This window comes from Nostoc sp. (genome assembly GCF_036917535.1).
Classification (GTDB): Bacteria; Cyanobacteriota; Cyanobacteriia; order Cyanobacteriales; family Nostocaceae; genus Nostoc.
In genome coordinates this window covers 57672-115342 of record NZ_JBALDA010000005.1, presented here as the reverse complement: position 1 = coordinate 115342, position 57671 = coordinate 57672, and the positions used below count along the sequence as shown (strand labels likewise).

The window sequence follows — 57671 nt, the reverse complement described above, 5'->3', positions numbered from 1 at the left end:
TCCACCTTTGGGCTACTTGCTTCTCCTGTCACTGTCACCCGAATACTACTAGTATCAAGCGCTGTCACAGTTACACTAACAATACCCTTGGCAGGGTTGAGACTACGAAACTCTTTACCATCTGGTAATTGCAAAACAGCATTCGGGATATCTGCAATGAATGTATTAATCTCAGTTTTAGCAACAGGTTTGAGTGCTTCCTCTTGAGACGTTTGTAAAATTAATTCAATGCCCGTATTTGTATTATTGAGTTTAACACCCGTAACTTTCACAACTTGGCTGATAGGTTGCTGTACTAAAAGTAGAGCCAGATCCTTGACAAATTGATGGTCATCTGGTCGTTTTGAGACTTCGCTTCCAGTTGCAGATTGTGTGAATACTGCAATTAAACTAAATGCAAAACTAACTAAACTTATCACATCCAACCGTCTAGGCTTCATCTAATTTTCTCCCCACAAACCATAAACCGCTATAGACAAACTTTACTAATTAGCTAATTAAAAGAATCTACGTAATTTACCAGGCACAAATCAACTCAGTCACGGAGACTTCGATCCATTGCGGGAGAATCAAATTTTAATTTTGAGTCTATAACGTCCACTGCAAAGCAGTTTTGAGTATATTGAAAAAAAGTTAAAATTACTCGAATATTTTCTTTCCTGCTTTACATTCAGAGGGGCTAACACCAAATTTACGTTTAAATGCAGCAGCAAAATGACCGGGATTGGCATATCCTACTGCATTTGCAACCGCAGCTACGCGCATTTTTCCGTCTTGCAGCAATTGTCTGGCTATTTCCATGCGATGATTATGCAAGTAACCAAAGACCGTTGTACCAAATACTTCACGGAATCCAATCTTTAATTTGTTGTCGTTTATATTTACTTGCTGTGCCAAATTTAATAGAGAAGGAGGATTTTCTTGTTGAGAAATCAGAATATCTCGTGCGTGGCGAATCTTCTCAATATCTTTTGGTTTAAGAGCTATAGATTTAATAGATGCATTTTCAATTTTTGTGAGTTGCTCTAACTTTAAAGCAATTAATTCTAAACATTTAGCCTCTAAATAAATCTGTTTAGTCAAGCCTTGAAATGGACAATTAATAATTTGTTGCAGTGGTAAATACATCGCCGAAGTAAGTTGATTATTTTCGATGTAAGTTTCTTGACCTTTGCCTTGAATAAGTTTGATTAAATCTAGCGGTAGTTCTTGATTTACGCAGTGGACAAAATTATTTAAAACCTCTGAAGATTTAAGATGTATATCAACTTTTAAAAAATGCTCATTTCTAAACCAAGTTTCCACAAAAGCATTATACTCCTGCCCACGGGGAAAATCCCACTGTAAAAAATTTTCCCTACCGCTTTTATTGTATGGAAAATCTAATCGATTACCACTATAACTACCTGATAAATTAAAACCAAATTCTATTTCTTCATATTCATCTTGACCAGCTTCAAATTCTATTTGTAAATCATCGTGATATTTCTGATTAATAATCAACAAACTAATATCTCGTAATTCAACCCAGCGCTCGTATCCTACACCAAACTGTTCCGGACATGAGTAGATAATGTCAGAAGAATCTAAAGGATCTGGGTATTGAATATTCTCATTACAATTGTACAACTTTTCTTGGTACTCAGCTTGTGAAATAATGTTCGCCATTGATGTTTCAGTATTGCTAGTAAATATAAACTATCATTTATAGAAAAAACTTCTCAACTAGTTCTTTGACACAGTTGATATATAGCGAATTGTAATTGAATGAAGTACATCCCTACCCTTGACAACATTTAGGAAAAAACGGAAATTTAGGCGATCGCATATATCTGAAACCGGATTTTTTACTAGAATCGGGATCAGCCTTTGCGCTGCCTATATTCTCTAGGAGTCATGCCAAATTGCCGTTTAAACAGGTAGCCAAAATGACTTGTGCTTTCATAACCTACTTGAGAAGCAATTTCTGCAATCGTTAAATTAGTGCCGAGTAATAACTGTTGTGCTTGTTCTAGCCGTAAGGATTGCACATATCCACACACCGTAGTGCCAAAAATTTCTCGAAATCCTCGCTTGAGCTTAAAGTCATTGAGTCCGATTAGCATGGCTAAATTTAGTAGAGAAGGTGGATGCTGGAGCCTTTGATTGAGAATCGCTTTAGCATGATGTAAACGTTCAATTTCATCAGGACGAAAATATAGCGATCGCTCCAATAAAAGATTATTTTCCCCCCACTGAGCAATCTGAAGCGTCAGTAGTTCCAAAACTTTTGCTTCTAAATACATTTGTCTGAGTGTTTCTCGGAACGGACACTGCAATATTTGCCTAAGCACTAACCGCATTGCAGGCGTGATCGCTCCTAATGGTTGATGGAAACGCTCCTTTGTCGGATTTTCGATCAACTGCACCAGCATAGTTGGTAATTCATTAAAGCAACCCTGGAAACTAGAAAGTAAATCAGGATACCAATAAATACTGATACACTGCTTGTGTTGATTGGCAGTAAAATGCTCAAACTCCCGAATATTAGGCAAATAAAATAAGTAGTTATAGCCTGCAACTTCTTCATAATCGTCGCTGACTCCAGGTACATTTGGCGTAGTGGTTCTCATCCCACCAGACAGCAAAAATTTTGATGTTAGAAAAGGCGAATCATCGTGTTCACCCTCAACAATTACTGTTTCAGAAAAATCGCTTTGTTGAATTACTAACTCAAGGTTATGGCGCAGCATAGTCCAGTGACTGCTGCCTTGACCAAACCAGGTAGAAAATTTTACTTTTCCCTGATAGTGATTAAGCTGTATATCATCACATAATTCATTAAAGTTTGTCTCGGTCAAACGAATAGTCATGATCATACTCTCAATTGCTTGTTGAGAATAGTATCTATTAGGAGGTGAAGCGATGTCTAGGACAAGCCCTTTGGGTGACGCTCGTTCCTCGCTAACGGGAGTTTGCAAGACGCTCTACCCCTACGGGGAAGCAAGCTAGGCGTAGCGTGTCGCCTTGCGACTCAGCTATGCCGTTGGCGTTCGCGTTAGCGTCTCCAAAGGAGAAGGCTTTATGCTGCGCTAACGACGGGAACCGCCAGATGCTCGCGGACTCGCTAACGCTGCGCTATCGCTTTTAGCGTCTCCCCTTGGGAGAAGACTACGACTTTCTCACCGCTAAGAGCGTTTACGCAACTGAAAATATTGTGTAGTGGGTATAAACGCAAAAAAATATGTTCGGGGCTAAAAATTTACCCTAGTACTGGGTAGTTAATTGCATTTAACAATACAGATTACTAAATGTGTAAGCAAGACCGACCACAGCCATCGCTCCTTTAAGATGGACAGGAAGCGTTCTTGGAAAAAACTTTGCGATCGTACTAAAACGGGACTTATGCACAGGTAACGGAAAAACAAACCACAAAGTACACAGAGGACACCGAGTAATGAGGGGTTGAGAGGTTTTTTGCGTAAGTCCTATAAAATTCAAATCAAATCCGCTGTCATTACTAAATCTATAATTCTGCAACGGCAAGTTGACCTGGAAAATGTCAAAATTAAATGAGTTTTGCACTAGGCGCGTTTGGGTTGATGCAACTTCTTGTAGAGAAGAGAAGCTCTTTTGTCACCAAACGACATTTAATTAGCGCAGATTTGAGATAACTAAGTTGGAATTTATGGGCAAGCAACGTGTTCTTTCTGGAGTTCAACCAACCGGCAATTACCATCTAGGTAACTACTTGGGAGCCATTCGCAACTGGGTAGAAGGTCAGAGCGAATACGAAAATTACCTTTTTGTGGCTGATTTGCACGCGATTACAGTGCCACACGACCCAAAACAGTTGGCAGCTGATACCTACACTCTTGCTGCTCTTTATTTAGCTTGTGGTCTTGATTTAAATCACTCTACTATCTTTGTACAATCTCATGTTTCAGCCCACAGTGAACTCACCTGGTTGCTCAACTGCATTACACCTTTAAACTGGCTGCAAGATATGATCCAGTTTAAGGAAAAGGCACTCAAGCAGGGAGAAAATGTGAGTGCGGGCTTGTTGGATTACCCTGTGCTGATGGCATCTGATATTTTGCTTTACCAAGCGGATAAAGTGCCAGTGGGTGAAGACCAAAAGCAACATTTGGAATTGACACGGGATATTGCAGCTCGATTAAATCACCAATTTGGTAGACCAGAACAGCCAGTTTTAAAGTTACCAGACCCTTTGATTCGCAAGGAAGGAGCAAGGGTGATGAGTTTGGCGGACGGTACACGCAAAATGTCGAAGTCCGATCCTTCTGAGTTAAGCCGGATAAGTTTGCTAGATTCACCGGAACAGATTCAATACAAGATTAAGCGTTGTAAAACCGATCCGATTCGTGGGCTGACTTTTGACGATCCAGCGCGCCCAGAGTGTAATAATTTGTTAACATTGTATACATTGCTTTCTGGGAAGAGAAAGGAAGATGTCGCAGTTGAGTGTCAGGATATGGGCTGGGGACAATTCAAGCCATTGTTGACAGACACAATTATTGAGTCTCTCAAACCAATTCAAGAAAAATATCACTCGATAACGGCAGATAAAAGCTATTTGGAGTCTGTGTTGCGAGATGGAGGAGAAAAAGCTAGAGCGATCGCAAATCAAACCTTATCACAAGTCAAAACGGCTTTAGGCTACTCTCTTCCTCTATAAGTTTTCACCTTTAAGTGTGATTTGTTATACCATTTAATAAGTTGAAACCTTAATGTTATGCATCACACCCACAGCCCCACAGCCTTTGATGACTTTCGCAGAGCTGTCCAAGCAGGTGAATTTCTAGTTACGGCCGAAGTAGCACCACCGAAAGGGGGAGATCCAGCGCACATGATTCAAATGGCGGCGACTCTTAAGGGGAGAGTTCATGCCGTCAATGTTACTGATGGTAGCCGCGCCGTGTTACGGATGTCTTCATTAATGGCGTCGGTGATTTTGTCACACAATGGTATAGAGCCGATTTGTCAAATTGCTTGCCGCGATCGCAATCGTATCGGTTTACAAGCTGATTTGATGGGCGCTCATGCTTTAGGTATCCGTAATATTTTAGCTTTAACTGGCGACCCAGTAAAAGCAGGCGATCATCCAGATGCTAAAGCAGTGTTTGACTTAGAAGGTGTGCGACTGCTGCAACTGATTCGGAAGATGAATCAAGGCGTTGATTGCAATGAAAAACCCTTGACTGATGGAGCCTTAGATTTATTTGTTGGTGCAGCAGTAGATCCGCAATGTAAAAGTTGGTCGGGTTTGCAAAGTCGATTTGAACGCAAAATTGAAGCTGGAGCGCAGTTTTTTCAAAGTCAGTTGATTACTGATTTTGAGCGGCTAGAAAAGTTTATGGACACAATCGCCGCTGGTTATAAAAAACCAATTTTAGCAGGAATATTTCTGTTGAAATCAGCAAAAAATGCCCAGTTTATTAATAGATGTGTTCCGGGTGTAGAAATTCCCCAACATATTATTGATAGATTAGCAAAAGCCAAAGACCCTTATAAGGAAGGGATAAAAATTGCTGCCGAACAAGTGCAGATAGCGCGGCAATTATGTCAAGGTGTTCACATGATGGCGGTGAAGCGTGAAGATGCGATCGCGCCAATTTTAGATTTGGCTGGGATTGCTCCAGTTAATCAGTTGGTATCCAAGTAAAGAAGATAATTAATTTTTTATGAAAGCAGATGGCTGTTCCCATCTGCTTTTTTATGGTGAAACAGATACATCCACACTATTTTTGATAGATTTTCAATATTCAATTTTCGCTTGACTCTAAATCCAGGTGCTTGCGCCGCTGGTTTTTATACTCTCGAATATACGTATTTCGGTATATATAAGGGTTGGGGAAATCAATCAAATAGGAATGACTATTAAAACATTAGTATCCATGAAATAGCAGCCTTGCTCTGAGACAAACTATTAAAAATTGCTACAGGATAAACAATATAGCAATTTGTGGTAAAACAATTAGAGCCTTCAAAAGCAATAAGCTCAAACACAATGACAATACTGCCGCAATGTAACTATTCACATCCCAAGCAGAAACTAGATAGATTTTTGCGTCAACCATTTCAAAAAACTTTCTGGGGAATTGTTTGTTTAATAGTTCTATTTAGTGTTAGTTTGGTATCCGTAAACGCAGTACAACCATTACGTAAGCCTCCCCTGTGGCAAGTTTATCAGCAGTCACTTAAGTCAGCCAAATATGTTGACTTGACTCATGCGATCGCTCCGGCAATTCCTGTATGGTCAGGTTTTGGTTCATCCAAGTTTATGCCTACCATCAACCCAAAAACAGGTGAGCCATACACTTACCAAAAGGATGGGGTTGAAGCAACTCATTACGATTTATCCACCGATCAGCTAGGAACCCAACTAGATCCACCTGCTCACTGGAACCCTGACTATCCAGCTATCGATGAGTTGCCAGCGACCTTTGCTGTTCGTCCTCTAGTAATAATTCCAATTCAGGATAAAGTTGCCAAAGACCCCAATTACCATATGAGTGTCAAAGATATTCAGGATTGGGAACGCAAACATGGCAGGATTCCCCAAGGCTCAGTTGTGTTTGTTCGCTCTGACTGGTCTAAAGAATGGCCAAACCCTGAACTAGCTACAAGAACTAAGTTTCCTGGGGTGAAGCTAGAAGCTTTACAGTTTCTGCACCTTGAGCGCAAAATTCTTTTTCACGGACATGAACCCCTTGATACAGACAGCACCCCAAAATTTGAAGGAGAAGCTTGGCTGTTAAGAAATGGATATACCCAAGCAGAGGGTGTTGCAAATCTAGATCAGGTGCCAGAAACAGGCGCATTGGTCACTATTGGGTATCCCAAATTCAAAGGTGGTTTGGGAGGTTATGCACGTTACATTGCTATCTGTCCGCCAGACTGGAAATACGGCATTTCAGTAGGTCAAAAGCAAGAGTCTCCCCTGCAAAAAGCAGATAAACCCCTGCACTGGGATACAAAATTAGGTGTACGGATACGGTAAGAGGAAGCAATAACTGAATTACTTCCTCTCTACGAGACGCTACTTGTGGTTGTTTGATTAAAAAACGTACTAGAAAACACATAGTAAATGTGCGTAGGCGTAGCCATCGTAGATAGCGCCTCTTTTATATTTAGTTTCACTAAACCAGAAGCATCGCACTTCAAAAATTGGGTTACATCTTACCGTGTTGCAGCACTTGTTGTAGATGTTGACGAATCTCTTGTGCGTGTTCAATATCAGATTGCCGCAATTTTTGGAACAACTCTACACAAGGTTGAGAACCTACTTTTTCTGCATCTTTGATGTAGGTATCGTAAGCTTTAACGGCTTCAGCCTTGTTGTGCAAAACGGTGACAAAATCATATTCCAAGTCGCTAATCGCTGTTTGAGATTGTCCGTTACCTGTATTTGTAACCATTGCTTGAACCTCTTTTAAAATTTCTAACTAACGTTATACTCACCCTTAAAAAGCGATTCATCTTCCAAAAAGAGTATATTTCAATACGTCGTAAGTACCTTGCAAAAATAACTTCCTGATATAGTCTCATACAAAAGAGTGGGGAGTGGAAAAAAAGTATTTTCCCCACTCCCCAGTACAGAAGCGAATAATCGCGTCTCTCCCACTCCCCATTTTCATAACAATTTATCCCAGCGGTTGATTCTCATCACATTGACGTGAATACTGGAATTCCAACTCGTTTTGCCGTTCCCTATCTCCTTTATAGACAATCGGACAAAGCTTAGTGTTAGCGCTCATACAATCCATGTGCGGCGTTTTAGCACAGACTACGAGTAGTCCACCCAGAACAAACAACAAACCACAAATTGCAAGTGTATTAATCCAAGGAATTTCCAACGCTCCGTGAACTACTACTTCTCGCAGTAGAGATACAATTGTTACCTCAACTGCTACTCCCACAGAAATACTATGTTCTTGCAAGTACACCATTAATAGTCGAAACAACTCGACTAAAATCAACACAAATAGTATTTTTGCAGTCATATGTTTATAGTCTAGTGGCTGCGTGAGGGCGATCGCTATTCCCCACAATTGGATTAGCATGACGGCAAACAAACTCAAACACAAAACAATCACAATTAAGTCTTGAAAGGCTTCCATATTGCGAACAATTGAGTGCCGATCAAGCCAGCGATCGCTAAATAAAAATCGACTTTTCTGGCGCTTTTGCATGTACATTTTTCCAATTGGGACTAGTTCAGACAACACCAGCGAGTCAACCCAATAGTTTTATCTTAAGCAATATTAAGTTTTTGCGCCTCAGCGAGGTTGGTAATTTAAATTTTGTGCCTGTTGCAACAATTTCTCGGCATTTTTCGCCCACTGAGGATTCTTCTGAGCATTATATAAATCTCTAGCAAATTGCAATACTTGTACTGCATCGCCATATTGCTGTAACTGGATGAAAACTAACCCTGCACCATAATATGCGTTGGGATAGTTAGAGTTAGCTTCGGCTGATTTTCTAAAAGCCTCTAATGCTTCTTGTAATTTACTTTGTTGAAAAAAGATTGAGCCGAGATTGTAGAAAGCTTCTGGATACTTGGGATTAATTTTTAATGCCTGATAAAATGCACTTCTTGCTTGCTCAAGTTTACCTTGTTGGAGATAACACATTCCTATATGATAAGGAGGTTCTGGTGCATTTTTGCTATATTCTACAGCTTTTTTAAAAGATGCGATCGCTCGTTCACAATCTCGTTGCTGTTCTCGTACTAACCCCAAGTTATAGTGGGCAAATCCTAGCTTGGGATCGAGTTCTAAGGCGTGTTGTAAATAATCGTTAGCTAACTTGAAATTATTGCCTTCTAACAACGCTCCGCCTAAATTAGCAAAAGCCGGAGCAAATTTCGGATCGGCTTGCGTCGCTCGATAAAATGCATCCGCAGATGGTTGTAATTGTCCGGTTTGTCGGAGTGCTAGCCCTAGATTATAGTGTGCTGGTGCTAATGTCGGATCTAATTTAGCTGCTTGTTTAAAGGCGGCGATCGCATCTTGTACCTTTCCCGCCTGAATTGCTCGTAAGCCTTGGTTTAACCAGTCTACGGCAGTTTTAGGGTTAGATTGTGCCAACTTGGAGGCCACAGAAGAAGATAGAGCAAGAGAGGGGGAAGAAATACTCATAACCAGCAAAGTCAAACTTACTAACCCTGCTATGCGATATTTAAAGAATGATAATCTCATTGATTTTCTGACTCGCAACACTTTCAGTTAAATTTACTTCATCAAAAGTTTTTTACAAAAGTTTTTGATTTGGGATAAAAATTTGTGATACTTAATTTTTCTTAAGTTAAATCTTACGACAGGCTACAATTTTTTTAACTTTGGATTAAAGGGAGGATAATAACGAATTAAAGAAGGGGTAATTTTGACTCCAGAGAACCATTTTTTTATCCCTTGATACATACAGAATCATGCGGTTATGAATGAATTACCGCAAGGGAGGTTTTTATGAACGAAAAAGTAAAATCGGGTTCGCGGAACGTTGCAATTGTTGGGCCTTATTTAAGTGGAAAAACCACTTTACTAGAAAGCTTGTTATTTGTCACAGGGGCAATTTCCCGCAAAGGCAATGTTAAGGACAGCAATACAGTGGGAGATAGTGCTGCTGAGTCGCGCGATCGCCAGATGAGTGTAGAAGTCAGCGCTGCTAGCACTGAGTATAACGGCATTCGCTTCACTTTTATTGACTGTCCTGGAAGTATAGAATTTGCTCAAGAAACCTACAATGCTTTAATCGGAGTGGATGCAGCAATTGTAGTTTGCGAACCCATCCGCGAACGAGTCCTCACCCTTGCCCCTTTATTTAAATTCCTGGACGATTGGGAAATTCCCCACCTCGTCTTCGTCAACAAAATGGATCGGGCAAATATTCACGTCCTAGAAACGTTGGACGCCTTGAAAGCAGTATCTAGCCGTCCCCTGGTAGCGCATCAATATCCGATTATGAACGGGGAACAACTCACTGGCTTTATCGATATGGTGAGCGAACAGGCATATAAATATCATCCAGGCGCACCTGCTGACCCCATTCCCTTCCCCGAAAGTTTAAAAGAAGAAGAACATACAGCACGGGCAGAAATGCTCGAAGCCTTAGCAAATTTTGACGACCATTTACTCGAAGAACTTTTAGAAGACATCGAACCATCCCAAGAAGAAATCCTTAAAGATTTAAAAATGGAATTAGGGGCAGATTTGGTAGTGCCCGTTTTCTTTGGTGTGGCAGAACAAGATTATGGTGTTAGACCTTTATTAGAAGCCTTGTTACGAGAAGCGCCCGAACCAGAAACCACAGCAGAACGTCGTTTAAAAAACTTAAAAGGTGATACAGCTTTAGCACAGGTATTAAAAACTTACTACACTCCCCAAGGTGGCAAACTTTCTCTCGTGCGTGTTTGGCGTGGCAAATTAACTGATGGTATTGTCCTCAATGGCATTCGCACTGGTGGAATTTACCACCTCATGGGACAACACCAGCAACTCGTTAACCAAGTTAGTGCTGGTGAAATTGTTGCATTGAGCCGTTTAGAAGGAATCAAGACAGGCGATACAATCTCTATAGAACAGCAGTCGGCAATCAAATTACCCAAAGCTGTAGAGTTGGAACCAGTGTATGCTCTGGCTATTACACCAGAAAAGCGCAACGATGAAGTTAAACTCAGCAGTGCCATTACCAAGTTATTAGAAGAAGATTGCTCACTTGCTTGGGAACAACACGGCGATACCCACGAAGTTATCTTGTGGGGTCAAGGCGAGATTCATTTACAAGTCGCCCTAGAAAGACTTCGCCGTAAATATAACTTGCCGATGACAACCCACTTGCCCCAAGTGCCTTACAAAGAAACCATCCGTAAAACGGTAGCTTCAGTTCATGGACGCTACAAACATCAAAGCGGTGGGCACGGACAATTTGGTGACGTTTTTCTCGAAATCAAGCCCCTACCACGTGGTACAGGTTTTAACTTTAATGAAACAATTGTCGGTGGCGTGGTTCCGAAACAGTACATTCCTGGCGTAGAAATGGGCGTGCGGGAATTTTTGACACATGGGCCTTTGGGCTTCCCAATAGTTGATGTGGCGGTAACTCTGACTAATGGTTCGTATCATAACGTTGACAGTTCTGAACAAGCTTTTAAGCAAGCTGCCCGATTGGCAATGCAAACGGGGATACCCCAAGCAGAACCTACCTTGTTAGAACCGATTTTGCGGGTAGAAGTGACAACACCGAGCGAATTTACCTCCAAAGTGCTGCAACTGTTGAGTGGTAGACGAGGGCAAATTTTAGGCTATGAGGGAAAAAACGATTGGCAAGGCTGGGATAATGTCTGTGCATACTTGCCACAAGCAGAGATGCAGAATTTTATTGTAGAGCTGCGATCGCTCACTCTCGGCGTTGGTTCCTTCCACTGGGAATATGACCATCTCCAGGAAGTGCCAGAAAAGCTTGCTGAACGTGTCATTCACAGCAATGGCAATGGTGCTAACGGCAACGGCAAGTAATACCAATTTGAAAAAATAATGCGACAAATAGACCATTTGTAGAGACGCGATTCATCGCGTCTTTACCCAAAGATGTGTTGCAATCATTAATTGAATTGGTATAATTTTCGATTTTGAATTAATTGCAGAGTAGCGTAGGCTTTGCCCGCCGCAGGCATCGCTCCAAAGCTAAGATTCCTAACTTCTGAGAAAAGTCGGGAATCTTTTTAATCTGTAAAAAGATTTGTAAATCTCTAACTTGTGTGAAATGGTATGAGTTTTATAAAAGCGTTTGGGAATTATGTGATTAAGCATATTCGTCTTGACTACATAGAAAAAACTCATGGGCTTTATAGTCTCTCTTGTAACTAGCCTAATTGCAATTCTCGTTTATCTCAATACAGGTAGGATATCTGATGAAAAGTCACGTTTAGCAATACGCGCAATTATGATATTGATTGGTAGTGTTGCAGTACTGAATTCTTTTTCTCGGCTTTTGGTGATTGTCCCACCTGGTAATGTCGGTGTCGTCAATTTCTTTGGTGAGGTTTCTGAAACTACTCTTAATCCTGGTGTTCACTTGCTTAACCCCTTTAGTAAGGTGCTGAATTTTTCTACTCGCCTTAAGGATATAAAAGAAAATGTAGATGCAACATCCCAAGAAGGTTTGAGTCTAAATCTTGATGTCAGTCTTCAGTACAAGCTTGATCCGCAAAAGGCAGCTACAGTATATAAAACAATTGGAACTGATGAAACACAACTGGTGATTTCTAGATTCCGCTCCACTGTCCGCGCCATCACGGCAAATTACCCAGCCAATGCTATTTACTCTACTAAACGCCAAGAAATCGCCCAAAAAATTGACCAACAACTCACCCAAGAGATACCAGCTTTGGGTTTCATCGTTGAGGAAGCTCTTTTACGAAACATCAAAATGCCTGATACTCTACAAGCTGCAATTCAAAACAAACTCAAGACAGAGCAAGAAAATCAGCAGATGAAATTTGTTTTAGAGAAAGAGCGTCAAGAGGCAGAAAGAAAACTGATTGAAGCGCGAGGTATAGCTGATTCCCAAAAAATTCTCTCTGGTGGACTTAGCAACCAAGTGCTGCAATTACGAGCGATTGAAGCCACAGAAAAGCTAGCTCAATCTAATAATTCTAAGCTGGTAATTATTGGTTCTGAAAAAGGCGCAGTCCCTATTATGATCCAGCCATAAACAGGAACCTCAAAGCCCTAAAATTTTCTGATCGGGTAAATGGCTTGACAGAATTTTAATTGTATGAAAAATACATTATACATTATTTGCTACGTTCACTCTTGGCGTTGGTTCTTTCCACCGAGAATATGACCATCTCTAATAGTGCCGAAAAAGCTTGCTGAACGAGTTATTCATAGAAAGGGCAGGTAATTTTGGATTTATTTAAAATCAAAGCCCTGTACTTAAAGGTGCAGAGCTTTTTGTTAATTAATATTTAATAGGTTTTGGACGTGCTGTTGAAACGTTAATCCTTCTGTATTCCACCGTTCTTGGAATCCTTGTATATTTTCCAACTTTATTGCTTTTCCATTGGGAGGGAAATTAATATCATAACCAAATACTGTATTCTTATCTGGAGGATGATCCCAATTATTTGTCATCCAAACTACTTGGACAATCCGATAAATATTAAATTCATCTCCAGCATTTTCGTCAGGATAAAGTTGATTGTTCAGCATTTGAACAATGTGGGTTACTTTGCTACGTTGTCTTAAAATTATCAGTTCACCTTCTTGTGGGGTCTTGGCATTTATTTCGTCTTTATTTTCTAAATTTCTCCAATGTAAAGCAAAAATCTTTAAGTCTGGATATATGGTAGGTAAGCTGTGATAAGCCCAATGTTCACCATCTATAGGTTTTACGTTTTTAGTCCAAATTAATCCATTTAAATCCATAATTATTTTTCAATCTTGTTCTAATAGAGAAGCTGTAGTTATAGTCTTCCCTGAAACATAGCTCAACTAACAGCACTTGCTTTTTGCATCTCTCATTAAAAGTTTGGTAATGCAACATTATTCCTTGGTACGATAGTCTAAATTGGCTTTTGCAAGCTTCAACCTAAAATTTCAATGGTAAGTAATGGTAACACTTCAATTACGACAATTAAGTGTTCCGCCGGGACATAGAGTAATACTCCACGATGTTAGCTGGCAAGAATTTGAGGCAATTTTAGAAGAACTTGGCGACCATCGAGCCACTCGATTGGCTTACAGCCAGGGAACTTTGGAGATAAGAATGCCATTACTAAAGCATGAAAAAGCCAAAGTCATCATTGGGGATTTGGTGAAAATTCTGCTGGAGGAGTTAGAGATTGACTGTGAAACATTTGGCTCAACCACTTTCAAACGTGAAGATATGGCTTTTAGTGTAGAGCCTGATGACTCTTTCTACATTCAAAATCATGCTCAAATGATTGGTAAAGAGCGAATAGACTTGAGAGTTGACCCGCCACCTGACCTTGCAATTGAAGTTGATGTTACTTCCAAAACTCAATTGGATGCTTACGAAGCATTGCGAGTTTCTGAACTGTGGCGATATGAAAATGGCAAGCTACAAATTAATATTCTTCAGGATGACAAATACATTGAGTCTGAAATTAGTTCTACTTTTCCCAACTTGCCCATTGTTGAAGTAATTCCCCAGTTTGTCGAACAAAGCCGAACTTTAGGTAGAAGTCCAACGCTTAGAGCATTTCGTCAATGGGTAAGAAAGCAAATCAACCCAACTTAATGTAACCCTTGCTCTTTTAACAACTCATCTGCCCAAGCTGAATCAATTTCTCCAAGGGGCGGAACTGCGTCACGAGTGTAGTCTATAGCCAAATCAAATCCAGCGCGATCATAAACGCCATGTATTAATGCTTGCAAGTCTACTAATGGTTCTGTATCGCCTCTATGTATGGGTAACAAAAAAGCTGGAATCTGCTCTTGCAAACCAAAGAGATATAATTCTGCTTTGGGGCGAGATTCACTGCGACTTACCAAAATGCGATAGTCTGATTTAATTTGACTACCCAAGATTGGCATGGGTTCGCCACCACGCAGCAAGTCTATTTCTAAAAGATGAGTGAAGCTACCTAATACTTGCTGACGTTTACTTTCGTATGCCTTTTTTCCTTCCCCAGTCCGCTTATTTTTTGGTGATAGAATCTCAATCACTGTTACAACTTCTCCTGTTCCCACTTCCCGAACTTCTAGGTATCCTTCTCGCACTTCCTCTAGAATGGGAACGTTGACAGTTATCGGTTTTTTAGGCGGTGCGGCTACTGCAATATTAGACGGATCTTTTTCTGTGTTTGTTAAAGAACGTCCTACAACAACATCAGGAATCCCAACTAAAATAGAATTTTCATCTGTCATTTGATATACCCGTTTCTCAACCGCCACTCGATATTTCGGTCGCAGTTGAGGAGCAATTGCATCTGCGATCGCAATAATTAATCGACTGTTAACTTCCGGCCACAGTTCAGGATTTTCTAGGTAGGGGTTCATCCCTGGAAATGGTGAAGGCATAAGCTTGGCAAGACTAAATTCTTAATGCTGATCTTAGCAATCTGGTTTGTGAGCGCGAAGATGTTTCAATAAATGAGCGTTGTCATACTTAATAGTATTTTTATCTGCAACAGAAGACTCTACGAAAAAAAAAGGAGCCTAACTTAGGCTCCTTAATAAAAAACTAGTAATAGAATTATCACTACTTAACAGTCACCTTACCACCAGCTTCTTCGATGCGCTTCTTGGCATCTTCAGCAGCATCCTTAGTAACACCTTCTTTAACTGCCTTGGGCGCAGCTTCCACCAAATCTTTAGCTTCTTTGAGACCCAAACCGGTCAATTCTCGGACTATCTTCAGTACGGCAATCTTCTTATCAGCTGGGACTGATTCAAGAACCACTTCAAACTCAGTTTGCTCAACAGCTTCTTCAGCCGGAGCAGCAGCACCACCACCACCAGGCATCATCATCATGCCGCCAACGGGTGCAGCAGCACTCACGCCAAAAGCTTCTTCAATTTGCTTGACTAACTCAGAAGCTTCGATTAAAGACAGGCCTTTTAGTTGTTCTAAAATTTGATCGGTTGCAGCAGACATTGATATAACTCCTGTAATTTTGATTATTTATTTGTCATGGGTCATTGGTCTTTCACCTATAGACTTTTGACTTTCGACTGATGAACCACAAAGTCTATTCAGCAGCAGTTTCAGTGTTGCTATCTTGGACAGCAGCAGTTTCGGTACTTCCACCACTTTGCTCTTGGTCAGCCACAGCCTGCAAAGCACGAGCTAGCGAACCAGGAACTTCGTTGATACCCACAGCAATCTTGGTAGCCAAAGCGTTGATAGCCCCAGCAATTTGGGCAATGAGTTGTTCCTTAGATGGCAAGTCTCCTAGTACCTTGACATCAGGTTCTTTGAGTAGGCGACCTTCCAGTACACCACCGCGAAGTTCTGTCTTCTTGGTGACTTTCTGGAATTCTTGGTATGCCTTAATTGCCGATGAAAAATCTTCTTTTACCAGCAAAAAGGCGGAAGAACCATTGAGCAATTCCGACAAAGGCTGCCATTTTTCATCGTCTTTGATAGCAATGCCCATTAAGGTGTTCTTCGTCACCTTACAAACAGTGCCACTGGGACGTAACCGCCGCCGTAAGTCTGTGATTTCCGAAACTGTTAGTCCCTGATACTCAATTACCAGTGCCAGAGTTGACTCACTCAAAGTTTCTTTGAGGTCAGCGACTATTTCTTTTTTATTTTCTAGTGTTCTACCCATTCCAATCTCACCTCCTTAAAACAATCGGGAAAGTGCCCTAGTTGTGTGTTTTTTCTCAATTTGAGCCTAAACAACAAACCCCAGCTAATATAGCCAGGGTTGAGTAGTAAGACTCTTGACGCCATAGTTATCACACCTTTATGGGTGGTAATTCTGACAATTAGAGTTTTAACCTCGGCAGGATATTAAGCTGTTAGCACCTGCTGTCTCCGGCTTTGTCTATTTAATTTAAAGTTAGGAGTTAGGAGTGAGGAGTTAAAAATAAAACTTATAACTCATAACTCTTAATTCCTAACTCATAACTCCTAACTCCTAACCCTTATTAACCTGCTTGGCTCAGTTTCAAATCTCTTAGGGCATTAATATCAACTTTAATTGATGGGCCCATAGTGGCTGCCACATAAAATGTGCGCCAATAACGACCTTTAGCTCCTGAAGGACGATTACGATCAATTGTCTCCTGCAATGCCTTCAGGTTAACTAACAAATCTTCGGGCGAGAAGGTTGTCTTACCAAACATAACATGGACAATACCAGTTCGATCAGCCCGGAATTCTAATTTACCTGCTTTGAATTCTGCGATCGCACCTGCTAAGTCAAATGTTACGGTTCCACCTTTGGGCGATGGCATCAAACCACGCGGTCCAAGCAACTTACCCAGCTTTGCCACCTGTGGCATCACATCGGGTGTGGCAATCAGCTTGTCAAAATCTAATCTACCTTTCTGGATTTCGTCAATCAGTTCTTCTGACCCAACTAAATCAGCACCAGCACTGCTGGCTTCGTTTACCTTTTCGCCTCTGGCTATCACCGCTACCCGGACGATTTGTCCTGTACCTTTGGGTAGTGCTACCGTTGTCCGCAACTGTTGGTCTGTATACTTGGGGTCAATTCCCAACCTGATATGCGCTTCAGCGGCTTCGGTAAATTTAGCTGTTGCTGTGTCTTTGAGAAGGGCTAAAGCCTCTAGGGGATCATAGTCCTTATCTTCTACTTTTGCTTGCAGACCTTGCAAACGACGTGATATTTTTGCCATTTTGTTCTCCTGGGGTAATTCCGAAGCCTCGCCTCTCCCCCGATAATTTTATAGTTATTTGTCCTCTCTTACAAAGTTCTGTTCGCCTTTGGCGTTGCCGCAGGCATCGGAGGAAACCTCCGCTCAACGCCAGTTCGCCCAAGTCGGGAAACCCTTCCTGTGCGACTGGCTCGACTTTGCGCTTTGTCTTTTGTCTTTTGTTGATTTTTTACTAATGACTAATGACCAATGACCGATGACTAATCTTTGACTGTTATACCCATATTCTTAGCCGTTCCTGCCACAATCTTCATTGCCGCGTCGATATCGTTGGCATTAAGGTCGGGGAGTTTGGTTTGGGCTATTTCTTGCAATTGTGCTTTGGTTATTGACCCAACTTTCTTTTTGTTGGGTTCGTTTGAGCCTTTTTCAACTTTCGCCGCCTTCCGAATCAGTACTGATGCAGGTGGCGTTTTGAGTACAAATGTGAAACTCCGGTCTTCAAAAACCGAAATTTCTACAGGTATCACCATTCCAGCTTGGTCTGCTGTTTTGGCGTTGTACTCTTTACAAAACATCATGATGTTGACACCATGTTGACCCAAGGCGGGACCAACTGGCGGTGCTGGGTTGGCTTTTCCAGCATTTAGGGCCAGTTTAATGACCGCCACTACTTTCTTCGCCATTTGTATTTAGCTCTGTTTCTCTACCTGATTAAATTCCAATTCTACTGGTGTATCCCTGCCGAAAATTGAGAGCAAGGCTTTAAGTTTACTCCGCTCTGGAGAGACTTCAATTACCTCGCCTTCAAAGTCTTTAAATGGGCCAGAAAGCACCATTATCTTATCACCAGTAGCCATGTCAATTTTGACAACAGCTTCTTGTTCGCTGGTTTGTTTGAATATACGTTCAACTTCTGAAGAACTCAGTGGTATGGGATGGACATGACCGCGACCCTTGCTGCTACCACGTTTTTGTTCTGAACCAACAAAGTTGATTACATGAGAGGTGTTGCGTACCACCTGCCAGGTATCATCATCCATCATCATCCGTACCAGCACATAGCCCGGAAAAACTTTTTCTTCTGTATGCTGGCGACTGCCATCTTTGCGGATTTTTACCGCTGGCGTTTGCGGAATTTCTACCTGGATAATTTTGTCAGCTACATCAAAAGTTTGAATACGTTGCTCCAAGTTAGTCTTTACACGCTTTTCACAGCCTGAAGCTACTTGTACTGCATACCAGCGTGCTTCTTTTAACGCTACTTCTGCGGCTTCTGCTGCTTCTGCTGTTTCTTCTGACTGCAACATTGAGTTGCGTGGTTCATCTGTTGCAAAACTCATTAGAACACCTGTTTTGCTGCCCAATGAAACAATCCATCGACCAAGTATATCAAAGATGCGGAGAGTGCCACCATTAACAACACAGCGGCGGATTCGCTCACTATCTGTTTCCGACTGGGCCAAACTACTTTTTCAAGTTCTTCTTTGGTTCCCTGTATGAAGTTGCCAAAGCTAAACCCATTTGCGGTTTCTGGCAATTCTGCTTCACTTTTTTTGGCCACGACCGTTTATCCCCCGTTTCTTATACTAGATCCTGTTTAATTGTCATCTAGGTTTGCAGTTTCGACTCTATTTTACTTACTATCAGCAAAACAACTGCAAATACAATAAGTTTACCCGAAATTATTAGCGCTAACTGCTAATATAGCAGCTGCGTAATTATTTCGGGCTTTGTTTTTTGCTCTTGAGCGCGCCCTGGAGGACTTGAACCCCCGACATCAGGTTTTGGAGACCTGCGTTCTACCAACTGAACTAAGAGCGCACAAGCTGTTTTTGATTCAGTGATTGCGCTGAACTAAATTTCAGTTTAACGCAATATGCGATTTACATCATACCTTAGTCTTGTCGGGAAGACAAGTTAGCGGCAGATGCCGCTTGCAGAAAAGAGATTTCTCCCATAATGATTGAAGGACGAATCACAAAGGGCGGTCAAACCGTTGCTTGATCCGGGTTGCCTTACCTACGCGATCGCGGAGATAATACAATTTAGCACGGCGTACTTTACCGCGACGTAATACTTTGATGCTGTCAATTCGGGGAGAATGCAACAGAAATACCCGCTCAACGCCCACGCCTTGAAAAACTTTGCGGACTGTAATAGTTTCGTTGATGCCACCATTGCGCTTGGCAATCACTACTCCTTCGTAGGGTTGTACGCGGTATTTATCGCCTTCTTTGATTTTCACTCCCACTTTTACTGTATCGCCCACATATATATCGGGCACATTTGATTTTAGCTGTTCCGCTTCAATCGAGCGGATAATCTCTTGAGCGTTCATAGTCTTTCAGTTTGCTTAAAAAAAACTCACGATCGTCAATTATAAATTGATAATCCTATTTCAGTCTACCTGTTAGACATTGATAATTTTACTGATACAACAGTCTGGAAATGGAAGCTATATTGCAAAATGCTGTACCACAGGTATGAATTTATGAAATTTAGCGTCGTCATTACTACTTATAATCGCTTGGATTTGCTCAAAAGAGCAATTGATTCGGCTTGTAACCAAACAATGGAGTGTGAGGTGGTTGTTGCTGACGATTGTTCTGATGATGACACCCAAGCCTATGTGCAAAGCTTAGGCAATAAGGTTGTTTATCATCGTAATGAAGTAAACCAAGGTCATGCAAAAACGGTAAATGCTGGAGTTGCCAAAGCTACTGGTGACTGGATTAAGTTCTTAGATGATGATGACTATTTAGCGCCTAACTGCATAGAAGAGATGGCAAAGGCGATCGCACTTCGTCCCGATGCTGTAATCTGCTCTTGTGTGGCGGCTCAGGTGGATGGTAATGAAGTTGAACTCTCTCGCACCCCCCAAGTCGGCCCTGGTTTAGCTTTTTATATTCCACAAGCCGATATTCACTACGGTATGCTTTTAGAGCTTGTACCCTTTGGCACGCCTGTACAAGTAGCTTGCCAACGTGATGCTTTCCTGCAAACTGGTGGTTGGGACTCCACACTTGATGCTAACTGTGATGACATCGATTCCTGGATTCGGATTGCTCAGTTTGGCGATGCTATTTTCTTCAATCAGTGTCTTGCTTACCGGACAATCTGGCCAGGTGCTTATAATCAAAAGTTTTCTTTATCTCGGCGGTTGGCAACAAATATTTTGATGAAGGAAAAAATTTACGCTTTGGTAAATGAGCAACATCGCTCAAAGATTCCTCTTTTTCAAGATATAAAAAATTACCTAAAACTCCATTGGATTTTAGTAGCATTGAAGCAAAAAAATCTCAAGAGTTTTCTTTCAATGATAGATGCATCTGTAATTTCTCCTCAGTCTTGGAAGTTTTTACTAACTGCTGTCTCATCACGCCGCTCTCAAGGAAACAATTCTCAGGTGCGTAAACTTGTGTTGATTGAGTCGTAACTTTTTAAGTGTTAACAATAGTTTTTGCTGTTAAAAACTTAGCTTTTACAGAAATGAAGAAGTAAATAATACCAATTTGAAAAAGAATACAACACATGGACAAAAGCCACCTGCAACCTTCTCCTGACAAAGCAGAGGGTTGCAGATAGGGTGAGAAATCTTCTGAGTGCTAGACGATGACGTTAGTACCAACTACCAGATTGGTAGCTGTGAAATTATCCAAAGTTACCAATCTGGTAGTATAATCACTCTTACCGTAATTATAATTAACTTCTGTAGAAGTACCCGATTGGACAAATAGTAGGTAGCCATCACTTACAGGATTGCTGCCAGTGTAGCCCCGATTTTTAAGCCAGTCAGTAATGATTAACTTATCCTCGCTCTGATTAAAGTCAGTAATCGTATTATCAATGCTAGAAGCTTGGTAAACGAACTGGTCATTACCGCTACCGCTAGTCAGAATATCCTTAACACCATCAGCAACAAGGATGTCATTACCAGCACCTCCAATCAGGCTATCACCACGCCCACTAGTAAAGAGGATGTCATTACCAGCACCTCCGATGAGGCTATCCAGACCGTCACCACCAAAGAGTGTATCATTGCCAGCACCACCAATGAGGGTATCCCCCTCGTAACCTGCACCACTACGTAGAAGGTCGTTGCCACTTAAGCCGTCAATGCGGTCATAACCCCCTTGACCATTAATGACATCATCTGAGTTGTCAAAACCATTGACATTATTGTTTAGGTCATTGAGAAAGGTGACTGTGTTTTTGTTGAAAATGGTGTTTTGAGTAGAGTTGGCATTGAAGACATCAAAGCTGTCACGAATGCTGCTTTGCCTATCAAATAGGATATTGCCCACCGCCCATAGGTTGTCTAAGTTTTCCAGAGGAAAGTTTTGCAGGATAACTTTGTCATCAGCTACGCCTTCAAAGGTGAGTTCCAGATTGTTGTTATTCTGGGTGAGTTGCAGATTTCGGGCAGTTAATCCAGCACCTTGGAATTTTAGAGTATCCAATTCGCCAATAACTGCTGCCGAGGGATTTGAGCCTTTACCTAGTCCACCAAAATCGGTGATGGTATCAACACCATCACCTAAATTGTAAACAAATTCATCTTTGCCACCGCCACCAGTTAAGATGTCGTTGCCTTGATTACCTGCGATCGTATCATTGCCGGCTTGAGCGTTAATTATGTCACTATAATTATTGCCCACTAGATTATCAGCGCCATTGGTTCCATTCAGCCCATTGAACTCTAATGCACCAATATCAACTGTACCCTCAGATATTCTGTCAAATCCAGCACTCCGTTGGTCGGTGGTGATGCCTGCTGGAATCAGAGCATTATTCCCTGCATTAATGGCGGGACTATCGCTAATTAAGGCATTAGTAAAGGTTGCACCGCCGTTATTTTGCAAGGGGCTGAGTCTGGGATCAATAGGGTTAGCGCTGCTGCCGACAAGGGTGCTAGTAGTAAAGCCAGTGCTACCAGTGTTATCTCCAATCAGGTTATTACCGTCGTCGGTGAAGTCGCCGGAAACGTCGGGGTTGATGTCACCGCCGTAGATACCCCTATTGTTAAAGTTACCTGCAATAATCGTGTTCCCAACGATGACAGTGCCGCCAGCGGAAACACCTCCACCAGTGCCGCCTCCCCAGTTGTAAAGGTCTTCTGCGGTATTATTGGTAATCGTGGTGCTGTTCAGATTGAGGATACCTGAGCTAGAGATACCGCCACCGTCCCCTCCACTTGCCCTATTGCCAGAGACAGTACTGTTGGTGATGTTAAGGATGCCTGAGTTAGATATGCCGCCTCCAGAAAGTGCTGAATTACCAGAGATAGTGCTATTACTCAAGCTGACACTGCCAGAGTTAAAGATACCACCGCCATAGGAAGGGTAAGGGTCAGGCCCATAACGATTAAGACCACTGGCGTAAGCCCCATTACCAGAGATAGTGCTTCCTGTCAGGCTGAGAGTACCTGTATTAAATATGCCACCACCGCTGGCAGAGGAGTAACCGGTAGATGCACTATTGCCAGAGACAATGCTGTTAGTGAGGCTGAGGTTGCCTTTGTTAAATATGCCTCCGCCTAACGATGAACCCTTATTACTAGAGACAGTGCTTCCCGTCAGACTGAGAGTGCCTTTGTTAAAGATGCCGCCTACCGCCCCCCTGTTGCCAGAGACAATGCTTTGCCTCAAGTTGAGGCTAGTATTGTTATTAAGCAAAATACCACCAAAGGGATCGTTAGCATTAGCAATCTTCAAGCCATTAATGCTGGCATCTGTCCCTGTCCCCGATATCTCAAACACACCGGAGGCATTATTTCCACTGACGATCAGATTTGCTGCCCCAGTCCCCAAAAGGGTAATATCATCAGTAATTGTTAGTTTGCCTGTGGTGAGGGTGATCGTATCTGGAGTGGCATCACTAAAAACTCCTGCAAAGGTAATAATATCTGCCCCAGCAGTAGCATTGGCATTGAGGATAGCTTGCCGCAACGACCCGTCTCCAGAATCATTGGTGTTAATCACTACTAAATCATTGGCTGCGATCGCTACTGTGGCACTATAATCCACATCATCGATTTGGTAAGCTGAATCTGCTGCCAAGCTGAGGGTAAGATTTTCTGCCGCTTCTGCCTGAATATCATTGACAGGTGTCAGGGTGATATCTACATAGCTTTGCCCATCAGCAATCACAATACTGTTGCCGCTGACAAAGTTGCCACCTATGCTTAGGTTGTAGTCTGCAATACTTGCATTTCCATTAGCAGAGAAGTTGACTGTTAATGTCCCACTGCTATTACTGCGGCTGATGCGGTAAGTGCCAGTATTGCCACTGTTTTCATCAGCAGTGTTATCTGTTGTGCTGATGCTGATGGTGGGTACGAGGGGATCAGGATTATCAGGTGGCGTAATTATCGTAGGCTGGACTTCATAAGAACCAATATCAATTGCAACGCCGGATATCCTGTTAAATCCAGCGCCCCTTTGATCGGTGCTGACATCGGCAGGAACTAGGGAATTATTGCCAGCATTAATAGCGGGGCTATCTGCAAGTAAGGCATGAGTAAAGGTTGCCCCACCGTTATTTTGCAGTGGCCCGATTTTTGGATCAATGGGACTGGCGATTGTGCCAATGAGAGTGCTGGTGGTAAAGTTAGTACTACCAGTATTATCGCCAATCAAATTATTGCCAGAGTCAGTGACACTACCAGACACGTCAGGGTGTATATCACCAGAGGTGGAATTATCAAAGTTGCCTGCAATAATGGTGTTACTAACCTTCATGGGGCTACCATAACTTGCAACACCTCCACCGTTGCCAACACCATTGCCATCTGAATCGGCTATATTGCTAGTAATTGTGGTGTTGATCAAAGTGAGGTCGTCGCCTGTATAGCTGCCAGAATCATAGATGCCACCACCTTCATCATTCGCCGTATTCCCAGAGATGGTGCTGTTAGTTAGAGTAGCTGAACCGCCAAAATAGCCACCATCATCTGCGTTAACGACACCACCGCCGTTATAGTTTGCCGTATTACCAGAGACAGTACTTGCCATTATCTTGAGAGTACCGCCTTTATTGTATATGCCGCCACCGTAGTTTGCCGTATTGCCAGAGACAGTACTTGCCGTGATGTTGAGAGTACCGACGCTTGCACCGGAACCGTCATTATAGATGCCACCGCCGAAGTCACCCGTATTGCCAAAAACACTACTTCCCGTAAGGCTGAGGATGCTACTGTTATAGATTCCGCCTTTGGTATTACCAAAGACAGTACTTCCCGTTAGATTGAGGATGCCGTTATTAGAGATGCCGCTTTCCTCTGTATTCCCAGAAATACTGCTTCCTGTCAGGCTGAGGATGGAATTTGAATTGATTTGAATACCGCCGCTAGCGATCGCCAGGCCATCAATAGTAACACCTGTCGCTAGTCCCGATATCTCGAATACTCTGGAAGTATTATTCCCACTCACAGTAAGCTGAGATGCACCTGTTCCCAAGATGCTCACATCATCGGTAATGGTCAGTTTTCCAGAGGTAAGGGTTATTACATTTGGGGTGGTATCAGTAAACACTCCCCCAAAGGCGATCGCATCATCTCCAGCAGTCGCATTAGCTAAGTTAATTGCTTCCCGCAGTGTGGTGATACTATTATTCGGATCGCCATCATCTGCGTCCCCGGTACTATTTACCGTAAAGGTTGCTAGTACTCCCGCGTAAGCTTCCCGCGTCGTTTCTGAAAACGCTAGAGTCACTTCCATATCACCGATGCGGACTTCCAGATCCCAATTGCCGCCTAATGCCGCACTGCCTATCAGCTGACGCGAAGCAGCAATATTTGCTCCTGTAAGTTGGTGCAGTTTGCCAATAAATTCTGCCCCCAGATCACCGTCAGCTACGTTGCAACCATAGATGAGTAAATTGGCTACTGTTGTAGCAGATGTAACTAATGGTTTAGCGGTTTTAGATGAGGCGGAAAATATCTTCTGCCATTGTTGCAGTTGCTGGCTATGGCATTCGAGGGTATCAAGTCCCAAGTGAGTGTTACCCAGTTGCAAACTACCAGGGGCACCGTGGCAAACAATATGAATATTGCTAAGATTCTGGTCAGCGCGAGTTGCCAAAATCTGCGTAATTTGCTTAACACCGTTCTGTGTCGGATCAATAACGAATACTTCGGTGTTGGGAATAACATCGTTAATTAAACTCTGGTAGTCTTCAACTGCCGTGTCAATGAAGACCAGGTTATGCGTATATAAGGTGGTAATTACGGAATTTAAGTGGAAGTGTGTAGTATGTAACGTTGCCATTTTGTTACCTTAAACTAAGGTTATGAGTTAAACTCAAACTGACTGAAGCTTTGTCATTACAGGGTTTTCACACAATTATTAACAGTAATAATGAATTATTTGTTACCATTAATTTCCTTTTTCTATCATCAGGCCAATTGCTGTTTTTGTAAAGCAGTGTTTCAGGAGTGCCCATAAATGAACTACTGAGTTACCAAGAGAGCAAAACGCGGGATTTAACAAGGATGCGATGCTTGACTTGTTGCAACCTGGAGTACTTGAAACTCAAAAATCAAAAGATTTTTATTCTCTGTTTTGGCTGCTGTGTTAAATGGAATTTATATATCTGCTGTGATGTATTAGAGTTCAATACCAGAGTATTGGGAAATAGAAAATAAGGCTGTAGCGACTTCAAAAAATAGCATATTCAGAATTTTGAAGTTTTTCCCCGATTTATCAAGGCGTTACTGAATAAGTCTTTAAGCTAAGTAACTGGTTATAAACGCTATAAGTCAAGTAGCAAGTGGTCAATTTTACGCACTACTGACTACTTTTGAGTTGTCGTTGAAGACCTTAATAATTATGTTTATTTCTATTCAGTTACTTATCTTTATTTTTTATACACATTTCAAAGCTTATGCGAATCATACATATTTTGAACCACGTTCAAGAAATAGGTAACGGTATTGTGAATGTGGCTGTGGATCTAGCTTGTCTACAGGCAAAATCTGGTTATGAAGTCGCGGTTGTTTCTGCTGGTGGGGAATACGAGGCTTTACTAGATATTTGTGGTGTCAAGCATTACCAATTAAACCAAAGCAGAAAACCGATAAATACGATTAAAGCAGCTATACGTTACCGAGCGATCGCAGCTGAATTTCAACCGGATATTGTTCATGCCCACATGATGACGGGGATAATATTAGCACGCATTTTTAAAGGACACAAATATGCTTTAGTTTCTACAATCCACAATGAATTTCAGCGTGCTAGCCTACTGATGGGTTTAGCTGACAGAGTAATTGCTGTCAGTCAGGCTGTATGTGATTCGATGATTAGGCGTGGTATTCCAGAAAACAAGTTGCGGGTAGTATGTAACGGAACTTTAGGCAGTCCCCGCACCCGACAAATTCAAGATTATCAACCTTTACCATTACAGCATCCAGCGATCGCCACTGTAGCCGGGATGTATCAACGCAAGGGAATTGCTGAGTTAATTGCTGCCTTTGAACAAATTGCCTCAGATTTTCCCCAAGCCCATCTTTATTTGGTAGGAAATGGCCCTGATAAGCAGCTATTTGAGGCACAGGCACAAGCAACTTCTGTAAAGGAACGCATTCATTTTGAAGGCTTCCAACCAGAACCTCAACGCTATCTGATATCTTGTGACATCTTTGTGCTAGCTTCCCACCGTGACCCTTGCCCTCTGGTGCTTTCGGAAGCTAGAGAAACTGGAACTGCGATCGTCGGTACTCAGGTAGACGGGATTCCTGAAGCTTTAGACAACGGGCGAGCAGGTCTTTTAGTACCAGCAAAAGATAGTCATGCTTTAGCTGAGGTTTTAGTGCAATTACTGAGTAATGCCGAGATGCTGGACGAGTGGAAACAGCGGGCAAAGAAAAACCTAGAGAGGCTCAGTGTTGCCCGCGTTCATCAGGAAACAATGACAGTGTATCGGGAGTTAATTACAGAATGAGGGCATGGGGTATTGAGAAGAGACAAGGTAGACATGGGAGAGGGGGGAGACTTGGGAAAGATTTGTTCAATAATTCCCCCTTGTCCCCAGTTCTTCTGCTCCCTACTCCCCTGCTTCTTCGCCAGTCCCCAGTCCTTAGTAACAGAATTAATAGAGCAGCGATCGCTTTAGTTTGAAAGCTACGCCTAAAGCGCCAAAGACCAGTACACCCAAAATATTAGTTGATTCAGGAACGGCGGTATAATAAGCAGCCACTCTGATCGGTCCATCTTTATCTTCTTGCTCTGCTGGAATTGGTGGAATGATTCCAGCACCTGGCGCTAGATTAGGCAGGGTAGCGAATGGATTGTAAAACAGAGTTCCGTTTGGGATGACGCCACCACTAAAAGTGATAGTACTACCAGCAATGGTAATGTCTGTAAAAACATCCTTTAAATCGGGGTTAGCAGAGTTACCAATCTTCCCATCTCCATTAACATCTCCCCATTGCACAGGTTCATTATCAAATGGTGGAGTAGAATTCGGATTACTATAGGACAGCGTTTTTAAATCAAAGACCAAGCTGTTTATATCGTAACCAGTGGCATTTAGAAAGTTATTAGCTACATCTGGAACACCATATTCTATTACTTGCCCTGGTAGGTAATCTGTAAGGCTTCTTGGTTTTTTTGCGTCGAGTACATCTTGATTTTTAGTCGTCACAATGGGTTCTACAAAAATGACGGCTCTTGCTGGTGTCCAAGACAAAAAACTAATTCCTGCTGCTCCGAGAACAGGCAAGGCTATTTTTGTGGCAATTCTAGTCATATTTGTGTCCTTTGGATATTGATTAACAGAATGCTATACCAGATGATTTAAATCAAACAGCAAAAACTCACTTTTCAACTGCTATCTACCTGCTAGATAAATAGCGGTTAATGTGTGCTTGCTCACTGAGTTGATATTTACTCATAGGTTGATTTATAAAGCAATTCTTGTAATGCTTTATCACGATAACTAGTAATTTCACGCAATCTTTATAAAAAATCCAAATTAGAACTTATGCATTGTACAGATTAGACAATATGTAAGTTATAAGTAATTATCCTGACTCTTAATGACTTATGGGCACGCTACATAGGAGGTTTGAGATGAAATGGTTATAAGATTTAGAGACTATGGCAAACGGCTTGCTGATTTTGAGCAAGAAATTTTAGTACATTGTCCCCAATGCAATCGCATTGCCAAGATATTGACTGTAAACTCTGAGCAATCAAGTCTCAGTTGCATCAAAAGAATTACCTGTCAGCACTGTAGCTATACAAAACAACAGTCAAAGGATGGCAATCGAAAAGCCGCATTGTTACTGTGGCAGAACAATTACAGGAATAAAAGAAATTCTCGCTATGGAATATTAGACCATTTTTTTGGCTTACCCCTGTGGCTACAAACTTCTTGTTGCGGTCAGGTGCTATGGGCATATAATGAAGCTCATTTGAACTTCCTGGAAAGCTATGTTCAATCAAGGTTGCGAGAACGCTTGCCAGACGAATCATTAGGCTGGCATAATGGCAGCCTTGCCAGTCGCCTACCCAGATGGATCAAGCTGACGCAGCATCGGGAAAAAGTTTTACAGAAAATTCAACAGTTGAAGCACAGTTTGTAATCAAGGCTTTAATCTTGTTGATGAGCAAACTTATAACCACCCCATAAAGAAAGAGCGATCGCAGCTACCAACAAAATTGGTATACTGTACCAAGGAAACTGAGACAAGGGTAGATGGGCAGCTGCACGCAGTCCGATGCTGGCGTAGGTGAGTGGCAACAGGTAAACTAAAACTTTCAGAGCCGCTGGTAGTGTAGCAGGGTCAAAGAAAGTCGCTCCTAAGAAGGACATGGGGATAATGATAAAATTATTGTAGAGTCCGACTGATTCGAGCGATCGCACACTCAATCCTACAATCACCCCCACTCCAGCAAATACCGCACAATTCAGTGTCACTAACAGTAAAAATAGTGGGTTGAGAAAATTCCAGTTTCCACTCAACAGCAGCGCTACCAAAATCACCGAAGCAGAAGTCATCAAACCCCGCACGACTCCCGCCAGCATTTTACCGATGTACAAAGCTAAAGGATGTATAGGAGTTAACAACAATTCCTCAAAGGTTTTGGTAAATAGTCTCTCTCCACAAATTGAAAATGTCGTTCCAACAAAGCTAACCGTCATCGACGACAATGCCACCATTCCTGGTAATATAAATTCCAAATAGTTGTCATAGTTACCACTAATTCCTGAACCGGGTTTGATGGAACTACCCAAACCCAAGCCAAAAGCTAAAATATATATCAGTGGCGATATTAAGCCTGATGCAGCAACTGGTAGGATTCTCACGCGTAAATCTAACCAATCTCCCCAAAAAATAGTCAGACTATCAGCTAGGAAGATTTGAAGTTGCGAAGTTTTGAACCTTTTGCCCGAAGGTAGCGCTCTTTGAGATGTCACGTGCTTTCAATTACTTATTAAAATTTCATTAAGTGTTAATTTATATTATTTTACACATTAATTGCTAAGGGTAACAAAAATATCTCATCCTAAAAATTGAAAATTAACAACAAAAGTTAGATAGTTTAAGCATTCTGACTAGATTAATTGTGAAAACTCAATTAGTTATATCTGATAACAATTAAAAGTATTAAAATTTTGTCCTAACATCTAGATAAACTAGTATTTTTCTCATTTAACAAGAAGCTCGCAGAGAAAGTCATAGGCAATTACAGTCAAGAATAGGCATACTGAAAGAAGGAGAAAACTTTAGACCACTCTCTCCCAAATCGGCGTGAAGGTGATTAAGCAACAATGAGACGTAAATCTACTGGTAGATCGGCTACTACTTCTAAACCCTCTATTTTCCAATCCCCTCTATTTAACTTCACCACCATCGCAATTATGGGAGGGGTGTTAATTTTGGGAATTGGGATTGGCATTGCTTTTAGTTCTACAACCACATTGGCACCATCAAATGTGGCTTCCCGTGAATTTATAGACACCAAAGCACCGAACCCGGAAATTTGCGTGCAGTACGGAGCCAGCGCGATGGTGATGGACGCTAGACTGTTTGTCACTCTCAACCCCTTTAATGTCTATGTTTCCCAGCCTAGTATGCGTCCTGGATGCGTGCTGCGACAAAATAACTGGGCGCTTTTAGAGCAACGTAAGCTAGTGACATCCGAGCAGGTAAGAGATTGCAAAAATCGCCTGAACACCTTTGGTTTCACAGGTAACTTGGACAGTGACAAACCTGATATTAGATGTATATATCAAAATGAAGCTGCTCAAAACCTCTTCACCGCTCAACCGGGAGCAGTTGGAACACCTCAAGAAACGGATAGATTTTAGATTTGGGCATGGGGAATGGGGCATGGAGAAGAGACAAGGGAGAGATTGATTCAATAATTCTCCCTTGTCCTCCTTGTCTCCCTATTCCCTAATCCCCAGTACAGTGCTACGGAAATAAACAACCCCTGACGCTCGAGGACTCGCTAACGGGTGACGCTCTCTACGAGACGCTCCGCGAACGCAGGCTTGCTAACGCTGCGCTAACGGCAGTTCCTCATGGGGAGCCAGTACGTTGGGCGGCTCTGCCGACAGCCAAGCAACTGGCGTGGGAACCCCCTCTGAGCGACTGCCTCACCATTTCAAATCAACAAAACCTTTACGCTTTATTTCTTTTGACTTTTGACTTTTGACTTTTAACTTCCGCCTTGCGGTACTAGTCCCCCGCGATCGCATCTGCTTTCATCAAATCACTCGTACTCATCACGTATAATGGTCAAACCTAAAGCTTTATAGGCACTCAGCATATTATTAGGTACTGTCGGTGCTGTTACTAGGTAAGTCAGGGCATGAATAGACTCCACTAGATAAGGAGCAGCCGTGTCTAGTTTTTCTGCTGTTACTAATCCGACTACCTCAGCCGAGCCAGCAATCATGGCTCGTTTGACGTGGGCTTCGTCTAGGTTAGGTACACTAATCCCAACTTCTGGATGCAAACTGCAAACTCCCAACATACACAAATCTGCACGAATCATCCGTAATGTCTCAATTGTGACAGTACCGACGTTCACCAAGGCTTTTTTGTAGAGTTGTCCACCTAACATCACAACCTCTATATGGGGATGTTCTGCTAAAGCAACGGCGATTGGCGGACTATTTGTGATCACTGTTGCGTGCAAATCTAAAGGCAAATGACGAGTTACTTGGAGAGTTGTCGTACCTCCATCTAAAATCACCACCTGTCCTGTACAAACTAATTTTGCTGCTGTGCGAGCGATCGCTTCCTTTTCTTTTGGCGCTTGCTTTTGGCGATCGGCATAACTGGCGGTGGCTGGAGATTTCAGGAGCGCTCCTCCATGAACGCGTTGCAATAGTCCGGTTTCTGCCAGTTCTCGCAAGTCTCGGCGAATCGTATCCTCAGAAACTTTGAGAACAGCACTAAGTTCTGTCGAAAGTACCTTTTTATCACGACGCAGAATTTCTAAGATGAATTGTCGTCGTTCAGCAGTTAGCATAATTAATTTTCCTGAAATTGCGTTTTTGGACTTGAAATTGCACGTTTGTGAGTTTATACTTATTGATATGCAAGTTCTTGTACGGTAATCCGTAACTTCAATTGAATTCAAGCACATTCATGCACAATTGCATGTATTAATTTTGGCATTTGATGATATCACACGGTTCCACAATGGTTCTGAGTGGTTAGTTTGAGCTTGGATAATTGTTGCCCATCGGGGTTTTAACAATTTTTTTGTAGTGCGATCGCCCGTTTTGTCTGTTCAAATTGTTTTTTATTCAATCAAGAAACCATGACTATTACGAATACCCAATTTGCAATTGATCTCGGTGCTTACAAGCCTTTAGCGTTCAATCCCGCAAATTCCAGCCTCACAGATGAACAACGAAATACTCTCAAAGCGAATATTCAACTTTGCCGAGATGCGATCGTCTTTTTTACAGCGACTGGTGCTGCTAGCGGAGTCGGCGGTCATACTGGCGGGCCATACGATACAGTACCAGAGGTGATGATCCTTGATGCTTTTTTCCGGGGAGCATCGGAGCAATTTGTGCCAATTTTCTTTGATGAAGCAGGACATCGAGTCGCCACCCAATATCTAATGGCAACATTGCATGGTGATTTACCTGCCGAGCAACTTTTACATTATCGGCAAGCACATTCCAATTTACCGGGACACCCGGAACTAAAACTAACTCCTGGTGTGAAATTTAGTTCTGGGCGCTTGGGGCATATTTGGCCTTACGTCAATGGTGTGGCAATGGCGAATCCAGGCAAAGCTGTTTTCTGTCTCGGTTCTGATGGATCGCAGCAAGAAGGCAATGATGCCGAGGCTGCTCGCTTGGCTGTTGCTCAACATCTTAATGTCAAGCTACTCATTGATGACAATGATGTCACGATCGCTGGACATCCTTCTAAATATTTACCCGGTTTTAGTGTCGCCAAAACCTTAGAAGGTCACGGGTTGAAAGTACTTCAGGGAGACGGGGAAGACTTAGACGATTTATACCGTCGTATTTGTGAAGCTGTGAATACTCCCGGAGCGATCGCTCTAATCAATAAACGCCCGATGTGTCCTGGTATTGAAGGTTTAGAAGGTTCCATTCATGGTCATGATGTAATTCCTCTAGATTTAGCAGTTAAGTATCTAGAATCTCGCGGACAAACTGCGGCTGTCGAATACCTTAAAAGTATTGAGAAACCCAAACAACCATATACGTTTCTGGGTTCCAGTGACAAATGGGGCGCTAACCGCAGTGTGTTTGGTGAAGCCGTAGTGGGTGTCCTCAGTCGCATGAGTGAAGGGGAGCGTAAAGAAAAAGTCAAGGTCATTGATAGCGATCTAGAAGGCTCCTGCGGTTTGAAGATAATTCATGAAACATACCCAGAAATATTTATTTCCTCCGGCATTATGGAACGGAGCAACTTCTCTGCTATGGCCGGATTCGGGATGGACGAGGGCAAGCAAGGTATTTTTGCGACCTTCAGCGCCTTCTTAGAAATGTGTATCTCAGAAATCACGATGGCACGGCTGAACTATTCCAATGTTCTGTGTCATTTTTCCCATGCGGGTATAGATGACATGGCAGATAACAGCTGCCACTTTGGTATAAATAATATGTTTGCCGACAATGGCTTAGATGATGGCTACCCAACACAGTTGTACTTCCCGGCAGATAATAATCAAATGACAGCTTGTGTAGAAGCTGTGTTCTTTGAGCCGGGACTGCGGTTTATTTTCTCCACCCGTTCCAAAGTGCCCAATATTCAGGACAGCAACGGCAATGACTTCTTTGGAAGTGGCTACAAATTTGTTCCTGGTAAAGATGAGGTTATACGAGAAGGGACGCAAGGCTACATTGTCAGTTTTGGTGATGCTCTCTACCGTGCCGTTGATGCTGTAGAGCGTCTGAAGCAAGAAGGGTTAGACATTGGTTTAATTAACAAACCAACTTTAAACACCATTGATGAAGAAATAATTACCAAAGTTGGTAATGCTCCTTTTGTGCTTGTAGTAGAACCCTTCAACCGTCGCACTGGCTTAGGTAGTCGTTTCGGCTCTTGGCTGCTAGAGCGGGGGTTGACTCCCAAATATGCCCATCTTGGAACTCATAAAGAAGGTTGCGGCGGTTTGTGGGAACAGTACCCATATCAAGGTATCGATCCAGTCGGCATCATCAACAAGGTGAAGGAGTTAGTTGGAAAAAAATAATTCATTTATTAGGGCATAGCGCATAGCAAATGGGGCATTGGTTCGATTTCCCATGCCCCATGCCCTTCAGGAGTGCTAAGTACGAGCGATCTGATGAAGAAAGATGCGATCGCTGGAGACTGGGGAATAGCGAGACAAGGAGGACAAGGGAGACAAGGGGGAATTATTGAATCAATTTTTCTCCGAAGTTCTGATGCTTACGGCGGGCTGCGCCAACGCCGGAAGTCGGCGCTCAGACTTCTCTCCTTGTCTTCCCCCTCTTCCTTGTCTCTTCTCCATGCCCCATACCCAATTCCCTATATTTTATTTAGTTTTGGGTAAAGGTTGACCAAACTCGATCACTGGAGGATCGGGAGCATTGGGGATTGTTGGAACTGGAAATTCCGATATTCCCGAAGGAGGAATGTTATTTAAATTATCGAGTTGATTTGGGAAAGAAGGAGGGGGAAGAATCGAAGCAGGTTGTTGAGAGGATGTATTTGGATTTAAAGGAGGTACGGTGACAAAAGGCTGCCCTGAGTTAGTAGTTGTTGAGGGCAGTTGATTGGATGGAGGCGGAACTGTGAGTGAGGGCGATTGTGAATTAGTAGTTACGGGTGGGTTACTAGGCGGCTTTTGGAGTGTTTGAGGTTGTTTCTTGGCTGAAGCTGCGGACTTTCCTGGTTTTACAGCAGTAGTTTTACCAGAAATAACCGGACGTAACACCCAGCGAGTGGAGTTTTTTCGGGAAACAGGTTGCAGTTGTACCTGTTTGGGATTAAAAACAGTTCCTGCTGCTAAATCTAAGACAATGCGTGTATCCTTCGCGTTCAGTTGAGAAATGCGAATGCTTTTGATTGCTCCAGAATAATTTTGTTGCGTGGTAATTTTGCCCAACTTAGTATTCGGTAAATCTACAACTAGACGAGAGGGTTGTGCCAAGTAGAAATAACGAGGGGTTGTGCCTGCTGAAAGGGTAATTTCGAGTTGCTGTGTCTTGGGAGAAAAACGCCAATTATTTAGCTTTGCCCCTGGTGTAGCAGCAGTAGTACAAGTTTCGAGGGCGATCACAGCATAAAAACCTAATATACTGATGCTAAATAGCTGCTTGCCTGATTGATAAAATTGCTTAGTCTTTAGTCTCCGATCCATTCTGTTTATTTGCTCCATAAAACCCATACAATGCGCTGACATTGCTGTTTACTTCGCGCTTCCAATCCCGTAGACGCGATTAATGAGCCAGCGCGTTGCGGGGGTTCCCCCCGTTGTAGCGACTGGCGTCGCGTCTCCACCCACTCCCCATTCAATTGGCTTTTTGGGGCACAGCCGTAAATTTTAGAGTTTGTGGAATACCATTTACAGTTAATTGACCTGTCATATTAGCTTTATCCACAAGTTGCATTTGAATTGTGACTGAGTTTAGAGGATCGTTTTGAGGGCGAGGAATATTACAAAGGATTGATCTGCCTACTTTCCCAGATAAATTTAATTGTTGATTTCTGAAAATGCCTGCCAGAGAGTGCTTTTCGTCAGTGTCGGCTTTAGCGCTTGCCGGTAATACAGAGGCATTTAAGTAAATACCTGACTGCTCAATGTTTAACGTCAGAGTATCCGATTTTTCACAATTAGGCAAATTCTCCGCTAGGGTCAGACGATACCGACCGCTAATAGGAGGAGGAGCCTTGAGATTGTTTTCTCCGTAAGCACTAACAGTTTTAAACAATAGTAGTACTGAAATTATTGCTACTCCGTAAAAAGTTAAAGATTTGAAGTTGAAATGATTCATGTTCTCAACTCCTCAATGTTGGCTCTTGACTACTAACTTCAGTAAGTACGGAAGCCAGATGCGCGGTGACTTGACTGTAGCGACGGGTAATCAGCAAGGAGGAGGAACATTGGATGGCTAGTTGATCTGTATATCTTCCCAAGGTTTGACGCTCAATACCCCAAGCGCGGCTGGTGCCAGCAATAGTTAGGTCAACACCTTCTGAGGCTTGAATTACGGCTTGGATTGGTTCTGGGGCTTCGATAATTTTGATTTCAATGCGATCGCGTACACTACTCGGTAATTTCTCCATCATCGTATTTAATTCGTAACTCAATTCATCCTTGAGCTGATTTTCGGGTACAACCTGTAAAACCTGTAACACACAAGTCTCACGGTTAATTAGCAGTCTCAGAGCTATTATTAGCGCTAAATCATCATGAATATTTGCCGAATAAGGCACTAACAAGCTTTCTAAGCGATCGCTTCCCTTGTCTATAAACACTGCAACATCAACTGGCGCAGTAGTGAGCATTTGACCAACTCTTCCACCTAAGCGATTGCTACTAAAAGCTGGACGATGCCATCCGACAAGAATTAAATCAGCTTGTTTGAGTGCGGCAATCTGTGCAGTTTCTCGTGCAACATTACTAGATATGCGAACGATTGGACGCACATGAGAGCGTATTTCAACTGGTTCGAGAGTATTAATCAATTCTTCTAGCTGCTGGCGGCGCTGGGCAATTAATCGGTCTGCTTCAACTGGCGTACTTTCAAAGGCATAATCTTCTTCAAATTCAATCAAGCTTAGAGGGTTAACAACGGCGGGATGTTGAGAGTTGAGAGCGATGCTTGCTGCCAACTGTAGCAAGCCTTTTTGGGTACTCGGATTCGCCACTGGCACCAAAATTCGGTAGGGACGAATGTAAGTTTCGGCACCAGTAGCGCTGGTAGCTGTTTGTGCTTCTAACTCCGGTTCCACCACATCTAACCTAATTAGCTTCTTCGGATATGTCCATTCCAGCAGTGGCGAGGTCATGAAGGTAGTTACCAATGCCATAATTACTAGCATGGTAAATATTAAGGGGGAAATTACCCCTAACTCTAAACCAATGTTTAGCACTATCAGTTCGGTTAAACCGCGAGTATTCATTAACCAACTGAGTGCCGAGGCTTCCCGTTTATTAATTCCACTGATACGGGCCGCTACATAAGTACCAACATATTTACCTGCGATCGCCACTCCTAAAACCAACGCACACAAAAGCCACAATTCGGGACGGTTAAGCAAGCCAATCTGCGTTTTTAAACCACTGTAGGCAAAAAATATAGGCAGCAAGAAAATTAAGACAAAATCTTCCGTTTTTACGGCCAATTCCCGCACTAAATCTTCATTTTTGGGCATGGCTGCTCCCAGCAAAAATGCCCCGAAAATTAAGTGAATCCCAATTAGTTCGGTGATTAGTGCGGACGCAACCACACCCATATAAATCCCAGCTAGCAGTAATTGGCTGAGTCGTCTCGTACGGAGGTAATGTTTGGCAAGGCGTTGCAGGAACCAACGACCTGCTGTCAATATCAAGCCGATGTAGACGATACTGGCGATAATTGTGGGTATGGCACCAGCAAAGTCGCCAGTCCGAGCAACTGCGATCGCTACCGCCAAGAGACACCAAGCTGTCACATCATCTACGGCTGCACAAGTTAACGCTAACGTTCCTAAACGCGTTCCTTGTAAATTGTTTTCAGTAATAATTCGCGCCAACACAGGGAAGGCAGTAATTGACATCGCCGCCCCTAAAAATAAAGCAAAGGCGGTGAAAGATACGCTAGCGTCAGAAACTAGAGGATAAAGTACCACAGCTAGCAATGTTCCTAGAGAAAACGGCATCAAAATGCTGACATGAGAAGTCAAAACTGCTACTTCTATTTGACCGCCGAGATATTTGGGATTTAGTTCTAACCCAATCAGAAACATGAAAAATATTAGTCCCACCTGAGACAAAACATTCAGAAAAGGAAAAGTTTCTGGTGGAAACAAGGTAACTGCTAGATGAGGAGCAATTAAACCAAATAAAGATGGGCCAAGCATAATCCCGGCGACAATCTCACCAATAACCAGTGGTTGCTTAATGGAACGGAATGCTAGTCCTACTAGCCGTGAAAGCCCAATAACAATCAGCACCTCAACCAGAACAAGAATAACTGTGTGCATGGTTTCCTTAAAATTAACTATCTGGTTTCCCTAAGATAATTCTTTAAAAGACTGGGAAATGTCAAGCTTGTTAAATATAACCAAGAGTAATTTCTGCTTTCTTGTTATATTAATTATTGTTACGATGCAGTTCAGCCGTAAAACATGAATTCTGATGATTTTAGTAGCTCAATTGATAATAACTTTCTAATTACCATTATTAATAAATTTAGGTAATAGTTAGTCATTTGTTAGTACAACTTAAACGCCATAAAAAAATAGTGATATGGTAATTTGATTTGCTCTTTGCTAAAAGTATTTAGCTCCCCAACTTCTTGAAGACGTGGGGATCTTTTTATTTATAACTTGTTTAGAATTGCTCTAGTTAGAGTCAAAGCAGAGAGTTTTTCCCAATTATTAAGTAATTAATTTTATATTTAAATTTACTTATGTAGAATATTTCTCATAGCTTGTACCGTGCAATAAAAAGGCAATCAGTGGTGATGCCATCAAAGTAGTAATGACTGCCATAATAACCATAATAGTGAATAAAGTTGGGGTAATTATACCTTGTTCTAAACCAATGTTGAGGATAATTAACTCCATCAAACCACGAGCATTCATCAAAGCGCCGATAGTTGCAGATTCGCGCCAATTTTCCCCGGCTAATTTTGCAGCTAACATACAAGCGACACCTTTACCAAGAATTGCGATCGCAATAATTAACAGCGTCACTCCCCACAAAGTAGGTGTGTTTACCAAGCCAATTTGAGTGTTTAATCCAGAGAAAACGAAAAATATTGGTAACAAAAAAGAAGTGGTTAAAAACTCTGTATATTGGCAAATTTGTTGGGCGAATTCTCCGCGTGGTGTCACTGCTCCCAACACAAAAGCACCGAATATTGCATAGATGCCTGTAACATCAGTAAACCATGCACAAAACATCAAAATTATCAACATCAAAGTTAGGGTTTGTTTGTTCACACCTACATCGCGTTTTGTCATGCGTGTGAATGCTTTTAATAGAGGTTGTCCGAGAAAAATTGCAAATAGCACATAGCAAATGCCACCACCAATTGCTAATATGGCAATGCTCAAAGAATTTTTCACGCTAGCAAGCACAATTGCCAGCAAACACCAAGCAACTGCATCATCTACAGATGCTGCACCTAAAGCCAAAGTACCAAAGCGAGTTTGTGCAAGACCACGTTCGTAAAGAATACGAGCTAACATCGGGAAAGCCGTAATTGTCATCGACGCACCGAGATACAAAGCCGCTGACCAAGGCATGACTTTTGGTTGAAAGAAATCACCATTGTGATAAAACCAAAAAGATGCGATCGCTCCTAAAATAAAGGGAGTGATAATCCCAGCCGCAGATAGCAAACTTGCGCTTTTGATATGATGTTTTAAAAGTTTGGTATTAAACTCTAAACCAATCAAAAACATATAAATTACCAACCCAATCTGGCTGATAGCATATAAAATCGACATCGATGGACTGGGTATCTTAAGTCCGACAGCAGTGATGATGGGAAGCTTAGGAAATAGCCATTGCTGAAAATCTGGTGCAATCAATCCTAAAAGTGATGGCCCTAGCATGACACCTGCAATCATTTCGCAAACAACATCCGTTTGAACAAAATAGCGGCGTCCTAAAATTGTAACAATGCGACAAGTGGTTAAAATAACTGTAAGTTGTAGAAATAGCCGAATAACCAGATCAAAATTTGACATTGCACTTCCTTAATTTGCGTCTCTGCATTGAAGAATCTCTCTAGACTCCAAAGCTTGTCCTGTTTTTACTCATATATGATTAATACATCAGCACAAGTGCCAATTTTGTAAGCATAAAATAGCTGTTTTTAATTTAATGAGATACAACAGGCAATGTGTTGCTTTGATTTCCAAAGTTGTAGCAGTTGCAATGTTATTCTTAGGAACGCAGACAACTGTACGTCAATACAAGATATTGCATCCAAACTAAAACCGCCATATATGATTTTTTATAATTTGTTAATTTACAATTTTTAACTTTTTTATCTATTTAAATTACAATCGAGTGTCAGTACGTACAAATGCGGATACTGACAGTTTAATTACCTGATAATTGCTATAATTTTTGATTCAATTAGTTTCGATGATTTGAGATTTTACAACCACTCCCCACCCCGAAAACGCCAACGGGGGAAAATAATTCGCATTAGGCTTTGGGAACTAATAAAAACTGCTATCCACACGATGCTATAGTGCAATAAAAAAGTTCCTGTTGACAGTTCTTCTTTAGGTAAAGATATTGGTAAAAAGCCAAATAGTTTGATTCCACAAAATATAAATATTAATTCCCATATACCAGCCAAGAGTTGATAAACTGCGGGCCAATCCCTATCCCAACGGTATTTTTGCAAATAGTCATAAAGCACATCCCAGCCTATGCCAAAGATGGCGACATAAGCAAGTATCCAAAAATAAACCGAGTTAGCACCAGGGCCAATCCAACCTATTGCAAAAGGTAAAGATACGAGTACGCCGACAGTTGCCAGTAATAATAATCGAGTTTGCCAGCGACCAAATAAAGTTGGTGTCATAGGAGTGCTGAGTTAAGAGTTAGGAGTTATGAATAATATAGATAAATTAGAGTTTTTCTAAATAGATTTAGACTCGCTTTTATTAAAAATGCAGAAAAATTGTGGTGCTTTTTACGAGGATTGCAAATACGAGAATATTAGCTAGTACAGCACAGCGGAAATAAACATACCCATACCCTTCGGGAACGCCAAGGGCGAACGAGTGACGCTCTCTACGAGACGCTGCGCTAACGGCAGTTCCTCATGAAGGGAACCCCCTCTTCTGCGGACTGCCTCACCATTTCAAATGGCGCAAAAGCTTAGAATACAATTATGCGTGACTTTTGACTTTTGACTTTTGACTTCCGCCTTGCGGTACTAGCCTCAAAGCACCAACACATCTATATTATTAGGATGGTTTAAGGTGATAATCAAATTTAGAATGGTAAGCTGCATTTGCAAAGTCCATTGAAAGTATGGCATCCCAATTGATTACATCTTCTAACAAAGCTTGATAACCTAGTGTATTGGGATGAAGTCCATCTTCACTCAAGCGTTTGAGTCGCCAACTTTCACCACGTTCCGTCCATTGCTCAAAAATATCCAAATAGGGAATCTGCCGTTTGGTGCAAGCAATTCGAGTTGCTTCTTTGTAGCGGTACTGGTCGGCATGATTATAGTAAAAACAATCTAAAAATGGCATTTTGGCTTCATCTACTGGCACCATGCCTACAAATAACACAGGACAGAGTTGCTGTGCTAAATCTAGCAGAGACGCAATTTCCTTTTCAAATAAGGTAAAATCTGTGTAACTTCGGCCATCGGGACGCGCCAACCGCGCTGAGTCATTTACGCCTACTGATAAAATAATCAAGTCGGGGACACGGTTTCGCAGTTCACCCCGGTGGCGGAACTCAACTTCTAGCCTTTGGGCTACTTGTTGCGTGCGATCGCCTCTTACCCCTAAATTATAAAGAACATGACCGGCACTATCCGGCAACATCCACCATCGCCGTAGTTGCTCAATCCAGCCTCCTTTTTCCGGGTCGCCGAATCCATAAATTAAGCTATCCCCCAGTGCGACAATCTTCATAGGCTGAAAGTGATTTGGTGGTACAGACAGCTGCATTGAGGAAGAAGCTAGAAATGTGTGCATTTAAAAACTATATTTTATATCTTTACAAGATTCTATACATTTCTATACCATAGATGGCTATCTTTAGTGTCCAAGCATCTATGGAGTTTCTACTTGTTGAGATGGTTGCAAGGTTAATTATTGCCACAGTTGAGCCTCTGAGGGTGAATGTTGAACCTTTGAAGGTGAATGTTGAGCCTCTGAGGGTGAATGTTGAGCTTCTGAGGGTGAACGTTGAGCTTCTGAGGGTGAATGTTAAGCCTCTGAGGGTGAACGTTGAGCTTCTGAGGGTGAATGTTAAGCCTCTGAGGGTGAATGTTAAGCCTCTGAAGGTGAACGTTGAGCTTCTGAGGGTGAACGTTGCACCTTTGAGCCTGAAACTTGCACCTTTTATGCTGAAACTTGCACCTTTAAGCTTGAACGTTGCACCTTTGAGCCTGAAACTTGCACCTTTTATGCTGAAACTTGCACCTTTGAGCCTGAAACTTGCGGTTTAAAAGCTCAAGTTTGGGGTTTGGTACTGAAAACGTCTATGCAATGTCTACGATGGGCGTAGCTGCGGCACCATATTTCATTTTATTTTAGGTATAAGTGAGCGCTCATACTGCGATAAATGAGTTTGAGAATCGAACCGCAGAGGCGCAGAGGACACTGAGGAAAAGAGAAGAAGGAGCCTTAGCGCAGCTTATCGTACTCCCAGTCTTAAACAAGCTATGCGTAACGTTCCATTGGCGCAGTCTCTCGTAAAGAAGGAAAGGTATCGCTATTATATAACTGTGTATTTGCTTAATTTTGGCATCTGTCGTTAGGATAAGTTACAGGTGTAAAAGTTATATCTACTGCTAGCAAAGATGAATATTGATCTTGTAGTTAATGCACTTAAAAGTATTGCTAAACCTGCGGCTTCTCTAGTTATTAATCAAGCTCAACGCAATGAAACTGTAGTCAGAACCTTAAAACAATACGATTTTGACCCAGTACAACCACCCAAAGATGTTGATGGGGTTTATGTTTACTCTTTAATTGAGTATGGCGTGGGTAAGCCGGAAGCAATTCTCAATCTTTTTCGAGAAAGAGAGATTAAAAAGGCTTTTTGGAGTGCTTATACTTCTAATAATCCCTTGGGTTTCTACAAGCAAGTAGAAAAGTTTTTGCAGGGGAATGATTTAGCTTATGATATCCGATTATTGAGAATTGAGTTGCACTCTGAGTTAGAAGAATTTGGCGAAATATTTATTAAGGTTGCCAAAAAAAGCAAATCCAAAGAGTTTGAACCTTTCCCTGATTGGAATTTAGACGAGTATCCAGCAGAATTTAAGTCATTAATTAGAGAAAAAATTCGCTCTTTTTGCGGTCGTAAGTTTGTTTTCGATAAATTTAAACAATTTTGCGACAAAAATCGCAGTGGTTACTTCACAGTGGTGGGTGATGCAGGGATGGGGAAGAGTACCATTGCTGCAAAATATGTCTGGGACAATAAATCACCATGCTATTTTAATATTCGCTCTGATGGTCGCAATCGAGCGGAGCTATTTCTGGAAAGTATTCGCAAACAATTAATTAAGCGTTACCAGTTGCAGAATGCCGAGAAGGCTAATTTAGCTGATTTACTAGAACAGGTTAGCAAAAAACTGCCTACTGGCGATCGTCTTGTAATTGTAGTTGATGCTTTGGATGAAGTAGAACAAGAAGCAGGGGGAAATCTTTTAGATTTACCGCCGTCACTTCCTGAATGTGTCTATTTTCTGCTGACTAGACGACCCTATACTATAGATAAAAAACGCTTGTCTGCACCAGATGTCCCGGTAGAGGAGCTAGATTTAAGGGGAAGTCAGTATGTTAATTTGAGTCGTGAAGATATCAAAGAGTATATTCGCTTCTTTTTAAATGATGATAAAGACTATAAAAATGCACTTAGACAATGGATTCAAGACCGCAATATTTCTGATAACGATTTTGTTGAGCAAGTAGCAACTAAAAGTGAAAATAATTTCATGTACTTGCGTTATATTTTGCCAGGAATTGCTAAAGGTGACTATAAAGACCTGAATTTAAAGCAATTACCCGATGGTTTACAAGATTATTATCAAGTTCATTGGCAGCGCATGGGGATGGAAGAAAAATCCCAAGAATTAAAAGTATTTATCCTGTTTATTTTAGTGGAGATTGGTACACCAATTCCCTGTGAGATGATAGCGGATATTGCTGAACAGGATGAATTGGATGTGCAATCAGTTTTAAAGGAGTGGGTTGAATATTTGAAGCCGCAGGATATAAAGGGAGAACTCTGCTACAGCATCTATCACGCTAGTTTTTTAGACTTCTTGAAAGTAAAACGGGTTCTGGATTCTAAACGAAAGCTATTTCAAGAGGTTAATCAACGCATTGCAGACTACCTTGTAAGGAAGATGGCGTAATATGGGAGAATTTGTTGACAAGTTCGCGGCAGAAAGTCCCGCTTTTCAACGTGCTTACTTGGGTAGTTTAGCGCCTAGCTTGGTGAAGTCGGGAAAGTTAGAGAAGTATTACCAAATCCTGACTGATTTTGATTTTTTGGTGGCAAAGATTAATCATCCTGAGTTTGGCGTACAGCCACTAATTGAAGATTATGATTTGATTGATGATACAGATACATTAAATTACCCAGAATATAACTCTGAGAAAGTCAAAAGTCTGAAATTGATTCAAGGTGCATTAAAACTATCAGCGCATATATTAGCAGTGGATAAGGGGCAATTAGCGAGTCAATTGCACGGACGGTTACTAAATCAGAAAATGGCTAAGGAGATTCAGGCATTATTGGCAAAAATAAAGCAAAGCACAACTATCCCTTGGCTGTGTCCCTTAACCCCAAGCTTAACGCCACCAGGGGGAGGCTTGCACCGCACCCTCAATGGTCATAGTAACTGGGTAAAAGCCGTCGCCGTCACCCTCAATGGTCATAGTAACTCGGTAAATGCCGTCGCCGTCACCCCCAATGGGCAACAGGTGATTTCTGCATCCCATGACTACACCCTGAAAGTCTGGAATCTGGCAACTGGGAAGGTCATTGCCACTTTCACAGGGGAATTTCCCATCTCTTGCTGTGCAGTTGCACCAGACGGCATGACAATTGTGGCAGGCGAACAATCAGGTAGGGTGCATTTTTTGCGTCTTGAGAACATGATAGAGGGATGAGTGGAGAAATAATGTTATCTGCCAAAGATTTCATTGACGCTAATATTCACATCGGGGAAGGTTTGAATTGATAAAGTTTGACCGCTAGTGAACTTTTGCATATGCTGATAACCTGCGGCTGTTGGTTGTTGATAAACTTCGACAATTTGCTCGTTAATATCTACTAACCAAACTTCAATTATGTTTGCTTCTGCATATAAAGGAATTTTCTCTTCCCAGTCATACATCACAGTCGAATCAGATACTTCAATTATTAAAAAAATATCCTGGGGTTGGGGGTGTGCAGTGGCGTAGAAATCATCACGGGGTTTAAGTAATGCTACATCTGGCTGAGGTTCTGAGTTATTGTTCAACGCGACCGGATTTTGAGCAGCAAGTATAACGCGTTTACCCAACAGCTGCACCAACAGATTAACTAGTCGATTTACACAAGCAGCGTGTTTTGTCCCAATAGGCGACATTTCAATAATCTCTCCCCGAATCAATTCCACTCGGTCATCTTCTGTGAGAATCCCCGACTCAACCATCTTATGATATTGCTCAATTGTGAATTTCCGTCTTAGCAATTGTACAGACATCGCCACCTCCACTGTTGCCTCATCTTTTAATTATTCTCCAAAATAGAGAGTGGGGATAAATATTTTCGTGAACGGTGGTGAGATTTTTGACTTTTGACTTTTGACTTTTGACTTCTCCCAAGGGGCTGACTGCCTCCTACTTTCTACTTCTCTGCTAATTCGACATAATATTAAGTAAATAAGACAATTCTATGAAAACAGTACCAATCCAATTACCATCAACTGTATTTTCGGCTCTCCGCAAGAACCCTGAAGAGTTCGTTCAGGAAATGCGGATTGCCGCCGCAGTAAAATGGTATGAATTAGGCGAAATATCTCAAGCTAAAGCAGCAGAAGTTGCTGGACTAACACGGACAGAATTTATTAATGCTCTATCTCGTTACCGAGTTGATTTCATGCAATACACTCCAGAAGAACTAGCCCAATAAATGGCAAATGTCGATTAACCGCATCATTATCAACTCTTCACCTCTGATTGTTTTATTTAAAAGTAAACAAGCAGAATTACTCCCGCAACTATTTAAAGAAATCATCGTTCCAGAAGGTGTTTTTGCAGAAGTCATGTCAGCAGGAGAAGATGATGCAGCCTCAAGACAATTACCCAGCGTTTCTTGGATACAAATAGTGAAAATTACGGCTGTAGCCCCTGAAGTTGCCGCTTGGGATTTAGCTTTAGGAGAGTCACAAGTATTAAGTCTAGCTTTGGAAACTTCAGAAAGGCGTTGCGGTCAATCGCTGGGCATTACTACCATTGGCACAGGAGGCTTACTAGTACTAGCAAAACGACGCGGCATAATTTTAAGCGTATCTCCTGGAATTCAAGCTTTACGTGATGCAGGTTTATGGTTATCTGAGACTGTAGTAAATTTGCTTAAACAACAAGCTGGCGAATAGGTACAAAAATAATTATGAGTTCATCACACATTACAACTAATCCCAGAGGACATCCCACAGAGTTTGAGGAAATCATTCAAGAAAAAAGCCACAACTTTGTCGGTCGTGAATTTGTTTTCACAGCTATTAACAACTTTCTCCACAGCCATAACCAGGGTTACTTCACCATTATTGGCGCACCCGGTAGCGGTAAAAGTGCTATCCTCGCCAAATTTGTGACAAACAATCCTCAAGTTATTTATTACAATGCCGAACTTGAGGGTCAAAATCGTGCTGACGAATTTCTCAAGGTTGTTTGTACTCAGTTAATCGACTGGTTGCATAATTTAAGCACCCCACCCCAACCCTCCCCGCAAGCGAGGAGGGAGCAAGATTTTTCCCAGTTAGGGGGAGTTCCAGATAATGCGACTGAGGGGAGTTGGTTTTTGTCTCTTCTTCTCCAGCAAATCAGTGATGAGTTAGAACCCGCTCAAAAACTGATAATTGCCATTGATGGGTTGAATTGCATTGACCGTAACAGCCAACCACCTGGTACAAATCTGTTTTATCTCCCCCGCTATCTTCCAGATAAGGTCTATTTTCTCCTCACTCGTAGACCTTTTTTGCGGGAGAAGTCGGGTTTATTAATTGAAACGCCGTCGCAAAGTCTTGATTTAGCAGATTATCCAGAAGAAAATCGGCAAGATATCCAAGCATATATTCAAAATTACCTAACCCTTCAAGAGATCCCCCCAACCCCCCTTGAAAAGGGGGGCAATATTTCTCCCTCGTTAAGGGAGAATCTTAAATCTTGGCTGAGTAATCACCAGATTAGTGAGCAAGAATTCTGCGATCGCCTCACCACTTTGAGCGAAAATAATTTTATGTATCTCAGTCAGATAATAAGTGCGATACCTTCTCCTGTCGGAGACGCTCCGCGAACGGTAAGCTTCGCTAACGCAGAAAATTTCTACCCGATACCTTTCCAGTACAATCAACTCCCGCCTGGTTTAGAAGCATATTATCAGCAGCATTTACACAAAATGTTTCCATCTGAACAAAAGACGGAACACAGCACAGATGTGTTAAATGTTTTAATACAGCAGCAAAAAGCAATATCAGTGGAAGCGTTGGCGCAGCCCGCCGCAGGCATCGCACAAATCATTGATACTGATGAGTATGAAGTTGAAGAAGTGCTACAAAATTGGCTAGAGTTCTTACAGCAAAAACCAATTGCCTCTGAAACCCATTACAGTCTCTATCATTCCAGCTTTCGAGACTGGCTAGGTAAACAGCAAATAAAACCTTCTGAAAAATATCCACAGACATGATATACAGCAGAATTTAGGAGTAGAGCCAAAGACGCTCCGCCAAGGCGTCAGAATAGGCTATGTCCCGCTGCACTAACAGAAGTAAAACAAGCTTTGTACCTTCAGACTAGCTTGTGTACTTCATCAACTTGAAATCTGCTGTAAGTGCTCATCTACCAGACAACTGGTTTATCAAAAAAGTTGACACAAGTAGTTTTGATGTAATATGGTATATTACAAGAGTAACGAGTTAAATTAAAAAGACTTCCTCACCAGTACAGTAGAAATAAAATTACCATTTGCACGCAATTAGTTGATATTACGAGAAAAAATTTTCAAAACTTCCTACTTAATACAAAATAACTTAACTAACGCTGCATAACTTATAAATATGGATTTTGACTATTTTAGAAGCAATGAAGGCACTCCTACAAATAATACTCGGCAAAGTTTACTTGCTTGCGGTTGGCGACCGTTTAACCGAGAATTAGACTGGGGATTTTTGTGGCAACTGTTGTATAGTGACTCCCGCGAATTAAGTCAAAAAAGTTTGAATTTGGCGAGTAACATTGCTGATGTTTTAGGACGGAATAATTATGCTTGGTGGGCGAATTTATTAAGTGTTGTATCTGATAATACCCGCTATGAAGTTGAAAAATTTTGGAATTACATTACACCAGATCCTCAATCACCAGATCATCGCTACAAAGATGTTTTGAGTACGGAAACGCCTATTGTCCAATTTGTCAGTCGTAGTAGTATTCCCATTGATTATGTTCTTAATCGACTGCAAGAAATTACTGTACTGCGAGTTTTAGGTGTATTGGGTAATCCTGATATTATTACCCAGTATCATTCAGAAAGAGATTTTTATTTTCCGATAGATAAATTTGTTAGCTGGGAACGCTTAGACGTTATTAATACTGTTTACGCTTACTGGTCTAAGTATGACATTTGGTTGCAAATTGATCCCTACGATCGCGGGCGACGACAATATAGTTTAATGGCGAAAAATCTCGCGCCACTAATTAACAAAGCGACTTACGACTTAGCAGTGATGCTGAGTGGATATCAAAGTCGTGTAGGCAAAGTTCATAGTCAATTTCCCATTCGGACATTTCCCGCAGATATCCAAAACTTTACTGATTCTGTACAGCAAGCAATTTTGAATCAAAATCAGTTAGCGGTTGTTGTACATGGGCAACCAGGTACTGGTAAAACAGTGTGGACACAGGCAGTAGCAAAAGAAATTCTTGTACCTTTAGGGTATGTAATTTTTATTTTAGATCATGATGCGATCGCTAATTTTGTTCCACCAACTTACATAGAGCGTATCTGTATCGTTATTAACGAAGCTGATAATCTAGCGCAAAATCGTGCTTCGGAGGTAGCGCAATACAATAACAAAACCGAACACATTCTGAGTTTGCTAGATGGCACTTTGTATCAGAGTGTAATTGATGACTCTGGTATCCAGATGCAGCAACGGTTAGTTGTTTTGATGACTTGTAACACTACTGAAAGATTAGATCCAGCCTTGTTACGTAAAGGTAGGGTGGATTTAATATATGAGTTTACACAACTATTTGTTTGAAATCTACTATCACCACAGTTTCATCTGTTTTGCGATACAAGCTGACGTTCTTTGCGCCAAGCTTGGGGAGGTAAACCGTGATGTTGGCGAAACTGGCGGGAGAAATGAGATACATCCTGATAGCCCAATGCTTTTGCTATCTTCTCGACTGTCTGCTCGCTATTTCGGAGTAAAAAACGCGCTCCCGCCATCCGACGTTTGACAATCCAGCAGTTTACAGTTTCTCCTGTCTGCTTTGCTACTCGGTTAGTTAAGTAAGCGGGTGAGTAACCAACAGCAACAGCTACATCACACAAAGTAATTCCTTGATGATAATGGGCTTCGATAAAGTCGAAAACTTCTTTTAATTGAGGCATGCAGGGAAAGATTGACTTAGAAGGATCTTGATCAAAGACTTCTTCATCAGAGGCTATGGCAACATCTTTAGCGATCGCTGGAGTATCATCTGTAAATACTAATTTTGGAGTTTTCTCCGACTTCATAGTACACCAATACTGAAAATTAGCTTGTTTTTGTAAGCGAATAGCGATCGCTCTAAGCAATTCGTCTAGTGTCGAGGGTTTGCTAAGATAGTCGTCTGCTCCCAATTCCATAGCTTTGCGAACGTCTGCTCTAGTACTACTGCCAGTCAGAAAAATGAAAGGAATAATTGCTGTAACAGGATCTTGGCGTAGCGTAGTTAAAACGTTATAACCATCCATATCGGGCATCGTAATATCGCAAATCACTAAGTCGGGTATACGCTTTTGTGCTTGGTGGATGCCAACAAGACCGTTATCGGCACCTATTGTATCAAAACCTTTAGCCTCAAGACCCTTTAAATAAAGATTACGAGTAACGTTATCATCTTCAATGACGAGAATTTTCTTTGACGATTCTGACATAATTTTCTATTACCATAACTTTTTGCAGAAGCTGTTTACTAGACTCTTTGGTGAGTATGTAAATAGACATGAAATTAATTACTTCATTCCAAGAGTTATGATTGTTAAGTTGTTAATTAACAACTTTCTTCATTTCAAAACTCATAACTCGGAAGTGGTCAACTCTGATTTGATTAATGGCAAGATCACAGTAAATGTAGTGCCTACATCAAGTTGACTTTTTACAGTGACTTGACCGTGATGTAAATCTATAAGAGTTTTAAGAATCGATAGTCCTAATCCAGTACCAGGTATATGATCGATATTACTACCACGATAAAATGGCTCAAATATTCGTTGTTGATCTACTACTGAAATACCGATCCCCTTATCTTTAACCTGAAAAATCACTTTTTCGTTTTGGCAAGATAGTTCCAAATTAATTGCGATGTTTGAGGTAGAATACTTGATTGCATTGTCGAGCAAATTCTTCAAAATAGGCTCTAACAATTTTTTATCTATGCAGGCTATCAAAGAGTTATCTTGACTTACAAAGTTAATTGGAACTCGGCTAAAACTCATCTGCATTTGTGCAACTAAATCATTACAAAACCGAACTAACTCAAGCGGTTTGGGATCATAGTTTATTTTTGCCGATTCTGCCTTAGAGAAGAACAAAATATCATCCAACATCTGGCTAAGTTGTTCGGTGGCTTTTTGAATGTGATCGAGTAATGGTTGTATTTTCTTCTGTGTGCGTTTGTCTACTTCTTCTTTGAGTAAGCTATTAGAAAATGAAACAATATTCAGCGGAGTCCGAAATTGATGGCAGACCATAGAAAGAAAACGCGCTCTAAGTTCGCTAAGTTGTTTTGCTTGTTCTAAAGCCTGGTTTAGATTTAATTCTGCATATTTGTAATCGGTAATATCGATGCCTGCAATCAGTTCAACTGGCTTTCCTCCAAAATCCAACACTCCATTCAGCATGGCAACCGCGCAAGCTAGCCAGCGCTCCGTGCCGTTTTTTGTCAAAATACTTATCTCTTGGTATTCAAAATTACCTAATTCACCCTGAGTGCGTACCTGCCTACGTTTTTTGCTTTTAATCAGTCGGCGCAGTTCAAAGCCTGTTGTCAGTTCCTCGGTTGTGTAGCCAGTGAGTTTCTCCACTGCTGGATTTACATAGCAAAGCCGCGTACCTTGAATTAAAAAAGTGCTGGTATCTGTGGTTTCTGCTAAAGTCCGAAATCTAGTTGCGTTCAATCGTAATGCTTCTTCAGTTTGTTTCGATTGAGTAATGTCCCAAATACTCCACACTCTCCCAATAATTTTATCTTCAAGCAACTGAGGTTTAGAATAGTGTGCAAAAACTCTGCCATCTTTTAACTCTAGAATGTCGTAGCTCTCGAAATCAGCTTGGCTAGACACTTCCCAAATCATCCGATTAAAGGTTTGTGGATCTTTAAGTTGGCTCTCAAAAAAAGCTTTGCATTGAGGACATTTCTTAGATAGTATTAGAGACTCTGGAATCTGCCACATCTCCACAAATTTCTGATTCAAGCTCAGAATATCTCCCTCAAAATTAACTGCAACAATACCAATGGCAGTAGACTCCAGAGTAGAACGAAGTAAAGAAAGAGATGTTTCTAGTTCTACTTCTTTTGCCTTGACTTGAGAAAATTCTTGTTGCAAATTATCTTTAGCATCTTTTAATTCATCAGTCCACTTTTGCACGCTCAATTCTACTATTTCATCACTTATTTCACGAGCAAAAGCACAGCCAAATTCTATATCTTGGTATTTAACATAGCTCATGGATATTTCTACCAAAAATATCCGACCTCCTTTTGTCCGATAGCGAGATTTAAAGGTAAGGGAACCCTGTGAGCTAATATCTGACCAATTGTGCAGAGAAAAATCTACGTCTATATCATGCAGCTTCATGGAAAGTAATTCCTCACGGGAATACTCAGTCATCAGGCAAGTGGCATCGTTGACGTAAAGAAACTGCGCGTTTGCTCCTAAACAGAAGGCAGCATCTACAGCATGATTTATTAGGAAATGAGCAAACTTCATCTCTCTTTCTGGTTGTAGTGCCCATTGATTGTTTGATCTAGCTACTGTATATTTGCCAGAATTCATATTTTTACTTCCTCTTGCTAATCAATCAGCACCATAGCCATTAATGAGTTAATATTCATAACTTACTAAAATCTTTGGTGTACTGTTCGGCTGTTAAAAAATAAAATTAGTTAGAGAATTAAAAAATATTTTTAATTATCTTCATAAAAATTATCATATCAGAAAAATATAAATTTTTAAATCAAATTTGCTAAAAAAATAAATCTTTCCAAAAAAATATTATTGAATTAAACAGCTTTTGATAGCAGCACAAAATTTAGACAAATCAAATCTAGATTAGTCAATCAACCTTAACTTATTAGATAAAAGTTTTAAACTTTTAATCTATCTAAACTAGCCCTGCACCAGAACTAAGTAATAGACATTTCCACAAATTAATTATGCGTTATCAAGAATTTTTGCAAAGACGTAGCAGTGCTATTTACGTCTCTACAAGAGTTCACCAACCTAAAATTCCTGGGTTTCCCCTACTAATCTATACCAGTCGTTTTATTTTTTACATAAATGAATTTGCAGTGCTGGGTCTGGGTTAAATGAATAAACTTCAACTCATCAACTTATTTTCTTAATTTATCTTAACCTACCTTCTCAGGGATTTAACTATAGAAGAATATGCTTAGTCATCTGTCGTAAGAAGTACATTTATCTTGAAATACACGTAAAATTATATGCAACATAGTTGTATCTTTTTTGTCAAAAATGAAAGATGTATTTGCGTATTAAGTAGATATTGCTGATTTATGCATTATCAAAAACACTTGTTTAAAAAATTAATATTTTCTGAATTCTCTATCATCTTTCAAAGGAAATATCAAATATTAAAAAAGAATGTATTTATAGTTACAAATAATTGACTCAAAGAGTTTTTGGTAGCAATATAAAGACTGCTAAATCTTCTCATGCTTTAATTCGGATGAAAAGTTATCCAAGTTATAAAGCAAAAGAAATGACAACCAAATCAAAGGATTTCCTATAATTTTGCAATATACTGTTCCTACATTGCAGAATATCAATTTTTCAGAGTGACTAAGTTGCAAATGTTGCGATCGCGATCAAAGCAAAAGAATTGACACCCAGATCAAAAGATTTTTCATTGCAAATAAGGTCTTCATCATTGCGATCGTCAAAAATTAAGAACCTCTCCAAGCATTTATTAATTAGATCGGCGCTATTAAAGCTAGCTATATTAAGTTATGTATAGATTATGAGAGATAGTTAAATTAAGGTTAGTTGCTAGTTTATACACCTTTAGATAATTTAGTTTTTTCCCGCTCATGTACGTACTTAACGCTTTTTCATCACCATAGAAGCGAAAAATTTGACATCTTTATCAAAAGATTTTTGATTGTACAACAGTCTTCATCTCCCTTATTCTGGTGGCAAGAAGCACAGCCTCAACTGTTGTATGCTTTTGGTAAAAATTTTTTGGTACTGCGCTCACAAGCATCAATCAGGAGCAATCAACCATTTCTACTCTTGTCCAAACTAGATCATAGCTGTGAGAAACAACAGAGTTGTTTGTATTAAATATTTCTATCGCTGTGATTGTAAACTAAAAAGCCTTTGTGTAACTTTCTGTAATTACCTGAAACTAATGAGTCAAAACTATACTGGTTCAAATCCTCTCATCACCACTGAGCCATACAAGGAACTTCCAGCAAACAGCTATGTAGAATCTGTGTCTGACTCTCGTCAGCTTGATGAATCAGAGAATAATGAGGGAATTCAGCCTTTTTTAACCGATGAAATAGCCCCAACTCTCTCAGTTGCCGATGCGATCGCTCAGATGTTGGAAAATTTGGGAGTAAGCTACGCTTTTGGTGTCGCAGGTGGTGCGATGGCAAGCATTTGGGGGGCGCTGTCGAATAGCAGCATAGAGGTGTTGAACTTCCGCCATGAAGCCGGAGCCGCATTTGCAGCCACCGAAGCTTACTTTGCGAATAATCGCCCCACTGTAGTTTTTACCACAACAGGGCCGGGGATCACTAACTCCCTCACCGGATTATTTGCGGCTCGTGGTGAAGGTGCAAAAATAATTTTGTTGTCCGCTTGCACCTCAGCACCGCAGCGCGGACGTTGGGCAATTCAAGAAACCAGCACTTATACCTTACCCAGTGGAGGGATTTTTACCCCAGGAGCGTTATTCAACTATGCAATTACTATTGAATCTGCATCTCAACTACCGCAAATTTTTCGTAAACTTGCATTAGCTATGGCGCAACCAGGCGGATTTGTTGCCCATTTGAGTATTCCCACGGGTGTACAGACAAGTTTAGTTGAGAATATAGCCTTACCCCAACTAGATATTTCTCCGTTGGGGATGACTGCTTCAAAAGAAGCGATCGCTAAATCTGTAGAGTTGTTATCATCTGGCCCCTTTGCTATCTGGGTTGGTTTTGGTGCGCGTAACGCAGCAGAGGAAATCCTTGAACTCGCTGAAAAAACCGGAGCAGCCGTCATCTGCTCACCTCGTGGTAAAGGTATCTTCCCCGAAGATCATCCCCAATTTGTGGGTGTCACAGGTTTAGGCGGTCATGCTTCCGTCTTAACTTATATGGAACAGCATCCTCCACTACGCACACTCGTATTAGGAACCCGTCTTGGCGAACCGACTTCTTTTTGGAGTTCGGCACTAGTTCCAAAAGGAGGCTTTGTCCATGTTGATATTGACCCAGAAGTACCAGGAGTGGCTTATTCACACGTTGAAACTTTCGGGGTTCGCTCTGACATCAAAGCCTTTGTCAAAGAGTTGTTGCAGCAATTGCCAGATGCTCCTCATTCCCCAATCTCCCTACCTCGTCCAGAACACAAAGCAATTGAACTTGTTACAGACGTAGACTATCCAGTGCGACCAGAAGTATTGATGGCAGCAATTCAAAAAATCATTGTTGAGGATAGCGATGCCATAGTCATGGCGGAGTGTGGTAACTCCTTTACTTGGTCAACACATCTACTGCAATTTTCCGAAGCCAATCGTTACCGAGTCAGCACCGGAGTCGGCGCAATGGGTCACGCTGTTACAGGAGTGTTGGGTGCAGCGTTGGCAAACAATAGTAAAGCTGTAGGGATTGTCGGTGATGGAGCAATGCTGATGAATAACGAAATCAGCACAGCCGTGAAATACAAAATTCCCGCAATCTGGATTGTACTCAACGATGCGCGTTACAACATGTGTCATCAAGGGATGAAAATCTTGGGATTAAAAGGTGCAGATGCAACAATTCCACCAACAAACTTTGCGATGATTGCTCGTGGGATGGGAGCAGAAGCGATTGTAGTTGTCAGAGAGTCAGATATTGAACCTGCATTAGAACAAGCCATCGCATCAACTGTTCCATTTTTAATCGATGTAGTGATTGACGCTGATCGCCCAGCACCTTCTGGTGGACGTAATAAGAGTTTAGCAGCACAAGGAATTAAATCAACTTCTGCTAAAAGTGCAGCCAAGCAAGTTTCATTTCCAATGGTTTGATTTTAAAAGTTTGCAATCTCACTCAAATGTTATAGACACTAAAACACTGCAAAAAAGCGGAATTTACAACGTAGTTTGGATTAGTCCATTCAGCAAAAGATAAAAGATGAGTTTAGAAGTGGCAACAACTAAGCCCACAAAACTAGAATGTTTTATTTTTGAAGATTACTTTTTTCTATCTTCATCTTATCTTAATATTCAAGACTGTTTTTGTGTCTATATCTTTACAGATTGTAATCTTCATTACTTTCTCTAACCAATACCAAACAATATCGAGAGGTGAAAATGCTGCTATTTGAAACTGTTAGAGAAATGGGTCACGAACAAGTTCTGTTTTGTCATGGTAAAAATCCCGAAATTAAAGCAATTATTGCCATCCATGACACTAGCTTGGGCCCAGCGATGGGAGCTACAAGACTCATGCCTTATGTTAACGAAGAAGCTGCTTTAAAAGATGCACTTCGTCTCAGTCGTGGAATGACATATAAAGCAGCCTGTGCAAACATTCCGGCTGGTGGGGGAAAAGCAGTCATTATTGCTAATCCTGAAAATAAGACAGACGATCTGTTGAGAGCTTACGGACGTTTTGTTGATAGTTTGAATGGACGTTTTATTACCGGACAAGATGTCAATATTACTCCTGATGATGTACGGACGATTAGTCAAGAAACGCAATATGTTGTTGGGGTATCAGAAAAATCTGGTGGCCCTGCTCCGATAACATCACTAGGAGTTTTTCTCGGAATTAAAGCTGCTGTAGAATCTCGTTGGCAGAGTAAAAGACTTGATGGCATGAAAGTTGCAGTTCAAGGCTTAGGAAATGTTGGTAAAAATCTCTGTCGTCACTTACATGAGCATGATGTCCAGCTTTTTGTTAGCGATGTAGATCCAGTAAAAGCAAAAGAAGTGAAACGGCTTTTTGGTGCAACTGTTGTAGAACCAACCGAAATTTACTCACTTGATGTAGATATATTTGCTCCTTGCGCTTTAGGAGGAATTCTTAATAGTCACACAATTCCTTTCCTGCAAGCTTCGATTATTGCTGGTGCAGCTAACAATCAATTAGAAAATGAGCAACTACATAGTCAAATGCTTGCTAAAAAAGGGATTATTTACAGCCCTGATTATGTAATTAATGCTGGAGGACTAATCAATGTTTACAACGAAATGATTGGTTATGACGAAGAAAAAGCTTTCAAACAAGTGCATAACATTTATGACACGCTATTAGCAATTTTTGAGATTGCTAAAGAGCAAGGAGTTACTACTAACGATGCTGCTAGACGATTAGCAGAAGACCGGATCAACACTAGTAAGCGAACCAAGACTACAGCGATCGCAGCCTAGTTGTTATTATCTTCAGGAGTGAACAATGGAAAAAAATACCTTTGCTACATCAGCTTATATTGCAACTTCACCAAAAAGCGCCTTTGACTACCTTTGTAGTTTAAAAAATTTAGATGAATGGACGCTTTACAGCCGGATGAAAGAGCAAATTGACGAAGATACCTGGCTCGGAAGTGCATCCGGTTATCACAAAAATCTTTACTATCACGTTAAAAAACTAGAAAATCCACTTTTCTACGGTATTGAGTGGCACTGTGGATTAGAGTATCAGAAATATTTTCAGGTTTACCCTGTTTTGCTATTTCCTACCGATTACATCGAGCCAGGAACAGATGAAAAAGGTGTATATTTTCACTGGTTGAGCTTTGTCGATCCCAAACGGCAGACTCAGATGATTATGCAGGGAATTCATACAGTACACACTTCCGAATGTCGTTCTCTCAAAGGTAATTTGGAACGCAAAGCTGGACTTACCGCAGCAGCCAGAGGACGCCACTTTATTAATACTGACACCATCTATGTTGATGCTCCAGTTGAAATTGGCATTGAATACTTAAAAGACTTACGAAACATAGATGAGTGGGCGCATTTATTGCGACCAAATGGCGAGATTGATCTTGAATCAGGAGAATTCAAAGATGAATA

50 protein-coding genes, 1 tRNA gene and 1 other annotated feature (2 of these 52 cut by a window edge) are annotated in these 57671 nt (G+C 41.4%); of the genes, 22 read left to right on the top strand and 29 right to left on the bottom strand.

The features are described from left to right. The 3 genes from V7K56_RS01425 to V7K56_RS01415 form a co-directional block, all read right to left on the bottom strand. Window positions 1–440, bottom strand: the 5' portion of a protein-coding gene (locus V7K56_RS01425; protein WP_334906890.1) for a TonB-dependent siderophore receptor. 2116 nt of this gene lie to the left of the window's left edge; the window shows 440 of its 2556 coding nt (coding positions 1–440); it begins with the start codon at window positions 438–440; the stop codon falls past the left edge of the window. A 199-nt stretch (window positions 441–639) separates the two neighbouring features. Then, a complete protein-coding gene (locus V7K56_RS01420; RefSeq protein ID WP_334906888.1) occupies window positions 640–1668 on the bottom strand; it encodes an AraC family transcriptional regulator in 1029 nt (342 codons plus the stop codon). A 194-nt stretch (window positions 1669–1862) separates the two neighbouring features. Then, window positions 1863–2852 carry a helix-turn-helix transcriptional regulator gene (locus V7K56_RS01415; protein WP_334906886.1) on the bottom strand — a complete coding sequence of 330 codons (990 nt, stop codon included), beginning with the start codon at window positions 2850–2852 and terminating at the stop codon, window positions 1863–1865. Window positions 2853–3667: 815 nt separating this feature from the next. Here V7K56_RS01415 and trpS point away from each other — a divergent pair. The 3 genes from trpS (at window position 3668) to V7K56_RS01400 (ending at window position 7003) form a co-directional block, all read left to right on the top strand. Next, window positions 3668–4678: a tryptophan--tRNA ligase gene (gene trpS, locus V7K56_RS01410; RefSeq protein WP_334906884.1), complete on the top strand. Its 1011-nt coding sequence runs from the start codon at window positions 3668–3670 to the stop codon at window positions 4676–4678. Between the two features lie 57 nt (window positions 4679–4735). Then, window positions 4736–5665, top strand: coding sequence for a methylenetetrahydrofolate reductase (locus V7K56_RS01405; RefSeq protein WP_334906882.1), 930 nt, complete (start codon window positions 4736–4738; stop codon window positions 5663–5665). Window positions 5666–6010: 345 nt separating this feature from the next. Next, on the top strand, window positions 6011–7003 hold the full coding sequence (locus tag V7K56_RS01400; RefSeq protein ID WP_334906880.1) for a cyclase family protein: 993 nt from the start codon (window positions 6011–6013) through the stop codon (window positions 7001–7003). 172 nt (window positions 7004–7175) lie between these two features. Here the strand turns inward: V7K56_RS01400 and V7K56_RS01395 are convergent, their stop codons facing one another. The 3 genes from V7K56_RS01395 to V7K56_RS01385 all read right to left on the bottom strand — a co-directional run bounded on the left by V7K56_RS01395 (window position 7176) and on the right by V7K56_RS01385 (window position 9206). Continuing rightward, on the bottom strand, window positions 7176–7421 hold the full coding sequence (locus tag V7K56_RS01395; protein WP_099101464.1) for a hypothetical protein: 246 nt from the start codon (window positions 7419–7421) through the stop codon (window positions 7176–7178). Between the two features lie 225 nt (window positions 7422–7646). Then, window positions 7647–8201, bottom strand: coding sequence for a phosphate-starvation-inducible PsiE family protein (locus V7K56_RS01390; protein ID WP_334906877.1), 555 nt, complete (start codon window positions 8199–8201; stop codon window positions 7647–7649). Between the two features lie 81 nt (window positions 8202–8282). After that, on the bottom strand, window positions 8283–9206 hold the full coding sequence (locus V7K56_RS01385) for a tetratricopeptide repeat protein (RefSeq protein ID WP_334906875.1): 924 nt from the start codon (window positions 9204–9206) through the stop codon (window positions 8283–8285). Between the two features lie 267 nt (window positions 9207–9473). Between V7K56_RS01385 and V7K56_RS01380 the strand changes: the two genes are divergently transcribed. Beyond that, entirely contained in the window at window positions 9474–11522 is a 2049-nt protein-coding gene (locus V7K56_RS01380; RefSeq protein WP_334906873.1) for an elongation factor G, read from the top strand. A 322-nt stretch (window positions 11523–11844) separates the two neighbouring features. Next, on the top strand, window positions 11845–12720 hold the full coding sequence (locus V7K56_RS01375) for a prohibitin family protein (protein ID WP_334906871.1): 876 nt from the start codon (window positions 11845–11847) through the stop codon (window positions 12718–12720). A gap of 245 nt (window positions 12721–12965) precedes the next feature. On the opposite strand, the gene V7K56_RS01370 is transcribed toward V7K56_RS01375, so the two are convergent. Next, window positions 12966–13436, bottom strand: a complete 471-nt coding sequence (locus tag V7K56_RS01370; protein WP_334906870.1) for a hypothetical protein — start codon at window positions 13434–13436, stop codon at window positions 12966–12968. Between the two features lie 184 nt (window positions 13437–13620). Between V7K56_RS01370 and V7K56_RS01365 the strand changes: the two genes are divergently transcribed. After that, complete coding sequence (locus tag V7K56_RS01365) at window positions 13621–14271, top strand: Uma2 family endonuclease (RefSeq protein ID WP_334906868.1); 651 nt, start codon at window positions 13621–13623, stop codon at window positions 14269–14271. Here the strand turns inward: V7K56_RS01365 and V7K56_RS01360 are convergent. The 9 genes from V7K56_RS01360 to rplS form a co-directional block, all read right to left on the bottom strand. Next, entirely contained in the window at window positions 14268–15053 is a 786-nt protein-coding gene (locus V7K56_RS01360; protein WP_334906866.1) for a DUF4058 family protein, read from the bottom strand. The two genes, V7K56_RS01365 and V7K56_RS01360, sit on opposite strands and share 4 nt — an antisense overlap. Before the next feature lie 181 nt (window positions 15054–15234). Continuing rightward, a complete protein-coding gene (rplL, locus tag V7K56_RS01355) occupies window positions 15235–15630 on the bottom strand; it encodes a 50S ribosomal protein L7/L12 (protein ID WP_334906864.1) in 396 nt (131 codons plus the stop codon). Between the two features lie 94 nt (window positions 15631–15724). Further along, on the bottom strand, window positions 15725–16309 hold the full coding sequence (rplJ, locus tag V7K56_RS01350; RefSeq protein ID WP_334906862.1) for a 50S ribosomal protein L10: 585 nt from the start codon (window positions 16307–16309) through the stop codon (window positions 15725–15727). 63 nt (window positions 16310–16372) lie between these two features. Beyond that, window positions 16373–16540 (bottom strand) — a sequence feature (ribosomal protein L10 leader region). A gap of 91 nt (window positions 16541–16631) precedes the next feature. Continuing rightward, window positions 16632–17345: a 50S ribosomal protein L1 gene (gene rplA / locus V7K56_RS01345; protein WP_334906860.1), complete on the bottom strand. Its 714-nt coding sequence runs from the start codon at window positions 17343–17345 to the stop codon at window positions 16632–16634. Between the two features lie 239 nt (window positions 17346–17584). Continuing rightward, window positions 17585–18010: a 50S ribosomal protein L11 gene (gene rplK, locus V7K56_RS01340; RefSeq protein ID WP_012412092.1), complete on the bottom strand. Its 426-nt coding sequence runs from the start codon at window positions 18008–18010 to the stop codon at window positions 17585–17587. A 6-nt stretch (window positions 18011–18016) separates the two neighbouring features. Continuing rightward, window positions 18017–18667 (bottom strand): transcription termination/antitermination protein NusG, encoded by a 651-nt coding sequence (nusG, locus tag V7K56_RS01335; protein ID WP_334906857.1) that lies wholly within the window; start codon window positions 18665–18667, stop codon window positions 18017–18019. Next, window positions 18667–18888, bottom strand: a complete 222-nt coding sequence (secE, locus tag V7K56_RS01330; protein ID WP_292780076.1) for a preprotein translocase subunit SecE — start codon at window positions 18886–18888, stop codon at window positions 18667–18669. The genes nusG and secE overlap by 1 nt, the downstream gene beginning before the upstream one ends. Before the next feature lie 187 nt (window positions 18889–19075). Then, window positions 19076–19148 (bottom strand) — tRNA-Trp (locus tag V7K56_RS01325). A gap of 154 nt (window positions 19149–19302) precedes the next feature. After that, entirely contained in the window at window positions 19303–19665 is a 363-nt protein-coding gene (gene rplS, locus V7K56_RS01320; protein WP_334906855.1) for a 50S ribosomal protein L19, read from the bottom strand. A gap of 153 nt (window positions 19666–19818) precedes the next feature. Between rplS and V7K56_RS01315 the strand changes: the two genes are divergently transcribed. Beyond that, window positions 19819–20763: a glycosyltransferase family 2 protein gene (locus V7K56_RS01315; RefSeq protein WP_334906853.1), complete on the top strand. Its 945-nt coding sequence runs from the start codon at window positions 19819–19821 to the stop codon at window positions 20761–20763. 169 nt (window positions 20764–20932) lie between these two features. Here the strand turns inward: V7K56_RS01315 and V7K56_RS01310 are convergent, their stop codons facing one another. Further along, window positions 20933–25594 (bottom strand): DUF4347 domain-containing protein, encoded by a 4662-nt coding sequence (locus tag V7K56_RS01310; protein ID WP_334906851.1) that lies wholly within the window; start codon window positions 25592–25594, stop codon window positions 20933–20935. Between the two features lie 616 nt (window positions 25595–26210). Between V7K56_RS01310 and V7K56_RS01305 the strand changes: the two genes are divergently transcribed. After that, the gene (locus tag V7K56_RS01305) at window positions 26211–27269 is read left to right on the top strand and encodes a glycosyltransferase family 4 protein (protein WP_334906849.1); all 1059 of its coding nucleotides are present in this window, start codon (window positions 26211–26213) and stop codon (window positions 27267–27269) included. Window positions 27270–27416: 147 nt separating this feature from the next. Here V7K56_RS01305 and V7K56_RS01300 read toward each other — a convergent pair whose 3' ends face one another. Beyond that, on the bottom strand, window positions 27417–28076 hold the full coding sequence (locus V7K56_RS01300) for a hypothetical protein (RefSeq protein WP_334906847.1): 660 nt from the start codon (window positions 28074–28076) through the stop codon (window positions 27417–27419). A gap of 328 nt (window positions 28077–28404) precedes the next feature. Here V7K56_RS01300 and V7K56_RS01295 point away from each other — a divergent pair, with 328 nt between their 5' ends. Next, complete coding sequence (locus tag V7K56_RS01295) at window positions 28405–28914, top strand: hypothetical protein (protein WP_334906845.1); 510 nt, start codon at window positions 28405–28407, stop codon at window positions 28912–28914. An 8-nt stretch (window positions 28915–28922) separates the two neighbouring features. Here V7K56_RS01295 and V7K56_RS01290 read toward each other — a convergent pair whose 3' ends face one another. Next, window positions 28923–29750, bottom strand: a complete 828-nt coding sequence (locus V7K56_RS01290) for an ABC transporter permease (RefSeq protein ID WP_334906843.1) — start codon at window positions 29748–29750, stop codon at window positions 28923–28925. A 354-nt stretch (window positions 29751–30104) separates the two neighbouring features. Between V7K56_RS01290 and V7K56_RS01285 the strand changes: the two genes are divergently transcribed. Next, a complete protein-coding gene (locus tag V7K56_RS01285) occupies window positions 30105–30644 on the top strand; it encodes a DUF3172 domain-containing protein (RefSeq protein WP_334906841.1) in 540 nt (179 codons plus the stop codon). A 407-nt stretch (window positions 30645–31051) separates the two neighbouring features. Here V7K56_RS01285 and V7K56_RS01280 read toward each other — a convergent pair whose 3' ends face one another. After that, a complete protein-coding gene (locus V7K56_RS01280; protein WP_334906839.1) occupies window positions 31052–31816 on the bottom strand; it encodes a DeoR/GlpR family DNA-binding transcription regulator in 765 nt (254 codons plus the stop codon). Window positions 31817–32110: 294 nt separating this feature from the next. Here V7K56_RS01280 and V7K56_RS01275 point away from each other — a divergent pair, with 294 nt between their 5' ends. Then, window positions 32111–34030, top strand: coding sequence for a transketolase C-terminal domain-containing protein (locus tag V7K56_RS01275; RefSeq protein WP_334906837.1), 1920 nt, complete (start codon window positions 32111–32113; stop codon window positions 34028–34030). Window positions 34031–34102: 72 nt separating this feature from the next. Then, on the top strand, window positions 34103–34351 hold the full coding sequence (locus tag V7K56_RS01270; protein WP_334906835.1) for a hypothetical protein: 249 nt from the start codon (window positions 34103–34105) through the stop codon (window positions 34349–34351). On the opposite strand, the gene V7K56_RS01265 is transcribed toward V7K56_RS01270, so the two are convergent. From V7K56_RS01265 to V7K56_RS01240, 6 genes are all read right to left on the bottom strand, one after another. Next, complete coding sequence (locus V7K56_RS01265; RefSeq protein ID WP_334906833.1) at window positions 34334–35161, bottom strand: AMIN domain-containing protein; 828 nt, start codon at window positions 35159–35161, stop codon at window positions 34334–34336. The two genes, V7K56_RS01270 and V7K56_RS01265, sit on opposite strands and share 18 nt — an antisense overlap. 151 nt (window positions 35162–35312) lie before the next feature. Further along, complete coding sequence (locus V7K56_RS01260) at window positions 35313–35795, bottom strand: hypothetical protein (protein ID WP_334906831.1); 483 nt, start codon at window positions 35793–35795, stop codon at window positions 35313–35315. A 4-nt stretch (window positions 35796–35799) separates the two neighbouring features. Continuing rightward, on the bottom strand, window positions 35800–37989 hold the full coding sequence (locus V7K56_RS01255) for a cation:proton antiporter (RefSeq protein ID WP_334906829.1): 2190 nt from the start codon (window positions 37987–37989) through the stop codon (window positions 35800–35802). A 426-nt stretch (window positions 37990–38415) separates the two neighbouring features. Beyond that, entirely contained in the window at window positions 38416–39705 is a 1290-nt protein-coding gene (locus V7K56_RS01250) for a cation:proton antiporter (protein WP_334906827.1), read from the bottom strand. A 416-nt stretch (window positions 39706–40121) separates the two neighbouring features. Further along, window positions 40122–40556 (bottom strand): hypothetical protein, encoded by a 435-nt coding sequence (locus V7K56_RS01245; protein ID WP_334906825.1) that lies wholly within the window; start codon window positions 40554–40556, stop codon window positions 40122–40124. A 388-nt stretch (window positions 40557–40944) separates the two neighbouring features. After that, entirely contained in the window at window positions 40945–41691 is a 747-nt protein-coding gene (locus tag V7K56_RS01240) for a GDSL-type esterase/lipase family protein (RefSeq protein ID WP_334906823.1), read from the bottom strand. A gap of 80 nt (window positions 41692–41771) precedes the next feature. Between V7K56_RS01240 and V7K56_RS01235 the strand changes: the two genes are divergently transcribed. The 3 genes from V7K56_RS01235 to V7K56_RS01225 all read left to right on the top strand — a co-directional run bounded on the left by V7K56_RS01235 (window position 41772) and on the right by V7K56_RS01225 (window position 44847). Then, the gene (locus tag V7K56_RS01235; protein ID WP_334906821.1) at window positions 41772–42167 is read left to right on the top strand and encodes a hypothetical protein; all 396 of its coding nucleotides are present in this window, start codon (window positions 41772–41774) and stop codon (window positions 42165–42167) included. A gap of 354 nt (window positions 42168–42521) precedes the next feature. Then, a complete protein-coding gene (locus tag V7K56_RS01230) occupies window positions 42522–44087 on the top strand; it encodes an NACHT domain protein (RefSeq protein ID WP_334906819.1) in 1566 nt (521 codons plus the stop codon). Between the two features lies 1 nt (window position 44088). After that, the gene (locus V7K56_RS01225; RefSeq protein ID WP_334906817.1) at window positions 44089–44847 is read left to right on the top strand and encodes a WD40 repeat domain-containing protein; all 759 of its coding nucleotides are present in this window, start codon (window positions 44089–44091) and stop codon (window positions 44845–44847) included. 14 nt (window positions 44848–44861) lie between these two features. On the opposite strand, the gene V7K56_RS01220 is transcribed toward V7K56_RS01225, so the two are convergent. Next, entirely contained in the window at window positions 44862–45425 is a 564-nt protein-coding gene (locus tag V7K56_RS01220; RefSeq protein WP_334906815.1) for a Uma2 family endonuclease, read from the bottom strand. Between the two features lie 191 nt (window positions 45426–45616). Here V7K56_RS01220 and V7K56_RS01215 point away from each other — a divergent pair, with 191 nt between their 5' ends. From V7K56_RS01215 to V7K56_RS01200, 4 genes are all read left to right on the top strand, one after another. Further along, window positions 45617–45853 (top strand): UPF0175 family protein, encoded by a 237-nt coding sequence (locus tag V7K56_RS01215; protein ID WP_334906813.1) that lies wholly within the window; start codon window positions 45617–45619, stop codon window positions 45851–45853. A gap of 7 nt (window positions 45854–45860) precedes the next feature. Next, window positions 45861–46319: a DUF3368 domain-containing protein gene (locus V7K56_RS01210; protein WP_334906811.1), complete on the top strand. Its 459-nt coding sequence runs from the start codon at window positions 45861–45863 to the stop codon at window positions 46317–46319. A 14-nt stretch (window positions 46320–46333) separates the two neighbouring features. Further along, window positions 46334–47629 carry an ATP-binding protein gene (locus tag V7K56_RS01205; RefSeq protein ID WP_334906809.1) on the top strand — a complete coding sequence of 432 codons (1296 nt, stop codon included), beginning with the start codon at window positions 46334–46336 and terminating at the stop codon, window positions 47627–47629. A 370-nt stretch (window positions 47630–47999) separates the two neighbouring features. Further along, complete coding sequence (locus tag V7K56_RS01200) at window positions 48000–49202, top strand: AAA family ATPase (RefSeq protein WP_334906807.1); 1203 nt, start codon at window positions 48000–48002, stop codon at window positions 49200–49202. 20 nt (window positions 49203–49222) lie between these two features. Here the strand turns inward: V7K56_RS01200 and V7K56_RS01195 are convergent, their stop codons facing one another. Further along, window positions 49223–50086: a response regulator transcription factor gene (locus V7K56_RS01195; protein WP_334906805.1), complete on the bottom strand. Its 864-nt coding sequence runs from the start codon at window positions 50084–50086 to the stop codon at window positions 49223–49225. A gap of 141 nt (window positions 50087–50227) precedes the next feature. Continuing rightward, on the bottom strand, window positions 50228–52207 hold the full coding sequence (locus V7K56_RS01190; RefSeq protein WP_334906803.1) for a scytonemin biosynthesis sensor histidine kinase: 1980 nt from the start codon (window positions 52205–52207) through the stop codon (window positions 50228–50230). Between the two features lie 1594 nt (window positions 52208–53801). Between V7K56_RS01190 and scyA the strand changes: the two genes are divergently transcribed. The 3 genes from scyA to scyC all read left to right on the top strand — a co-directional run. Beyond that, complete coding sequence (scyA, locus tag V7K56_RS01185; RefSeq protein ID WP_334906800.1) at window positions 53802–55679, top strand: scytonemin biosynthesis protein ScyA; 1878 nt, start codon at window positions 53802–53804, stop codon at window positions 55677–55679. A gap of 285 nt (window positions 55680–55964) precedes the next feature. Continuing rightward, a complete protein-coding gene (scyB, locus tag V7K56_RS01180) occupies window positions 55965–57026 on the top strand; it encodes a tryptophan dehydrogenase ScyB (protein ID WP_334906798.1) in 1062 nt (353 codons plus the stop codon). Window positions 57027–57051: 25 nt separating this feature from the next. Beyond that, window positions 57052–57671 carry the 5' portion of a scytonemin biosynthesis cyclase/decarboxylase ScyC gene (gene scyC, locus V7K56_RS01175; protein WP_334906796.1) on the top strand. The gene runs 352 nt beyond the window's last position, so only the first 620 of its 972 coding nucleotides appear in the window; it begins with the start codon at window positions 57052–57054; its stop codon lies beyond the right edge, outside the window.

Bases quoted from the DNA above. Each gene is read 5' to 3' on its own strand.
- V7K56_RS01210 (WP_334906811.1), top strand. From the start codon at position 45,861: ATGTCGATTAACCGCATCATTATCAACTCTTCACCTCTGATTGTTTTA.
- scyA (WP_334906800.1), top strand. From the start codon at position 53,802: ATGAGTCAAAACTATACTGGTTCAAATCCTCTCATCACCACTGAGCCA.
- V7K56_RS01360 (WP_334906866.1), bottom strand. From the start codon at position 15,053: ATGCCTTCACCATTTCCAGGGATGAACCCCTACCTAGAAAATCCTGAA.
- nusG (WP_334906857.1), bottom strand. From the start codon at position 18,667: ATGAGTTTTGCAACAGATGAACCACGCAACTCAATGTTGCAGTCAGAA.
- V7K56_RS01315 (WP_334906853.1), top strand. From the start codon at position 19,819: ATGAAATTTAGCGTCGTCATTACTACTTATAATCGCTTGGATTTGCTC.
- V7K56_RS01190 (WP_334906803.1), bottom strand. From the start codon at position 52,207: ATGAATTCTGGCAAATATACAGTAGCTAGATCAAACAATCAATGGGCA.
- V7K56_RS01415 (WP_334906886.1), bottom strand. From the start codon at position 2,852: ATGACTATTCGTTTGACCGAGACAAACTTTAATGAATTATGTGATGAT.
- V7K56_RS01400 (WP_334906880.1), top strand. From the start codon at position 6,011: ATGACAATACTGCCGCAATGTAACTATTCACATCCCAAGCAGAAACTA.
- V7K56_RS01235 (WP_334906821.1), top strand. From the start codon at position 41,772: ATGGAGTTTCTACTTGTTGAGATGGTTGCAAGGTTAATTATTGCCACA.
- V7K56_RS01365 (WP_334906868.1), top strand. From the start codon at position 13,621: ATGGTAACACTTCAATTACGACAATTAAGTGTTCCGCCGGGACATAGA.
- V7K56_RS01240 (WP_334906823.1), bottom strand. From the start codon at position 41,691: ATGCACACATTTCTAGCTTCTTCCTCAATGCAGCTGTCTGTACCACCA.
- V7K56_RS01225 (WP_334906817.1), top strand. From the start codon at position 44,089: ATGGGAGAATTTGTTGACAAGTTCGCGGCAGAAAGTCCCGCTTTTCAA.
- V7K56_RS01385 (WP_334906875.1), bottom strand. From the start codon at position 9,206: ATGAGATTATCATTCTTTAAATATCGCATAGCAGGGTTAGTAAGTTTG.
- V7K56_RS01300 (WP_334906847.1), bottom strand. From the start codon at position 28,076: ATGACTAGAATTGCCACAAAAATAGCCTTGCCTGTTCTCGGAGCAGCA.
- V7K56_RS01295 (WP_334906845.1), top strand. From the start codon at position 28,405: ATGGTTATAAGATTTAGAGACTATGGCAAACGGCTTGCTGATTTTGAG.
- V7K56_RS01220 (WP_334906815.1), bottom strand. From the start codon at position 45,425: ATGTCTGTACAATTGCTAAGACGGAAATTCACAATTGAGCAATATCAT.
- V7K56_RS01265 (WP_334906833.1), bottom strand. From the start codon at position 35,161: ATGGATCGGAGACTAAAGACTAAGCAATTTTATCAATCAGGCAAGCAG.
- V7K56_RS01260 (WP_334906831.1), bottom strand. From the start codon at position 35,795: ATGAATCATTTCAACTTCAAATCTTTAACTTTTTACGGAGTAGCAATA.
- V7K56_RS01205 (WP_334906809.1), top strand. From the start codon at position 46,334: ATGAGTTCATCACACATTACAACTAATCCCAGAGGACATCCCACAGAG.
- scyB (WP_334906798.1), top strand. From the start codon at position 55,965: ATGCTGCTATTTGAAACTGTTAGAGAAATGGGTCACGAACAAGTTCTG.
- V7K56_RS01255 (WP_334906829.1), bottom strand. From the start codon at position 37,989: ATGCACACAGTTATTCTTGTTCTGGTTGAGGTGCTGATTGTTATTGGG.
- V7K56_RS01395 (WP_099101464.1), bottom strand. From the start codon at position 7,421: ATGGTTACAAATACAGGTAACGGACAATCTCAAACAGCGATTAGCGAC.
- V7K56_RS01200 (WP_334906807.1), top strand. From the start codon at position 48,000: ATGGATTTTGACTATTTTAGAAGCAATGAAGGCACTCCTACAAATAAT.
- V7K56_RS01310 (WP_334906851.1), bottom strand. From the start codon at position 25,594: ATGGCAACGTTACATACTACACACTTCCACTTAAATTCCGTAATTACC.
- V7K56_RS01245 (WP_334906825.1), bottom strand. From the start codon at position 40,556: ATGACACCAACTTTATTTGGTCGCTGGCAAACTCGATTATTATTACTG.
- V7K56_RS01285 (WP_334906841.1), top strand. From the start codon at position 30,105: ATGAGACGTAAATCTACTGGTAGATCGGCTACTACTTCTAAACCCTCT.
- V7K56_RS01230 (WP_334906819.1), top strand. From the start codon at position 42,522: ATGAATATTGATCTTGTAGTTAATGCACTTAAAAGTATTGCTAAACCT.
- V7K56_RS01275 (WP_334906837.1), top strand. From the start codon at position 32,111: ATGACTATTACGAATACCCAATTTGCAATTGATCTCGGTGCTTACAAG.
- V7K56_RS01250 (WP_334906827.1), bottom strand. From the start codon at position 39,705: ATGTCAAATTTTGATCTGGTTATTCGGCTATTTCTACAACTTACAGTT.
- trpS (WP_334906884.1), top strand. From the start codon at position 3,668: ATGGGCAAGCAACGTGTTCTTTCTGGAGTTCAACCAACCGGCAATTAC.
- V7K56_RS01375 (WP_334906871.1), top strand. From the start codon at position 11,845: ATGGGCTTTATAGTCTCTCTTGTAACTAGCCTAATTGCAATTCTCGTT.
- rplK (WP_012412092.1), bottom strand. From the start codon at position 18,010: ATGGCGAAGAAAGTAGTGGCGGTCATTAAACTGGCCCTAAATGCTGGA.
- rplS (WP_334906855.1), bottom strand. From the start codon at position 19,665: ATGAACGCTCAAGAGATTATCCGCTCGATTGAAGCGGAACAGCTAAAA.
- rplJ (WP_334906862.1), bottom strand. From the start codon at position 16,309: ATGGGTAGAACACTAGAAAATAAAAAAGAAATAGTCGCTGACCTCAAA.
- V7K56_RS01195 (WP_334906805.1), bottom strand. From the start codon at position 50,086: ATGTCAGAATCGTCAAAGAAAATTCTCGTCATTGAAGATGATAACGTT.
- V7K56_RS01420 (WP_334906888.1), bottom strand. From the start codon at position 1,668: ATGGCGAACATTATTTCACAAGCTGAGTACCAAGAAAAGTTGTACAAT.
- V7K56_RS01280 (WP_334906839.1), bottom strand. From the start codon at position 31,816: ATGCTAACTGCTGAACGACGACAATTCATCTTAGAAATTCTGCGTCGT.
- V7K56_RS01305 (WP_334906849.1), top strand. From the start codon at position 26,211: ATGCGAATCATACATATTTTGAACCACGTTCAAGAAATAGGTAACGGT.
- rplL (WP_334906864.1), bottom strand. From the start codon at position 15,630: ATGTCTGCTGCAACCGATCAAATTTTAGAACAACTAAAAGGCCTGTCT.
- rplA (WP_334906860.1), bottom strand. From the start codon at position 17,345: ATGGCAAAAATATCACGTCGTTTGCAAGGTCTGCAAGCAAAAGTAGAA.
- V7K56_RS01215 (WP_334906813.1), top strand. From the start codon at position 45,617: ATGAAAACAGTACCAATCCAATTACCATCAACTGTATTTTCGGCTCTC.
- V7K56_RS01390 (WP_334906877.1), bottom strand. From the start codon at position 8,201: ATGTACATGCAAAAGCGCCAGAAAAGTCGATTTTTATTTAGCGATCGC.
- V7K56_RS01405 (WP_334906882.1), top strand. From the start codon at position 4,736: ATGCATCACACCCACAGCCCCACAGCCTTTGATGACTTTCGCAGAGCT.
- V7K56_RS01370 (WP_334906870.1), bottom strand. From the start codon at position 13,436: ATGGATTTAAATGGATTAATTTGGACTAAAAACGTAAAACCTATAGAT.
- V7K56_RS01380 (WP_334906873.1), top strand. From the start codon at position 9,474: ATGAACGAAAAAGTAAAATCGGGTTCGCGGAACGTTGCAATTGTTGGG.